50 protein-coding genes (1 of these 50 cut by a window edge) are annotated in these 55750 nt (G+C 71.8%); 16 read left to right on the top strand and 34 right to left on the bottom strand.

Annotation, left to right across the window (positions count from 1 at the left end):
• Window positions 1-698 carry the 3' portion of a xanthine dehydrogenase family protein subunit M gene (locus AB0J42_RS20500; RefSeq protein ID WP_364296596.1) on the top strand. The gene continues 286 nt to the left of window position 1, outside the view, so the window shows 698 of its 984 coding nt (coding positions 287-984); its start codon lies beyond the left edge, outside the window; it ends in the stop codon at window positions 696-698.
• Window positions 695-2863: a xanthine dehydrogenase family protein molybdopterin-binding subunit gene (locus AB0J42_RS20495; protein ID WP_364296594.1), complete on the top strand. Its 2169-nt coding sequence runs from the start codon at window positions 695-697 to the stop codon at window positions 2861-2863. Before AB0J42_RS20500 ends, AB0J42_RS20495 begins: the two co-directional genes overlap by 4 nt.
• Window positions 2864-2913: 50 nt before the next feature.
• On the opposite strand, the gene AB0J42_RS20490 is transcribed toward AB0J42_RS20495, so the two are convergent.
• Window positions 2914-3759 carry an alpha/beta fold hydrolase gene (locus tag AB0J42_RS20490; RefSeq protein ID WP_364296592.1) on the bottom strand — a complete coding sequence of 282 codons (846 nt, stop codon included), beginning with the start codon at window positions 3757-3759 and terminating at the stop codon, window positions 2914-2916.
• Between the two features lie 24 nt (window positions 3760-3783).
• Window positions 3784-4122: a hypothetical protein gene (locus AB0J42_RS20485; protein WP_364296590.1), complete on the bottom strand. Its 339-nt coding sequence runs from the start codon at window positions 4120-4122 to the stop codon at window positions 3784-3786.
• 219 nt (window positions 4123-4341) lie between these two features.
• Here AB0J42_RS20485 and AB0J42_RS20480 point away from each other — a divergent pair, with 219 nt between their 5' ends.
• Window positions 4342-4695 (top strand): hypothetical protein, encoded by a 354-nt coding sequence (locus AB0J42_RS20480; protein ID WP_364296588.1) that lies wholly within the window; start codon window positions 4342-4344, stop codon window positions 4693-4695.
• On the opposite strand, the gene AB0J42_RS20475 is transcribed toward AB0J42_RS20480, so the two are convergent.
• The 7 genes from AB0J42_RS20475 to AB0J42_RS20445 form a co-directional block, all read right to left on the bottom strand.
• The gene (locus tag AB0J42_RS20475) at window positions 4690-5649 is read right to left on the bottom strand and encodes an alpha/beta hydrolase family protein (RefSeq protein WP_364296586.1); all 960 of its coding nucleotides are present in this window, start codon (window positions 5647-5649) and stop codon (window positions 4690-4692) included. The genes AB0J42_RS20480 and AB0J42_RS20475 overlap by 6 nt on opposite strands.
• Window positions 5650-5724: 75 nt before the next feature.
• The gene (locus AB0J42_RS20470; protein ID WP_364296584.1) at window positions 5725-6903 is read right to left on the bottom strand and encodes a C45 family peptidase; all 1179 of its coding nucleotides are present in this window, start codon (window positions 6901-6903) and stop codon (window positions 5725-5727) included.
• A gap of 15 nt (window positions 6904-6918) precedes the next feature.
• Window positions 6919-8535, bottom strand: coding sequence for an amidohydrolase (locus tag AB0J42_RS20465; protein ID WP_364296582.1), 1617 nt, complete (start codon window positions 8533-8535; stop codon window positions 6919-6921).
• Window positions 8535-9365 (bottom strand): polysaccharide deacetylase family protein, encoded by an 831-nt coding sequence (locus AB0J42_RS20460; RefSeq protein WP_364296580.1) that lies wholly within the window; start codon window positions 9363-9365, stop codon window positions 8535-8537. Before AB0J42_RS20460 ends, AB0J42_RS20465 begins: the two co-directional genes overlap by 1 nt.
• Window positions 9362-10576: a M20/M25/M40 family metallo-hydrolase gene (locus AB0J42_RS20455; RefSeq protein ID WP_364296578.1), complete on the bottom strand. Its 1215-nt coding sequence runs from the start codon at window positions 10574-10576 to the stop codon at window positions 9362-9364. The genes AB0J42_RS20460 and AB0J42_RS20455 overlap by 4 nt, the downstream gene beginning before the upstream one ends.
• Window positions 10573-12006 (bottom strand): 4-hydroxyphenylacetate 3-hydroxylase N-terminal domain-containing protein, encoded by a 1434-nt coding sequence (locus AB0J42_RS20450; protein WP_364296576.1) that lies wholly within the window; start codon window positions 12004-12006, stop codon window positions 10573-10575. The genes AB0J42_RS20455 and AB0J42_RS20450 overlap by 4 nt, the downstream gene beginning before the upstream one ends.
• Before the next feature lie 5 nt (window positions 12007-12011).
• Window positions 12012-12599, bottom strand: a complete 588-nt coding sequence (locus tag AB0J42_RS20445; RefSeq protein ID WP_364296574.1) for a flavin reductase family protein — start codon at window positions 12597-12599, stop codon at window positions 12012-12014.
• Between the two features lie 59 nt (window positions 12600-12658).
• On the opposite strand from AB0J42_RS20445, the gene speB reads away from it, so the two are divergent.
• On the top strand, window positions 12659-13633 hold the full coding sequence (gene speB / locus AB0J42_RS20440) for an agmatinase (protein WP_364296572.1): 975 nt from the start codon (window positions 12659-12661) through the stop codon (window positions 13631-13633).
• Here the strand turns inward: speB and AB0J42_RS20435 are convergent.
• From AB0J42_RS20435 to AB0J42_RS20405, 7 genes are all read right to left on the bottom strand, one after another.
• Window positions 13608-15236, bottom strand: coding sequence for an amidohydrolase family protein (locus AB0J42_RS20435; RefSeq protein ID WP_364296570.1), 1629 nt, complete (start codon window positions 15234-15236; stop codon window positions 13608-13610). The two genes, speB and AB0J42_RS20435, sit on opposite strands and share 26 nt — an antisense overlap.
• A complete protein-coding gene (locus tag AB0J42_RS20430) occupies window positions 15212-16315 on the bottom strand; it encodes an ABC transporter ATP-binding protein (protein WP_364296568.1) in 1104 nt (367 codons plus the stop codon). The genes AB0J42_RS20435 and AB0J42_RS20430 overlap by 25 nt, the downstream gene beginning before the upstream one ends.
• Complete coding sequence (locus tag AB0J42_RS20425; protein ID WP_364296566.1) at window positions 16312-17124, bottom strand: ABC transporter permease; 813 nt, start codon at window positions 17122-17124, stop codon at window positions 16312-16314. Before AB0J42_RS20425 ends, AB0J42_RS20430 begins: the two co-directional genes overlap by 4 nt.
• On the bottom strand, window positions 17121-17984 hold the full coding sequence (locus tag AB0J42_RS20420; protein WP_364296564.1) for an ABC transporter permease: 864 nt from the start codon (window positions 17982-17984) through the stop codon (window positions 17121-17123). The genes AB0J42_RS20425 and AB0J42_RS20420 overlap by 4 nt, the downstream gene beginning before the upstream one ends.
• A gap of 106 nt (window positions 17985-18090) precedes the next feature.
• Window positions 18091-19146 (bottom strand): extracellular solute-binding protein, encoded by a 1056-nt coding sequence (locus tag AB0J42_RS20415; protein WP_364296562.1) that lies wholly within the window; start codon window positions 19144-19146, stop codon window positions 18091-18093.
• Window positions 19147-19232: 86 nt separating this feature from the next.
• Window positions 19233-20204, bottom strand: a complete 972-nt coding sequence (locus tag AB0J42_RS20410) for an L-2-amino-thiazoline-4-carboxylic acid hydrolase (protein ID WP_364296560.1) — start codon at window positions 20202-20204, stop codon at window positions 19233-19235.
• 260 nt (window positions 20205-20464) lie between these two features.
• Complete coding sequence (locus AB0J42_RS20405) at window positions 20465-21955, bottom strand: PucR family transcriptional regulator ligand-binding domain-containing protein (protein ID WP_364296558.1); 1491 nt, start codon at window positions 21953-21955, stop codon at window positions 20465-20467.
• Window positions 21956-22046: 91 nt separating this feature from the next.
• On the opposite strand from AB0J42_RS20405, the gene AB0J42_RS20400 reads away from it, so the two are divergent.
• Window positions 22047-23672: an amidohydrolase gene (locus tag AB0J42_RS20400; RefSeq protein ID WP_364296556.1), complete on the top strand. Its 1626-nt coding sequence runs from the start codon at window positions 22047-22049 to the stop codon at window positions 23670-23672.
• A 42-nt stretch (window positions 23673-23714) separates the two neighbouring features.
• Entirely contained in the window at window positions 23715-24746 is a 1032-nt protein-coding gene (locus AB0J42_RS20395) for a RidA family protein (RefSeq protein WP_364296554.1), read from the top strand.
• An 8-nt stretch (window positions 24747-24754) separates the two neighbouring features.
• On the opposite strand, the gene AB0J42_RS20390 is transcribed toward AB0J42_RS20395, so the two are convergent.
• Window positions 24755-25324 carry a helix-turn-helix domain-containing protein gene (locus AB0J42_RS20390; protein ID WP_364296552.1) on the bottom strand — a complete coding sequence of 190 codons (570 nt, stop codon included), beginning with the start codon at window positions 25322-25324 and terminating at the stop codon, window positions 24755-24757.
• A gap of 213 nt (window positions 25325-25537) precedes the next feature.
• On the bottom strand, window positions 25538-26080 hold the full coding sequence (locus AB0J42_RS20385) for an alpha/beta hydrolase (protein ID WP_364296550.1): 543 nt from the start codon (window positions 26078-26080) through the stop codon (window positions 25538-25540).
• A gap of 678 nt (window positions 26081-26758) precedes the next feature.
• Here AB0J42_RS20385 and AB0J42_RS20380 point away from each other — a divergent pair.
• Window positions 26759-28114 (top strand): OmpA family protein, encoded by a 1356-nt coding sequence (locus tag AB0J42_RS20380; RefSeq protein ID WP_364296548.1) that lies wholly within the window; start codon window positions 26759-26761, stop codon window positions 28112-28114.
• 135 nt (window positions 28115-28249) lie between these two features.
• On the opposite strand, the gene AB0J42_RS20375 is transcribed toward AB0J42_RS20380, so the two are convergent.
• Window positions 28250-29023, bottom strand: coding sequence for an NAD(P)H-dependent oxidoreductase (locus AB0J42_RS20375; RefSeq protein WP_364296546.1), 774 nt, complete (start codon window positions 29021-29023; stop codon window positions 28250-28252).
• 121 nt (window positions 29024-29144) lie between these two features.
• On the opposite strand from AB0J42_RS20375, the gene AB0J42_RS20370 reads away from it, so the two are divergent.
• Window positions 29145-29999 (top strand): helix-turn-helix transcriptional regulator, encoded by an 855-nt coding sequence (locus AB0J42_RS20370; protein ID WP_364296544.1) that lies wholly within the window; start codon window positions 29145-29147, stop codon window positions 29997-29999.
• A gap of 78 nt (window positions 30000-30077) precedes the next feature.
• Here the strand turns inward: AB0J42_RS20370 and AB0J42_RS20365 are convergent, their stop codons facing one another.
• Entirely contained in the window at window positions 30078-30719 is a 642-nt protein-coding gene (locus tag AB0J42_RS20365; protein ID WP_364296542.1) for an isochorismatase family cysteine hydrolase, read from the bottom strand.
• 139 nt (window positions 30720-30858) lie between these two features.
• The gene (locus tag AB0J42_RS20360; RefSeq protein ID WP_364296540.1) at window positions 30859-32331 is read right to left on the bottom strand and encodes an aldehyde dehydrogenase family protein; all 1473 of its coding nucleotides are present in this window, start codon (window positions 32329-32331) and stop codon (window positions 30859-30861) included.
• Between the two features lie 65 nt (window positions 32332-32396).
• Between AB0J42_RS20360 and AB0J42_RS20355 the strand changes: the two genes are divergently transcribed.
• The 8 genes from AB0J42_RS20355 (at window position 32397) to AB0J42_RS20320 (ending at window position 40887) form a co-directional block, all read left to right on the top strand.
• A complete protein-coding gene (locus AB0J42_RS20355) occupies window positions 32397-33206 on the top strand; it encodes an IclR family transcriptional regulator C-terminal domain-containing protein (RefSeq protein ID WP_364296538.1) in 810 nt (269 codons plus the stop codon).
• A 199-nt stretch (window positions 33207-33405) separates the two neighbouring features.
• The gene (locus AB0J42_RS20350) at window positions 33406-34710 is read left to right on the top strand and encodes an ABC transporter substrate-binding protein (protein WP_364296536.1); all 1305 of its coding nucleotides are present in this window, start codon (window positions 33406-33408) and stop codon (window positions 34708-34710) included.
• On the top strand, window positions 34710-35453 hold the full coding sequence (locus tag AB0J42_RS20345; protein WP_364296534.1) for an ABC transporter ATP-binding protein: 744 nt from the start codon (window positions 34710-34712) through the stop codon (window positions 35451-35453). Before AB0J42_RS20350 ends, AB0J42_RS20345 begins: the two co-directional genes overlap by 1 nt.
• Window positions 35450-36163 carry an ABC transporter ATP-binding protein gene (locus AB0J42_RS20340; RefSeq protein ID WP_364296532.1) on the top strand — a complete coding sequence of 238 codons (714 nt, stop codon included), beginning with the start codon at window positions 35450-35452 and terminating at the stop codon, window positions 36161-36163. Before AB0J42_RS20345 ends, AB0J42_RS20340 begins: the two co-directional genes overlap by 4 nt.
• Before the next feature lies 1 nt (window position 36164).
• Window positions 36165-37031, top strand: coding sequence for a branched-chain amino acid ABC transporter permease (locus AB0J42_RS20335; protein WP_364296530.1), 867 nt, complete (start codon window positions 36165-36167; stop codon window positions 37029-37031).
• Window positions 37028-38059, top strand: coding sequence for a branched-chain amino acid ABC transporter permease (locus tag AB0J42_RS20330; protein ID WP_364296528.1), 1032 nt, complete (start codon window positions 37028-37030; stop codon window positions 38057-38059). The genes AB0J42_RS20335 and AB0J42_RS20330 overlap by 4 nt, the downstream gene beginning before the upstream one ends.
• On the top strand, window positions 38049-39395 hold the full coding sequence (locus AB0J42_RS20325; RefSeq protein ID WP_364296526.1) for an amidase: 1347 nt from the start codon (window positions 38049-38051) through the stop codon (window positions 39393-39395). The genes AB0J42_RS20330 and AB0J42_RS20325 overlap by 11 nt, the downstream gene beginning before the upstream one ends.
• A gap of 31 nt (window positions 39396-39426) precedes the next feature.
• On the top strand, window positions 39427-40887 hold the full coding sequence (locus AB0J42_RS20320; protein WP_364296524.1) for an aldehyde dehydrogenase family protein: 1461 nt from the start codon (window positions 39427-39429) through the stop codon (window positions 40885-40887).
• A 366-nt stretch (window positions 40888-41253) separates the two neighbouring features.
• On the opposite strand, the gene AB0J42_RS20315 is transcribed toward AB0J42_RS20320, so the two are convergent.
• From AB0J42_RS20315 to AB0J42_RS20255, 13 genes are all read right to left on the bottom strand, one after another.
• Window positions 41254-42063, bottom strand: a complete 810-nt coding sequence (locus AB0J42_RS20315; RefSeq protein WP_364296522.1) for an SDR family oxidoreductase — start codon at window positions 42061-42063, stop codon at window positions 41254-41256.
• Window positions 42060-44135, bottom strand: coding sequence for an acetate--CoA ligase family protein (locus tag AB0J42_RS20310; protein WP_364296520.1), 2076 nt, complete (start codon window positions 44133-44135; stop codon window positions 42060-42062). Before AB0J42_RS20310 ends, AB0J42_RS20315 begins: the two co-directional genes overlap by 4 nt.
• Window positions 44132-45298: an acyl-CoA dehydrogenase family protein gene (locus AB0J42_RS20305; RefSeq protein WP_364296518.1), complete on the bottom strand. Its 1167-nt coding sequence runs from the start codon at window positions 45296-45298 to the stop codon at window positions 44132-44134. Before AB0J42_RS20305 ends, AB0J42_RS20310 begins: the two co-directional genes overlap by 4 nt.
• A 117-nt stretch (window positions 45299-45415) precedes the next feature.
• Entirely contained in the window at window positions 45416-46030 is a 615-nt protein-coding gene (locus AB0J42_RS20300) for a TetR/AcrR family transcriptional regulator (RefSeq protein WP_364296516.1), read from the bottom strand.
• Window positions 46031-46058: 28 nt separating this feature from the next.
• Window positions 46059-47036, bottom strand: a complete 978-nt coding sequence (locus tag AB0J42_RS20295) for a C-terminal binding protein (protein WP_364296514.1) — start codon at window positions 47034-47036, stop codon at window positions 46059-46061.
• The gene (locus tag AB0J42_RS20290; RefSeq protein ID WP_364296512.1) at window positions 47033-48658 is read right to left on the bottom strand and encodes a 5-guanidino-2-oxopentanoate decarboxylase; all 1626 of its coding nucleotides are present in this window, start codon (window positions 48656-48658) and stop codon (window positions 47033-47035) included. Before AB0J42_RS20290 ends, AB0J42_RS20295 begins: the two co-directional genes overlap by 4 nt.
• Window positions 48659-48679: 21 nt before the next feature.
• Complete coding sequence (locus tag AB0J42_RS20285; RefSeq protein ID WP_364296510.1) at window positions 48680-49780, bottom strand: ABC transporter ATP-binding protein; 1101 nt, start codon at window positions 49778-49780, stop codon at window positions 48680-48682.
• Window position 49781: 1 nt separating this feature from the next.
• Window positions 49782-50615 carry an ABC transporter permease gene (locus AB0J42_RS20280; protein WP_364296508.1) on the bottom strand — a complete coding sequence of 278 codons (834 nt, stop codon included), beginning with the start codon at window positions 50613-50615 and terminating at the stop codon, window positions 49782-49784.
• Window positions 50612-51517 (bottom strand): ABC transporter permease, encoded by a 906-nt coding sequence (locus AB0J42_RS20275; RefSeq protein WP_364296506.1) that lies wholly within the window; start codon window positions 51515-51517, stop codon window positions 50612-50614. Before AB0J42_RS20275 ends, AB0J42_RS20280 begins: the two co-directional genes overlap by 4 nt.
• Window positions 51514-52578: an ABC transporter substrate-binding protein gene (locus tag AB0J42_RS20270; protein ID WP_364296504.1), complete on the bottom strand. Its 1065-nt coding sequence runs from the start codon at window positions 52576-52578 to the stop codon at window positions 51514-51516. The genes AB0J42_RS20275 and AB0J42_RS20270 overlap by 4 nt, the downstream gene beginning before the upstream one ends.
• 113 nt (window positions 52579-52691) lie before the next feature.
• Window positions 52692-53675, bottom strand: a complete 984-nt coding sequence (locus AB0J42_RS20265; protein ID WP_364296502.1) for an ABC transporter substrate-binding protein — start codon at window positions 53673-53675, stop codon at window positions 52692-52694.
• Window positions 53675-54055, bottom strand: coding sequence for a ferredoxin family protein (locus AB0J42_RS20260; protein ID WP_364296500.1), 381 nt, complete (start codon window positions 54053-54055; stop codon window positions 53675-53677). Before AB0J42_RS20260 ends, AB0J42_RS20265 begins: the two co-directional genes overlap by 1 nt.
• Window positions 54052-55662: an FAD-binding protein gene (locus AB0J42_RS20255; RefSeq protein ID WP_364296498.1), complete on the bottom strand. Its 1611-nt coding sequence runs from the start codon at window positions 55660-55662 to the stop codon at window positions 54052-54054. The genes AB0J42_RS20260 and AB0J42_RS20255 overlap by 4 nt, the downstream gene beginning before the upstream one ends.
• Between the last annotated feature and the right edge of the window lie 88 nt (window positions 55663-55750).

Here is a 55750-nt window from a genome sequence, read left to right as displayed (position 1 = left end):
CCTCGGCGTCCCCGCAGGTGCGCAACATGGCCTCGATCGGCGGCAACCTGCTGCAGCGCACCCGGTGCGGGTACTTCCGCGACGCGGCCTCGCCCTGCAACAAGCGGGTACGAGGCAGCGGCTGCCCGGCGATCACCGGCCAGAACCGGGGACACGCGATCCTGGGCGGCAGCGAGCACTGCATCGCCACCCACCCTTCGGACCTGGCGGTGGCGCTGACCGCCCTGGACGCGACCGTGCGCCTGCTCGGCCCCGGCGGCGAGCGCGCCGTCCCCATCGCCGACTTCTACCTCCTCCCCGGGTCCACCCCGGACCGGGAGACCGCGATGCGCCCCGGCGAGCTGATCACCAGGGTGGACGTGCCGCGCACCGCCCTGGCCGGGCAGTCGCGCTACCTCAAGCTGCGCGACCGGGCCACGTTCGAGTTCGCGGTGGTGTCGGTCGCGGCGGCGCTGCGGACGAGGGGCGGTGTCGTACGGGACGTACGGCTGGCGTTCGGCGGCGTGGGCACCCGGCCGTGGCGCGACACCCGCGTCGAGGCGGCGCTCCAAGGCCGGCCGCTCACCCGGCAGTCGATCGACGAGGCGGGCCGGGTCCTGGTGAGGGACGCGACCTCGTACGAAGGGAACGGGTTCAAGACCGAGCTCGTCCAGCGGGCGCTGATGAGCGTCCTCAGCGAACTGGGAGGGCTCCGATGAGCGGGCTGGTGGGGCGCGGCGTGGCGCGGGTGGACGGCCGGGCGAAGGTCACCGGCGCGGCCCGCTACGCGGCGGATCAGCAGGTGCCCGGGGTGCTGCACGGCGCCCTGGTGATGAGCACGATCGCCCGGGGCGAGGTCCTGGAGATCGACCGCCGGGCGGCGCTGGCGCATCCCGGCGTGGTCGCGGTCTACACCCACGACGACATGCCCAAGCTGAGAACGCCGGAGTTCCCGTACAACAGGACTTTCGTCCCCATGCAGGACACGCGCGTGCACCACCAGGGGCAGCCCGTCGCGTACGTCGTGGCGGAGACCCTGGAGCAGGCGCAGGAGGCCGCGGCCCTGGTGAAGGTGCGCTATCGGGCGGAGGACCCGGTCGCCCGGATGGCGGACGCGCTCGACGAGGCGTTCCTGCCGGACAATTTCCGCGACAGGCCCAACGAGATCGTCCGCGGCGACGCCGCCGCGGCGTTCGAGCAGGCGGCGGTACGGGTCGACCAGACCTACAGCAGCCCGATGCAGCACCACAACCCGATCGAGCCGCACACCACCACCGCCGTCTGGGAGGACGAGCGCACGCTGACGCTGTACGAGAGCACCCAGGGCGTGGTCCTCGCCCGCGCCCGCGTCGGGGAGGCGTTCGGCGAGGAGGTCAGCGTCCGGGTCGTCTCCCCCTACCTGGGCGGCGGTTTCGGCGCCAAGGGGCCGACCTATCCGCACACGCTGCTCACCGCGGCGGCGGCGCGAGTCTGCGGCCGGCCGGTGAGGCTGGTGCTGTCGCGCGCGCAGATGTACACCTCCAACGGCCACCGCGCCGAGTACCGCCACCACCTGCGGCTCGGCGCGACCCGGGAGGGCAGGCTGACCGCCATCGTCAGCACCTCGACCTCCCAGGTGACCCGCGTCGACGGTCACATCTACAACGGCAGCGACTCCACGGTCCGGCTGTACGCCTGCCCCAACCTGCACGTACGGCAGGAGGGAGTACGGCTCGACCTGCCGACGTCGAGCTACATGCGCTCGCCGGAGACGACCTCCCACTTCGGCCTCGAGACCGCGATGGACGAGCTGAGCTACGAGCTCGGCATCGACCCGGTGGAGCTGCGGATCCGCAACCACGCCGACGCCCGCCAGCCGCCGGACCCTGAGGGGCCGTACGAGGACAAGCGGCTGCTGGAGTGCTACCGCGCCGCGGCCGAGGCGTTCGGCTGGGCCCGGCGCGACCCCCGGCCGGGCAGGACCAGGGACGGCGACGAGTACGTCGGGTGGGGCATGGCCACCGAGACCCACACCCACGCCGTCATCCCTTCCACGGTCCGCCTCACCGTCGGCTCCGACGGGCGCGCGACCCTGCGGACCGCCACCCAGGAGATCGGCACCGGCACCTACACCGTGCTCACCCAGATCGTCGCCGACGGGCTCGGCCTGCCGCTCGACCATGTCACGACGCTGCTGGGCGACACCGCGTACCCTCCCGCGTCCCTGTCGGCGGGGTCGTCCACCATGCCCAGCGTGGCCCGCCCGGCGGCCCAGGCGGCGGCGGAGGCGCGGGCGGCCGTGATCGCGCTCGCCGTCGCCGACCCGCGCTCCCCGCTGCACGGCGCGTCCGCCGACGACGTCGTGGCCCGGGACGGCTCGCTGCTCGGGCCGGGCGGCCGCAGGGACACCTACCGCGAGGTCATGCGCCGCCACGGCCGCTCCGTCCAGACGACCAGTGACGAGCAGGACAGCACGCCAGGGCACGCGTTCGGCGCGGCGTTCGTGGAGGTGCGGATCCAGCCGAGGCTGGGCAGGCTGCGCGTGACCCGGGTGGTGACCGCGCACGACCTCGGACGGGTGCTCAACCGCCGGACCGCGCGCGGCCAGGTCATCGGCGGGGTGATGTGGGGGCTCGGCTTCGCGCTGATGGAGCGGACGATGGTGGACCCGGACACCGCGCGGGTCGTCAACCCGAACCTGTCCACCTACCTGGTCCCGGTCTGCGCGGACACGCCGTCGATCGAGGCGCTGTTCGTGGACCGGCCGGGCGCGGAGGTGACCAAGATCCGCGGGTTCGGCGAGACGCCCGGCACCGGCGTGCCCGCGGCCATCGGCAACGCGATCTACCACGCCATCGGGCGGCGTCTCAGGGACGCCCCCTTCACGCTGGACAAGCTGCTCTGACCCGCACGGTCTTCAGGCCCGCCTCGGCGGGCCTTCCGGTGTCCTCTTCGTCAGCCGTTCCGGCCGAGCGGGATGAGAATTTCCGCCAGTTCGCCCGGCATCGAGAAGAAGGGCGAGTGGGAGGCGTCGAGCCTGACGACGGAGGTCGGGTTGCCGGGGAACGCCGCGTCGGCCTCCGCGATGAACTTCTCCTGCACGGCCGGCCGGAGCGCCTGGTCGTTCGTACAGACGATGTACGTGCGCGGCACCGACCCCCAGCCCTCACGCGTCAGGGTGGTGGTGCCCATCATGATGCCGCCCGGGCTGTCGGGAGTCAGCAGCCCGCTCGCGGCGTCGGCGAGGCCCCGGTCCACGTCCCCGTAGAACGCCTCGTACAGGCCCTGCCGGTAGGCCGCGTCGTCCGTGGCGAAGTCGAGCCGGAGCGCGCCCGTCTGGGCCGGGTCCCCCTTCAGCAGCGGCCCGACCAGGCCGTCGGCGGCCTCCGGAATCCGCGTGTACGCCGCCGCGGAGACGTCCGACGGCGGCATGTAGGCGGTGAGGTAGACGGCGTGCGCCACCAGCTCGGGCGTCTGCTGGGCCACGCGCGTCAGTACGGGACCGGCCGCGCTGTGGGCGACCACCGTGACCGGCCCGCCACCGCCGGCCCGCTTGATCTGCTCGGTCAGCAGCTCGGCCGCGTCGTCGAGAGTCACGTCCGCCACCGGCGACACCTCGGTGCCGGCCTTCTCGGGATCGTACGGCTGCTCGGTGAACCAGCGGGGACGGCGGGCGTACAGCCCGTGCCCCGCCATGTCCACCGCCACGGTCAGACGCCCGGCGGCCACCGTATAGGGGACGACTTCGCTCCAGCACCAGGAGCCGTGCCAGAAACCGTGGACTAAAACCAGCGCGGACATGAATGCTCCCTCGGGAGATCGGAATCAGATGATCTCCAGCGTAGTGAGAACACCGACAGTAACGAGGAAGAGCCCCATGCCCGCGACCAGCCTCCCCATCGCGGAACCGTCCTGACCGGCGGTTTCGATGCGGGCATTCCGATCTCCCGGCCGAGGCGGCCTGCTCTCGCCCTGACGCGAGGTCATCTCGACCTCCTCGCCCTCGCGCGTCGTGAAACGGAAGACGGGAAAAGACGCCTTGCCATCGGGGTCGCTGCTCCGTTCCAGGCCGGTGACCACGCCGGGCACCCGAACCTCCTGCCGTGCCCCGCGCAGAATCCAGGCACCGCCCGCCAGGTTCGCCAGCCCGATAATCAGGAGCATGACGGGTGAAGATACCGAGAACAATAAGGGCCGCCTTTCGCTCGGGCGCCGTCATCAGGCGTTTCCCTGAACGACTACGCGCTTGGCGATTTGGTTCGGCTTTTCTCAGACTCCCGCCGTCAAGAAAGCGGCACGATGATCGAGGAACATCGTGACCCCGCGAGGAAATCGAGGACTCAGACCATCGACGGCATCCCATCCCGGCTATCGTCGGGCACCATGCGGATGAACCGGGTCGCCGTCGTCGGGTCCGGCGGCAGCGGCAAGTCGTACGTGGCGCGCCAACTCGGCCGTCTGCTGAATGCGCCGGTCATCCACCTGGACGCCGTCTACTACGACGACGAGTGGAACCCGCTGCCGCCGGAGAAGTTCGAAGCCGCCCAGCGGGAGTTGGTCGCGCAGCCGCGCTGGGTGATCGACGGCAACTACAACTCCTCGCTGCACATCCGGCTGGAAGCCTGCGACACCGTGGACAAGCAGGTGGTGTTCCTGACCAGCCGAGCCAAGACGCGCCGCTGGCTGGAGCAGGTGGCGTCCGCCCGCCTGATTGACCTCGTATGCGCCCCGTCATAGGTCGCCGACCAGGAAGTCGATCGAGTTCTCCAGCTCCTCCTGCCAGTTGATCCAGTCGTGGCGGTGGAAGGGCTTGAAGTTCACCCGGACCGGGATGTCCAGTTCGCCCAGCGCGGAGGTGAACTGGGCGGCCATGCCGTAAACAGACTGCTCGACCACGTCCACCAGCAGCGGGTTGCCGACCCCGTTCTGGTCCCGGCCCGCCTGGCCGTCGCCGGTGGCGATGTAGAGCCGGGTGCCGCGCAGCGCCTCGATCTGGTGCTTGGGGTTGTAGCGGTTCCAGTGCTCGCCGCCGACGGGGCCGTAGATCTGGTCGACGGTGACGCCGCACGCCAGCGCGCCGCTCTGGACGGCGACCATCGTGGCGATGCCGGGCTTGCCCGGATAGTCGAGGTCGAGCGCGCCGCTGAAGGAGGCGGCGGCCGTGAACCTGCCGGGGAAGCGCGCGGCGTACCCGAGTGCTCCGCCGCCGCCCATCGACACGCCCGCGATGGCCTGCCGGTCGCCGGCGCGGTACTCGTTCTTCAGCAGGTCGTAGAGCTCGCCCATGTGGAACGACTCCCACTTGCGGGGCGGGATGCCGGTGTCCTTCCAGTCCATGTAGCCCGAGCAGGGGCCGCTGTCGGGCATGACGACCAGGACCTCGCGGTCGCCCACGATGTTCTTCACGTCGCCCTTGGCGGTCCAGTCGGTGTAGGTGCCGTCTGCGCCGCCGTGCAGCAGCCATAACACCGGCCAGCGGCGCGTCGGGTCCTCGCTGTAGCCGGGCGGCAGGAGCAGCCGGACCTTGCCGGGGACGTGGAGGAGCGGCGAGTCGATCGTCAGGTCGAGGATGCGCCCTTCTTCGACGACCGTCTCGGTGACCTGTGACGACGACGGGGTGGCCTGGGCCGGGGTGGCGAGGGTCAGCAGCAGGGTGAGCGCCGCGAGCAGGCGCGCGATGGAGATCGACATGACTCATGCTCGCTTTTCACGCGCGACCGTTCAAGGCCGGAAGCGCGAGCGCCGGGATCCGTTACCAAGGGTGACTCAGCACGGATGGCTGTCCGCCGTGTCGGACGCGAGCAGCGGCGACGGCTTGTCGAGCAGGCCGTCGAAGGTGAGTGCGCGGTACGGATGCCGGCATGGGTTTCCGTCGCTGACCCAGATGGTCCGGTCGTCCAGGTCCATGATCACGGACGTGACGGTGGCCCACCGCCCTTCCGGCGTGGTTCGTACGTCCGGGTGGCAGCAGACGGAGTTCGGGTAGTCGGCGTGGTCGCTGAGGGCTTCGCGCAAAGAGTCGACGGTGGCTGGGCGGGCGGCCGACGCGATGGCGTCCTGGACACGCTGGAGGCGCACCAGGCTGTCGGGCATCGCGTAGACGGAGACGTCCGTCACCTCCCGGAGCGGCGCCAGGAAGTGGTTGGTGTGGACAGAACCGCCGTCGACCGGCAGCAGGGGATACACCTGGCTGTAGTCGCCGGGGGCGGTCTCCAGGTTGATCGCGGTGCCGTCACGGTGGGCCAGCAGGTAGTTGGCGGAGGAGGAACGCCAGTGGCGCTGGACCACGTCGACCGCGTCGGTCAGCGTGTGGCAGTCGGCCAGGGCACGCAGCACCACGTGGTACGGCAGGCCCGGCGCGCCGCGGTCGGCCGAGGTGACCAGCGCGTTGGTGGCGATGCCGAGCCCGGAGGAGTTGATGCTCGTCTTGGCCAGCAGCCCGGCCTCCACGACGGTGACGTAGTTGGGGGCGTCGTCCTGCTCCACCTCCAGGACGACCACCGTCTCGAAGCCGTGCACGAGCCAGTCCCAGTTCTGCCCGACCAGCGTGTGGCGATCGGCCGTACGGCTGGGCAGGAGCGCGAAGGAGCTGCACTCGCGAGCGTGCTCGGCCCGCATCGACGCGGCTTGGCGGGCGGTGGCGGCCCACATCACCTCGGTGCGCGCGTTCATGGTGAGGACGTCGGCGAATGCGAGCTGAGCGCCGTCGGCTATGCCGCGCATCTCCTCCACGTAGGCGGGGAAGGCCGCCGCGATGGCGTCCTCGAGCGGCGCTGCGGCCGCGACCGCCTGCTCCCAGTTCCAGCCCGCCGCCCTGGCGAAAGCCCGCTCGTAGCCGGCTCTGCCGTGGTGGATGCGGTCGCGGGCGGCTTCACCGTAGAGACGGCCGCGTTCGTACGGGCTGCCGCTCACCCGGATGCGGGGGTATCTCCGTGATTCAGGCATCTTGCTCTCCATGTCTCAAGGACGGGCCAGACCTGTCACCCACCGACCGGCGATCATCGCGGCGTTCGGTGTGGTGGTCGCCAGCTCGGCCGGGGGCAGGTCGCTCAGGGTCGTGGTGAAGTGGACCAGATCGGCGTACTTGCCGGGGGTGATCGAACCGATGACCCCGTCCATGCCCAGGGCTTCGGCGGCGAGCAACGTATGCATGCGCAGCGCGTCGTCGAAGCCGAGCCGCTCGTCGGCGCCGATCACGGTGCCCGACTCCGTCTGCCGTCCCATGGCCGAGGCGATGGTCCGGAGCGGCCGGTAGTCGGAGACGAAGGCGTCGCTGGACAGCACCGTCAGGATCTGCCGGTCCAGCTCCGAGCGCAGGGGCTGCAGCCGGTGCGTGCGATCGCCGAGGGTGGTCAGCAGTTCGTCCCCGCTCTCGGTGAGGAAGTTCGGCTGGTTGACCGGGATGACGCCCAGGTCGGCGATACGTCCCAGCTGTTCGGAAGTCGGCCCGCCGCAGTGCTCGATCCGGTGCCGGCCGGGACCGCGACCGGCCTCGATGGCCTGCAAGGCGTACTCGATGCCCAGGTCGCCCTGGGCGTGGATGCCCACTTGCCAGCCTCTGGCCATCGCGTCGGCCACCAGGTCGCGCAGTTCCCCGGGCTGCCAGAACAGCTGTCCCCGGGTCAGCGCGTCGTCGGAGTAACCGCCGCTGAACAGGGCGGTGCCGCTGGTGAGAGCGCCGTCGGAGTAGAACTTCATGGCTCCGATCCGGAACCAGTCGTCCCCGACCCCGCTGGACAGCCCCGCCTCGCTCAACGCCGGGAGGTTGCTCGACAGCGGCATGGCCACGACGCGCACTCCGAGCCGGCCTGTGCGCCGGGCACGCAGGTACGTGGTCATCTCGCGCCGGGTCACCTGTGGGTCGCAGACGGTCGTGATGCCGGCCGCCTGGTAGGCGCGGATCCCCACCTCGAGCGCGTGGTCGAGGTCTTCGGAAGTGGCGTCGAAGTGGAAGTTGGGGCCGTGGCAGTCGATGTCGACGGCCCGGGGGAAGACGAGGTCCAGGGCGGCGTCGACGCAGTACCCTCGGGCGCGCCCCGTCTCGTCCCGGTCGAAGTAGCCTCCCGTGGGGTCGGTCTCGGTCGCGCTGCCGGCCATCGCGAGGGCGACCGAGTTGACGACGGCACTGTGGCCGGACTTGTGGAAGACGATCACGGGGTGGTTCGGGCTGACCGCGTCCAGGTCCGCGGCCGTGGGCAGGCGGCCCTCCGGATACTTGGCGACGTCCATGCCGGAGCCGCGCACCCAGGTCCCGGCCGGTTGGGCGAGGGCCGCCTCCCCCACCGCCCGGGCCAGGTCGGCGATGGAACGGACCGCCGGGTAGCCGGCGTCGACCCCCGCCATGGTCTCTCCGGTGGCGAGCAGGTGGTTGTGAGGGTCGACGAAGCCCGGGGTCAGGCAGCCGCCGCCCAGATCGACGACCTCGTACCGGGCGCCGGGCAGGGCCGCGCGCACCGCCTCCAGTGTGCCGACCGCCGCGATGCGCGAGCCGCTGACGGCCACCGTGTCGGCGGTCCCGGCCGGCACCCCGGGCGACACCACCTCGGCGCCGGTCAGCAGCACCGTCGCGTCCTCCATCAGGTCACCTCCTGGTCGAGCAGGTGGGCGGCCAGTTCGCCCATCGTGGGGAGCCACACCTCGCCGAGTTCCTCCGCGGTCTCGATCAGCCGTGCCAGCAGCGCCACCCGGGACGGCCGGCCCACGAGCTGCGGGTGGAGCACCATGGTCGTCACGCCGCCGAGGGCGTGCATGGCCCGCAGCTCGTCGGTCCAGATCCGGGCGATCTGATCGTTGGCGAGGAACTGGCGGTAGTTCGGCGGGTTGTTGGCGAACAGCAGGTGGGGGCCGTCGTCGAGGGCCCAGTGCGTCGGGATCTCGACGACGGGGCCGTGCTCGCCGCGCACCACGTACGGGCGCACGTCGTCCATGAAGTTGGAGGAGAACGTGCAGCCGATCTCGGCGAGGATGTCGCGGGTGTGCTCGGTGACGTCGTACAGCGGCGCCCGGTAGCCACGCACGGGCGTGCCGCTCACCTGCTCAAGCGTGTCCTTCACTGCAAGCAGGTGCGCGGTCTCAGCCGTACGGGAGCGGTCCGGCAGCGGGTTGTGGTCGGTGCCGTGCATGGCGATCTCGTGCCCCTCGGCGGTGATCTTCCCGATCGCCCCGGGCGCGGCCACCGCGACGTCCGAGGGCACGAAGAACGTCGTCCGGATCCCGTGCTCGGCGAGCAGCCCGAGCACGAGGTCCAGCCCCAGGCCCAGGTCGTAGTCGCCCGAGGACATCACCGCCGGCCGGGCGGCGTTCCCCGGGTCCTTGGAGGTCCACATGGTGTGGGCGTCCAGGTCGAAGGTCAGGCACAGCGCGCTGCGCTGGCCGGGCGGGTACGCGGGCGGTCTCCGCTCGGTCATGACTCTCCCGATAGGTACTGGCGTGCGGAATCGCACAGGATGTCCACGAGCGCTTCCAGCTCGGCGAGCCGGACGTGCTCGTCGTCGGCGCCCATCGTGGCCGGGTCGGGCCCGATCACGCAGGCGGGCACCCCCGCGTATCGCCACAGGCGGGCGTCGGTGCAGCCGATCCCGGTGGAGGGAACGGGACGCTGACCGGTGCGCCGGGTGACAGCCTCGGTCACGGCCGTGACGATGCCGGCGTCCTCGTCGGTGGCGTTGGCCGGTCCCCTGCCGAGGACCTCGACCCGGGCGCCGGCCTCGCGGGCCAGTTCCTCGACGCGGCCGAGCAGGTCCTGCTGGTCGACCGTCTCGGGGACGCGCAGGTCGATGCTGATCCGGCAGTCGGCCGGGCGCATGTTGACCGCCAGTCCGCCGCGGACGGTGCCGACGTTGAGCGAGACCTCCCGGACGATGCGGGCGGCGCCTTCGCCCAGCAGCCGGTCCATGGCCTCGTCCCGGAGGGTCGGCGGCGGGTGCACGAGCCCGCGGTTGATCTCGGCTACGAGGTCGGCCAGGCGGCGGGCGAACGCTGCGGCGCGCAGGATCGCGCCTTCCCCGGCGCTGGGGTAGGCGGCGTGCATGCTCCGGCCGGGCACGTGCACCATGAGCCAGAGGTAGCCGCGTTCGGCAACCCGCACGAGGCCGAGGGACGACGGCTCGGTGCTGACCAGCGCGTCGCCGAGCAGGTCGGGCCGGCGCCGGAGCAGGCCGCGCGCGCCCATCGGGCCGAAGGTCTCCTCGTCGCACACCAGGACCAGCGAGAGCCGCCCGGGCAGGTCGCCGGCGCTCTCGCGCAGCCTGCGCGCGGCCACGAGGAACGCCGCGACCCCGCCTTTCATGTCGACCGCTCCCCTGCCGTGCACCCGGTCCCCGGCGCGCCGGGGCCGGGACGGCGGGCCGGAGGCGGGGAACGTGTCGAGGTGCCCGTTCCACACCAGGTGCCTGCCGTCCTTCCCGGCCGTCCCGAGCACGTCGACGACGAGGTTGCGGCGGTGCGCGGCCTGCCGGTCCAGCCGGTACGGCAGGCCGGTGCGGTCGCAGTACGCGGCCACGACCCCGGCGACGTCGCGCACGTCGCCGGGCGGGTTCGGGCTGGGGGCAGCCAGCAGGTCGAGCAGGAGGGTTCCGAGCTCGTCCCGGGTTGCCGCGCCGGTCGGTGTCGCCGTCATCTGGCCGCGCTGATGTCGACGCCCAGGTGGTCGAGGACGAAGTCCCGCCACGGCTTGCGATACGGGGAGGCGTAGATGCGGGCCCGCATCGCGGCCGGGGGCGTGGCGTTGACGTTCTCGAAAAGGGCGACGCGCATGGCGTTCGCGCCGCAGGTCAAGTCCCAGACGAAGTTGAACACCCGGTTCTTGGCCTCCGCGCTGACACCCGTACCGGGGAGGAATTCCTTGAGCATGTCCCCCACCGAGCCGTCGGCGAACTGCCGCTCGGAGAAGCGGCTGATCAGGCCCTGGCCGGAGATCTCCCGCAGCAGCTGCAGCATCCGCGGGTAGTGCTCGACGGAGTGCAGCCGCCCAGCGGTGACGTACCGCTCGGCCGGGACGAGGACGCCGTTGGCGTGCGCGGCGGTGTCCTCGGCGGCGAGCACGTAGGCGCGCAGCGCGGTCGCGTAGGCGGTGATCTCCGCTACGGCGTCGCGCACCTGCGGGATGTTCTCCGTGCCCAGCACCTCGACGATCGTCTGGGCGGTGCCGGCGAGGATCTCCGACTTGTAGGCCAGCCGGGCCAGGATGTGCCAGAGCGCGAGGGCGCCTAGCTCGTGGTACAGGCCCAGCATCTCCTCGTTGCGGAAGGAGAACACGTGCTCGCGGGGCACGAAGACCCTGTCGAAGACGAGCAGGGAGTCGGGCTCCTCGCCTCGCACGTCCAGCGGGTGCTCGCCGGTCGTGCCCGGCATGATCAGCGGTTCGCGGGCCACCATCGTCAGGCCCGGCGCGTTGAGCGGCACGTAGCAGAACAGGTTCGCGTCCGGGTCGGCGCCCGGCGTGAGCAGCGTGACGATGGTGCCAATGTGGGAGTGGACCGCTCCAGAGGCGCAGGGCTTGGCGCCGTACAGGACCAGGCCGTCCTTGCGCTCCTCGACGCATCGAAGCCGGCCGGGCTTCTGCGCGGCCGGCACCGACCGGTCCGACTGGACGTCGGCGACGATGTCGGCGCTCATCGCGTTGTTCGCCCGGCCCCAGGTGATGAACGCGTCGATGTTGCGCGCCCACTCCTCGCTGCTGGGGGCGATCCGGTCGGCGACGGAGAGCAGGCCGAGCGCGTTGAATGAGCCGTAGTCCGGCGGCCGCCCGAACACCCCGAAGGTGTGGTACGTGGACAGCCGGGCGAGCTCGCGCCGGGCGACCAGGTCGTCCTTGTTCCGGGGCACCTGCCAGGCGCGGCTGGCCCGCTCCCCGGTCTCCTCGTCCTGATAGGTGGCGATCTCGGCCGTGTCCGGCCGGTGCTGCATGTCGTAGAGGGCGGCGACAGTGTCCACGGCGTCCCGGAACTGCGGGTGCGTGGTGACGTCGGACGCCCGTGAGCCGTCGGCGGCCAGCACGACGCGGCCGTCACGCAGGCTCTCCCGGTATTCGTCACCAGTCTTGAGCATGGTCCTCAACCTTCGATGGGGTCGTCGGGGAGACGGTAGAAGTCACGGTCGTAGTAGAGGAGTGGCGCCAGGGCGGGGCCGCCTTCCCGCACCTTCTCCACCCGGGCGAAGAGCACGTCGTGGTCGCCGATGGTCACGACCTGCGAGACGGCGCAGTCGAGGTGGGCGAGCGCACCGTGCACCGACGGCGCCGGCGGGACGGCGGCGCCGTCGTGCGGGTCCCAGCGCCGGTTGGGCGCCGGATGGAGCACGCCGGTGTCCCCCAGCCCTTCGCTCTCCGGGGAGAAGGACTCCAGAAACTTGGGGGCGCCGGGCGTGGCGGCCGCGCGGGCGATGTGGACCTGGTCGGCCGACAGCACCGAGACGCCCACCCGGCCGTGCAGCCGGGCCGCCCGGATGACCGCGGTGTGCGAGAACAGGCAGATCGACACGACCGGAGGGTCAAGGGTCACCGACGAGAAGCTCGACGCGGTGACCCCCCAGGGCCTGCCGGACACGAACGAGGTCACGACCACGACGGTGGCGGGAACCCGGCGCAGCACGCTGCGGACGGAGTCGGAGAGACCCGGTTCTGCAGTGTGACTGAAGTTCATGCAGTGATACTACAGATCGCGTATCCTGGGCGCAATGCCCTCGCTGAAGGAAGGACCGCATGGAAAACAGCCGTCCCGTCGGGCCGGTGTCCGGCACCGAGGTCCCGCGCTACGCCGGGCCCGCGACCTTCGCCCGCCTGCCCCGCACCGACCAGGTCGCCAAGGCCGACCTCGCCGTCATCGGCGCGCCGTTCGACAGCGGCGTGAGCTACCGCCCGGGGGCGCGGTTCGGCCCCTCCCACATCCGTCAGTCCTCTCGGCTGCTGCGGCCGTACAACCCGGCCTTGGAACGTTCCCCGTTCGGGATCGTGCAGGTCGCCGACGCCGGCGACATGGTCATCAACCCGTTCGACATCACGGACGCCGTCGGGCAGATCCAGGAGCAGGCCGGGGCGCTGACCGGTGCGGGCACGCGCCTGGTGACCCTCGGCGGGGACCACACGGTCGCGCTGCCCCTGCTGCGTGACCTGCACCGCCACCACGGCGAGCTCGCGGTGCTGCACTTCGACGCGCATCTCGACACCTGGGACACCTACTTCGGCCAGCCACTCACCCACGGCACTCCGTTCCGGCGGGCGTCCGAGGAGGGCCTGCTGGACCCCGAGGGCTGCCTGCACGTCGGCATCCGCGGGCCCGTGTACGCGGAGGAGGACCTCACCGACGACGCCCGGCTCGGTTTCCAGCAGCTGACCAGCCGCCAGTTCGCCTATGAGCGGCTCGACTCGCTGATCGAGGTCATGCTGCGGCGGCTCGGCGACCGCCCGATCTACGTCTCGGTGGACATCGACGTCCTCGACCCGGCGCACGCGCCCGGCACCGGGACTCCGGAGGCGGGCGGCCTGACCAGCCGCGAGCTGCTGGAGATGCTGCGCGCCCTCGACGGGCGCAACGTGGTGGGCGCGGACGTCGTCGAGGTGGCGCCCGCCTACGACCACGCGGAGCTGACCGGCATCGCGGCCAGCCACGTCACCTATGAACTGCTCACCGTGATGGCCGGCGGTGAGCGCGTCAGCGACCCCGCTCCGGCCCATTGACCTCGACATCGTGGCCGGCGTACACGGGTTCGCCGGCCACGAACGTGGCCGCCACCGGCGCGCCGGCCTGGCGTTCGAGCCCCTCCGGCCGCCGAGGGTCGGTGTCGAGCACCGCGAAGTCCGCCGGGGCGCCCGGCCACAGCGTGCCGGCCGCGCCGCTTCCCGGCCGCACCGACGCCGATCCCCGCGTGTACAGGCGCAGCGCCTGCACCGGAGTGAGCCGCTCCTGTCCACCGAGCATCTCCCCCTCCCGGGAGCGCCGCGTAACGCAGCTCCACATGCCTTGCCAGGGGTCGGGGCCCGCGCAGGGGTAGTCCGAGGAACCGCCCACCGGGACACCTGCCTCGATGAGGGTCCGGTGCCGGATGAGCCCTCCCATCCGGTCGCGCCCGTAGGTGTCCGCGAGCCGCTCTCCGTGCTCGCGGACGTACGAGCCGAACGGTACGACGCCCCAGCCGTGGCGCCGGATGGCGGGCACCTGGTCGTCGCGGACGACGCTGCCGTGCTCGATCCGCCCCCGCAGCCCCGTCCGCTCCGACGCGCCGAGCAGCGCGTCGATCGCCGCGTCGCCGTTGGCGTGCACGGCGAGGAGCAGCCCGAGCGAGGCGGCCAGGCGCAACTCCCGCGCGACGTCGTCGGCGGTGCGCAGCTGTTGCGGGTCGCCGTCCGGCACGGGCTCGGTAAGCAGGCACGTCCCGCCGTTGAGCGCGCCGTCGACGAACGACTTCAGCCCGATCAGTCTCAGGCGAGGCCCGCCGCGCGCGGCCAGGCGGCGCGCCAGGTCTGGATCGCCGACCGGCGCCAGTGCGAAGTAACGCGGCGAGCCGCCCTCGGCCTGGATCCGTTCGAGGAGGTCCCATCCGCTCTCTCCGCACAGGGCCTCGGTCAGCGCGGTGACGCCGCGGCTCAGGTAGTCATGCTGGATCCGTCGCAGCGCCGACAGCCGGTCCTCGAAACCGGCCAGGGCGACGCGGCCGGGGTCGCGGGCGAGGGCGGGTTCCATGATGTCGAACATCGCCTGTTCGAAGACCCGGCCGGTGGCCAGTCCGCCGGGACCGGACTCCACCCAGCCGTTCGCCGGCACCGCCGTCTCGATCACCGCGCCGGACTCGTCGGCGAAGCCCATGCGGACCAGGCCCGCCGTGTTGGCGTACCCCCAGTGGCCGTTCGCGTGCACGATCACCAGCGGGCCGGCCGGGCAGAGGCGGTCGAGCAGGTGCCGGTCCACCGGGGCGCCGCCGCACCGCTCCTCCAGCCAGCCCACGAGCTTCACCCATCCGTTGCTGCGCCCGGCCCGGCCCACCGCGGCGGCCACCTGCCGTGGCTCGCGCTGGTCCTGCGGTGACAGGCTGACGTGGCACAGCTCGTCGGCGGCGATCGTGGGATGGCAGTGCGCGTCCTCCAGCCCGGGCACGACCCAGCGGCCGCCCAGGTCCACCACGCCCGCGTCCGGCCAGGCGCCGGACAGATCCTCGTACGTGCCGACCGCAGCCACCTTGCCGCCCGCCACGGCGAGCGCGTCCACGGGGCGGCCCTCCCACCCGGCCTCCGGCAGCACGGCGCGGGCCCGGACCAGGCTTACCCGCTCTTGGGGATCAGCCATGCGTTGCTCGCAGAGAACCGCAGGCCGACCGTGTCCCCCACGGCGGGTGTCGCGGTCAGGTCACCGGCCGTCCGCACGGTCACGTCGCGGCCGCTCTCCGTCGTGACGATCACCCGCTGCTCGGAACCGAGGTAGACGACCTCGCGGACGCGGCCCCGGCAGGCCGCCTCCTCGTCGTCGCCGGGCACGACCTTGACGTCCTCCGGCCGGAACATCACGCACTGCTCCTCGCCGGACGGGTTCCCCCCGCCGCCTAGCAAGCCCGGCAGCGGGATCCGGCAGTCCGGGGTCTCCAGGGCGGGGACGCCCTCCTGCGTGACGAGCTTGCCCTCGATCAGGTTGCTGTCGCCGAGGAACTCCGCGACGAACCGCGTCGCGGGCCGGCGGTAGAGCTCGTCGGGCGTGCCGACCTGCTCGATCCGGCCCTGGTCGAAGACGACCACACGGTCCGAGAGCGCCATCGCCTCCTCCTGGTCGTGGGTGACGAACAGGAACGTGATCCCGACCTCGCGGTGGACGCGCTTGATCTCCAGCTGAAGCCGCTGGCGCAGCTTCTTGTCGAGGGCGCTCAGGGGTTCGTCCATCAGCAGGATGGGCGGGTCGAACACGAGCGCCCTGGTCAGGGCGACGCGCTGCTGCTGGCCACCGGACAGCTCACGGGGGCGGCGCTTCTCGAAACCGGTGAGGTTCACCATCTCCAGGGCCGCGCGCACCCGCTCGCGGACCTGGTCCTTGGGGTACTTCCGTTCGACCAGCGGGAACGCGACGTTGTCCCAGACTGACATGTGCGGGAACAGCGCGTAGTTCTGGAAGACCATCCCGAGGTTGCGCTCATGCGGGGGCAGGTCGGCGATGTCCTGGCCGTGCATGACGATCTCACCAGCGGTCGGCGAGATGAAGCCGGCGATCATGTTCAGGGTCGTGGTCTTGCCGGAACCACTGGGACCGAGGAAGGTCACGAACTCGCCGCGGCCGATCTTGAGATCGACGCCGCTGACGGCCGCCGTGTCGGTGCCCGGGTACTGCTTGGTGACACCGCGCAGTTCCAGGGCGAGGTCGGTGTCCACTGCAACGGTCATCGCTTAGACCTTCCGTTGGCGCTGCTGGAGAAGAGGAACTTGGTCGAGATGAGGATGAGCACGGTGCTGACCAGGAGGATCAGGGTCGAGGCCGCGGCGATGGTCGGGTTGATGTCCCGCGTCACGCTGGAGTACATCTCGACCGGGAGCGTCCGCAGGCCCGGGCTGACGATGAAGAGCGAGACGACCACTTCGTCGAACGAGGTGACGAAGGCGAACAGCCCGCCGGCCATCATGCCCGGGGCGATCAGCGGCAGCGTCACGCGCAGGAACACCCGGTGCGGGCGGGCGCCCAGCAACTGGGCCGCGCGCTCCAGCTGGTGGTCCACCACGCGCAGCGCGCTGCCCACTGTGATCATCACGTACGGGACCGCGAGGACGCAGTGGGCGGCGACGAAACCGGGCACCGTGCCGATCAGTCCCCAGCGCAGGAACATCGCGTAGACCCCGATGCCCAGCACCACGACCGGGACGACCAGCGGGGCGATCCCCACCGTCTCCAGCACCCCGCGGCCCCGGAACCGCCCGCGGACCACGGCGAACGCGCCGAGCGTCCCGATCACCACCGAGATGACCATGACCAGGACGGCGATCATGAGGGACGATCGGAGCGCGTCGATCCAGACCGGGTTCTCGAAGAACTCCTGGTACCAGCGGAGCGAGTAGCCGGTCGGGGGGAAGGTCAGCGTGCGCTCGGAGGCGAAGCTCATCGGGATGACGACGAGCGGCGGCGCCGTCATCCAGATGCCCACGATGGCGGCCATGAGGTAGAGCCAGCGGGGCCGGCTCCGGGACTCCGTGGTGGTCATTGCTTGCCCCCCGTTCCGCCGAAGGCCTGCTGGACGTTGACGACCCGGCTCATGAGGCTCACGAAGATCAGGGTCAGCACGGCGAGCACCACGGCCATGGCGCCGCCGCTGGCCCAGTCGAGCCGCTCGGTGACCTGCCGGACGATCAGCTGGGACATCATCGAGTTCTGCGGCGAGCCGAGGATCACGGGCGTGATGTAGAAGCCGAGCGCGAGGATGAAGACGAGGACGCTGCCCGCGAAGAGGCCCGGCAGGCTCTGCGGGAAGTACACCCGCCAGAAGGCCCGCACCGGCGTCGCCCCCAGCGACTGGGCGGCCAGCAGGTCGGACCGCTCGATCTTCTGCAGGTTGTTGTAGAGCGGCAGCACCATGAAGGGCAGCAGGATCTGCGCCATGCCGATGACCACGCCCGTGGTGTTGCGGATCAGGTGCACCTGTTCCAGCCCGATCGCGGCCAGCACCGCCTTGATCGGTCCCGTGTCCTGCAACAGCACCAGCCAGGCGTACGTACGGACCATCAGGCTGGTCCAGAACGGCAGCAGCACCAGCACGAGAAGTGCCCGGCGCAGCCGCGGACCGGCCAGGGTCATGAGGTACGCGTACGGGTACGCGAACAAGAGGCACGCCGCGGTGCAGATGACCGCGACGAAGAACGTGCGGAACAGGATTGTGCGATAGGCAGGCGTACCGAGGAAGTCCCCGTAGCTCTGCATCGTCAGGGCGCCGTCCGCGTCGAGGAACGAGCGCCGCACCAGTTCCAGGACGGGGATGGCGAAGAATACGACGAGCAGGACGAGCAGGGGGATCGCCAGAGGGATCCCCCGTAGTCGCCGGGTCGTCTGCTGGGCGAGCTTCAGCATGCCGTGGTTCCCGCTCCTGTCGTGCTCGGTCGGCTATGAGAGGTGGGAGGACGCGGGTGCCGCATGCGGACGGCACCCGCGTTCATCGAGAGAGGGGTGGTCCCGATCAGCCGGATGCCCACTTCGTCCAGTCGGCGCTGACCTTGTCGAAGTTGTCCGCCCACCACTGCTGGTCCATGAAGCGGCCCTGTTCGCCCTGGCCGTCCTCGGTGGGGGAGAACTTCCGCGCGGTCTCGTCGAGTTCCGGCTTGGTGTCGGAGTTGACGACTCCGTAGGTGTACTTCTCGACGAACGCCTTCTGGCCGGCCGGCGCCGTCATCTCGTCGATCAGGCTCACGCCCAGGTCGATGTTCTTGGAGCCCTTCACGATCGCGAGGGAGTCGACGAGCATCAGGTTGTCCTTCCACACCGGCTCGTACGGGGCTCCCGCACGGACGGCGTCGAGGGCGCGCCCGCTCCAGGCGATCGACATCACGACCTCCTGGCTCTGCATCTGCTGGACCTGCTGCGCGCCCGTGTCGTAGAAGGCGATGTCGCCGCGGATCGCGTCGAGCTTCTTCAGCGCCCGGGCGGTGTCGAGAGGGTAGAGGTCGTCGAGGGCGACGCCGTCGGCGAGCAGCGCGACTTCCAGCGCGCCGCCCGGGGCATAGTTCCAGACGCCGCGCTTGCCGGGGTACTTCGCCGTGTCGAAGAAGTCCGCCCACGAGGTCGGCGGGTTGTCGCCGAACTTCGAGGAGTCGTACACCAGGACGTAGGACAGGATGTCGAACGGGATGCCGCAGTCGGTGGTCGCCTCGGCGGGCAGCTTCGACGTGTCGACCTTGTCCTTGATCTTCTCCAGCATGGTGCCGCACTGCGAGATCGCCCAGAACGGCTCCAGCGTGATCACGTCCCACTGGGTGTTGCCGGAGTCCACCTGCGCCTTCAGCTTGGCGTAGTCCGTCGGCCCGTCCGAGAGCGTGCGGACGCCGTTCTTCTCACCCCACGGTTTGACGATGAGGCTCTCCTGAGCCTCCTGGTAGCCGCCGCCCCAGGAGACGAAGGTGAGCTGCTTGTCTCCGCCACCGGCACCTGAACCGTTTCCGCCGCCGCACGCCGCCAGGAGCAGCGCGAGCACCGACGTGGCGGCCGCCACCGTGACGGGCCTTCTCGACCAACCCATGTTTCTTCCTACTGTTCGCTTGCCGATGGAACGCTCCAGGGGCGAGCGCCGAAGCGGCCCCTGTGCGTGTGCGGGTGGAGCGCCTCTCAGGCGCGGACGGGGCTCGGGATGGAGAAACGGAACTCGCAGGTCGCGTCGCCGCGCGACATCAGCTCGCCCCACTTCACCTCGATGTCCTCCCGGTACGCCTTGAACTGGGAGACGTGGAACTCGTAGTCGTAGATCTCCCCGTACCGGAGGCCGTCGAGGTCGCGCCAGGGCTGGACGAACGGGCAGAAGGTGCAGTCCTGCGACCACTCCACCGGGGTCAGGGTGCCCGCGTCGCGGTACTGCCAGACGTTCTCGTTGCCGCCGGAGTCGTACAGCTCCATCATGTTCACCAGGTCGAGGGAGAGCCCCTTGCTCAGGTGATCCAGGCGCATGGCGGCGCCGCGCTCCTCGCCGAAGCCCCGCACGGCCTCGCGGAACATCCGGTCGCCGTCGGCGCCGAAGGTCTCCTCGGCTTCACGGCCGAGGAAAACCAGCAGCGCTCCGCGATTCTCGCAGGTCGCCCTGACCAGCGCCAGGCCCTCCTCGCCGGAGAGCGGGACCCCGGGCCGCTCCTCCTCACCCGGCGACGGCGTCTGCCCCGCCTGCAAGATCAGCGAGTCGCCCCGCCAGTCGGCCCGCACGTCATCCGGCAGGCCCGCGGCGCGCATCAGGGCCGACATGAGCGACCGGTAGTGGATCGTCGCGAACGCCGGCACCCCGGAGGCCCGGTAGTGCTGGAGCTCCGGCGTGCTGTGCACTTCCAGCCGGAGCCCGGACTCGCCGACGCCGAGCTCACCCCACTTCTGGGCGTTGACCGACAGCAGTTCGGCCGTCCCCCAGAGCCGCACGATGTCAGGCAGGCCACCGTCGCCGCGGCCGGCGGCGGCAGCCGCTCGCCAGTCGAAGTAGCCGCGCAAGGCCCGCTCCACGGTGGCGAGGCCGGCCTCCTGCCGCGCCCTTGTGTAGGCCAGCCCGGCGTGCCGGATGATCCGCGCCTCGTGCGTCATGGTCGTGACCAGCGACGTCATCAAGTCGCTCGGTTCTTGGGACATCTCGTACCTCCAGTCGGACAAGTGCTCCGGCGGATGTCTACGATCGGTGACGTGAGGGGCCGGTGAATCGCTCTCGCTGGCACGGGGTTCGCCCTAGAGCGTGACTGATATCACTGCAGTGGTGCTGCAGATTGGGAACAAACATAGGTACCGATCCCGGAAAAGGTCAATCAAAACCTTGCTGAAGGTGTGAGGCTTTTACCTCAGCGTGACGAAGCGACCGCGCCTTCCGTGGCTCAGGCCTGCCGGGATCTCAGGGCGAGATAGAAGTCGACCTTGTCCGCCATCCGGCGCAGATCCCGCCCCGTGACCTGCTCGATCGTCTCCAGGCGGTACCGCAAGGTGTTCACGTGGATCCCGAGCGCCTCGGCGCTCGCCTGGTACGCGCAGTTGCGGTCGAGGAACTCCCGTAGCGTCGCCACCAGCTGGGACCCGTGCCGGGAGTCGTACTCCGCCAGCGGTCCCAGCACCAGGTCCTCGAACCCGTCGACGATCTCCTCGTCCAGGGCGAGCAGGACCTCGTGAGTGCCGAGGTGCTCGTACCTGGCGACGCGCTCGCGCCCGGCGCCGGTGGCGGCGAGCCGGGCGGCCCGCCGGGCGGCGGTCACGGCGCGCGGCAGGTCGGACTCCCCGTCGCGGGCGAGCGTCCAGCCGGCCTGCCCCTCCCGGTCGAGCTGGTGTTCCGCACACCGCAGCAGGCCCGCCACGGTCCCATCGCCGACCGCCGCTCCCGGCCGGAGGAGCACGACGCTCTCTCGTACGCCCGGAATGACCTCGACCTCGGCACCCTGCGCGGCCGATAGGACGGCGTCGAGCAGGCTGTCCGCGACCGGCCCGGGGACGGCGGGATAGGCGAGCACCGCCACGGCCGGGGCGGGCCCGCCCAGCAGCGAAGCCGCCGGGCCGCCGCTCTCGGCCTGGGCGAGCTGCTCGCGCAGGCGCGAGGCGGCGTGGCCGCGCCGTTCCCGGAGCCGGGCCAGCTCGCCCTGAAGGTAGGGCAGCGCGTTGTCCAGCACCCGGCGCTCCGCCGTCGTCAAGGCGGCGACCGGCCGCGCGTAGCCGAGGAAGCATCGGACGGGCTCGGTCTCGTCCACCCGCATCACGGTGACGGCGGTCGAGCCGGCGAGGACGGCCTGGACGGGGAAGGCGGCGGCCTGACGGCCTCGCTGCCAGGTCGCCGCGGCGGCGCCGGGAGGCGTGTCAGGCCCGGCCCAGACCACCTCAGGACCGTCCAGCACCCAGACGGCGCCCGCCAGCTGCGCGGCGAGGACGCGGACCAGCTCCGGCATGCCTCCGCCCGAGACCGCCGCGGCCAGCGCCTCGTGCTGCCGCACCTGCAGGCGCAGGTCGTGGCTCTCGGCGTTGGCGGCGGCATGGAAGGCGCGGGCGACCTCGATGAACGGCAGCTCGTGCGGCACCCACACCAGCGGAAGCCCCATGGACCGGCACGCCTCGCGCACATCGGCGGGCACGTCCGCACCGGGGGCCTCGACGCCGTAGCCGAGGGCCGCGGCGCCCGCCCGGTGCAGCGCCCGGACGAAGCGCTCGGCGTCGCCCTCGGCCTGCCGCCACAGGCCGATCGTCAGAATCAGCTCCCCGCCTCTGAGGTAGGCGCTCGGGTCGGCCATGTCCGTGGAGTGCACCCAGCTGATCGGGAGCGGGCGGCTGGGCGGCAGCACGAACCGCAGGCCAAGGCCCTCCATGGCCACGAGGTCGTGCAGATACACGCCCGTACTGTAGCAATCTACAATTTCGGCCCCCCGCTGCCGGAGGATCCGACGGTTGCCGGCCGGCGCACCGGTCCGGGGACACTGCACTATGGCCGTCAACGACATGCCGGTGCGGCTGCTGCGCTGCGAACGGATCCGCACCATGGCTCCGGCCGGCGCACCCCAGGTGGTGGACGCGCTGGCGGTCGCCGGTGAGCGAATCGTCGCCGCCGGGCCGCTGACCGAGCTGCGCGAGCGGTTCGCTGCGGCGCCGGAGGTCGACCTGGGCGGCGGCTGCGCGCTGCCGGGGTTCGTAGACGCGCACCTCCACCTGACGATGGCGGCCCGCGACGCCGTAGGCACCGATCTCTCCGCGGACGTGACCGCGTCCACGGACCGGCTGGCGGAGCGCCTTCGGGCCGCCGACGCGGCGCTGCCCCCGGGCGCGTGGCTGCGGGCCAGCCGGTACGACCACGTCCGGACCACCGGCGGGCGGGTCCTGAACCGGCACGACCTGGACCGCTGGGTGCCCGACCGGCCAGTCCTCGTCGTCCACGTGGGCGCCCACTGGGGCGTGGTCAACTCGGCGGCGCTGGCCGCCGCCGGCCTCACCGACGCGTCCCCCGATCCCCTGGGCGGCTCGCTCGGCCGCGACGGGTCCGGCCGGTTGAACGGCGTGCTGTACGAGCAGGCGCTGTTCGACCTGGCCTACCCGTCCCTCGCGCGCCGCCCGCCCGTGGTGCCGCCGCCGGGCGAGGAGGAACTGCTCGCCGGGTTGGAAGACGCCTCGGCCAAGTTCCTGGCGGCGGGGATCACCTCGGTCGGGGACGCGATGGTCGGCCCGGACGAGCTGCGGCTGCTGCAGACCGCCCGCGCCCGCGACCGGCTCCGGCAGCGGGTCACCGCCCTGATCACGTACCCGCACGCGGATCACCTGATCGCCGCCGGCGTCCAGGACGGGTTCGGGGACGACTGGCTGCGGCTGGGCGGGGTCAAGGCGTTCGTCGACGGCGCGGTGGCCGGGCTCACCTGCTGGCTGTCCGAGCCGTTCAACGGCACGGACGACCACGGCATGCCGGTCGTGACCCGGCAGGAGCTGACGGACCTCGCGGTGCGCGTGCACTCTGCCGGGCTGCGCCTGGCCGTGCACGCCAACGGCGACCGCGCCGTGTCACTGCTGCTGGACGCGATCGAGCACGCCCGCCGGCTCAGGCCGGACATCGCCACCCGCCACCGCATCGAGCACTGCTCCGTCGTCGACGAGGCCCTCGTGGCGCGGATCGCGGCGCTGGACCTCATCCCGGTCCCGTTCGCCGGCTACGTCGCCTTTCACGGGGACGCGCTCGTGGAGGCCTACGGCGAGGAACGTCTCGGACGGATGTTCGCGCACCGCCAGTTGCTGGATGCCGGCATCACCGTCGCCGGGTCGTCCGACTATCCGTGCGGGCCGTACGAGCCGCTGTCCGGGGTGAAGAGCTGCGCCACCCGGCGCACCCGAAAGGGCCGGGTGCTCGGCGAGCACCAGCGCATCAGCACCGGCGAGGCACTCGCCCTGTTCGGCACCGGCGCGGCGGCCGCGGCCGGGGAGGAGCGGCGCAAGGGCCGGCTCGCCCCCGGCTACCTCGCTGACCTGGTCGTGCTGGGCGCGGACCCGTTCCAAGTCCCGCCCGACGAGCTGGATCAGATCCCCGTCACGCAGACCTGGGTCGGCGGCGTCCCCGTGTGGACGACGTGAACGCCTCTATCCCCTTCCCTTCGAGCGATGGCGAGTTGTGACATGCCTTCTGACCTGACCAGTCCCGCTCTGCGTTTCCTCGACGCAGGCCCCGGCGGCACCGCTGCCCGGACCCTCGCCGGGCAGGGTGTCCGCCCGGAGGAACTCCTCGCCGTCGAGGTGTTCTACGACCCCGCCCAGCTCAACGCCGATCAGGCCCGCGAGTCTGTGCGGGAGCTGAACCCCGACGGCACGCTCCCGGTGTCGGCGATCCCGGCCTCCGTAGGGATGATCGGCGAGGGCCCGGTCCGGGTGCAGGCCACGGCCCTGCCCGCCGGCGCGACCGCCACCCACGAGCCGGGCGGGCGGTACGCGTCCGGAGCCTCGGCGGTCGCGACCCGGCTGCTCACGGCGCCGGAGGCCGGGGACATCGTCGCGCAGTCCCATGCCGTCCTCCAGGCCGTCAAGGAACTGCTCGCCGCGGAGGGCCTGGACCTCGACGACGTGGCGAAGTTCAACATCTTCTACTGCGGCGAAGGCACCCAGGAGGACTGGGCGGTCGCCGCGCGCGTCCGCGCCGGGTACTTCACCGAGCCCGGGCCGGCGACGACGGGCATCCCGGTCCCCCGGTTCGACGACCCGGACGTGCTGATCGCCATGCAGGTGCTGGCGCTGCGGGACGCCCGCCCGTCCCGGCGGCACTCCTGGCCGCACGGTCACTGGGACTGGCCGTTCCATCTGCCGTACAAGCACGGGAACCGCTCAGGCGGCATGTCATTCATCGGCGGGCAGGTCCCCCTCGACGAGCAGGCCCGCCCCCTGGACGTCGGCGACTTCCCCGCTCAGGTCCGCCGGTCGCTCGACTACATCGCGCGGGTACTGGACGAGCTCGACGTGCCGCGGTCGGCGGTGCGGCGGCTCACCGCCTTCGTGGCCGCCGATGCGGGCAGCGGGCCCGCCAAGCTGGCCGCACTCCGGTCGGAGGTCGGCGCGTTCTTCGGCGGCTCCTCCCCCGCGCTCGTGCCGGTGCCCCTCCCGGTGCTGGCATACCCCGACATGGACGTGGAGATCGAGGTTCAGGCCCTCATCGACTGAGACGCCGGTCAGAACGCCGGGGGCGTCATGGAGATGATCAGCACCGTGTCGTCCTCCAGCCCTTCGAACTTGTGAGGCAGCCGGGCGACGTAGGAGAGCGAGTCGCCCGCGCGCAGCGTCATCTCCTCGGAGCCCACCTTGATCCGGGCGGCCCCCTGCTTGACGACCAGGCATTCCTCTCCCGCGTGGGACAGGGCGTGGTTGAAACTGCCCGACTCGGCGCTCAGGTGCATCTCGATCATCTGCAGGTTGCGCAGCCGCCCCGACGAAAGCAGTTCGTAGGACACGCCGCTGTCCGGCGGGCGGATGACGTTGCGCGCGCCCTCCCGGATCAGCGCCGGCCGGTCGGCCGGGGAGCCGAACAGGTCGAACATCGCGATGTTGAGCACCTGGGTGATGCTGTGGAGCGTGGCCAGCGAGGGGGTGACCTTTCCGCGCTCGACCTGGCTGAGCAGGCTCGGGCTGATCCCGCATTCGGCGGACACGACGTCCAGGGACAGGTTGCGGGACGCTCTCGCCTCGCGGAGCCGCCGTCCTATCTCCACGACGTCCAGTGGCTCTGCGGTCTCGTTCGACATGCATTTCTCCTCTGGGCAGGCCGCTGGTGAAGGGGGAAGCGGCCCGAGCGCGACCACCGCCAGAATATCGCTCCAGGCACCGAGTTGCAGCAGGACTGCAAAGTCTGCAGTGAGAACATCCGAGAGCGTGCAGACCGACGCCTATCGCCGGCCGCCTCTCACGATCCCACGGCGGAGCGCATGGAGGATCACCCCTATTGTGCGCTCAACGGGTCAGTCCAGCACGCGGCCGAGGAAGCCGCGCATGTAGCCTGCGACGACGTCCAGGTGGCTCTCCAGCAGGAAGTGGCCGCCGTTGATCAAGTGCACCTCCGTGTCCTTGGCGTCGCGGGCGAAGGCGAGGGCGCCCGCCGGGCCGAAGATTTCGTCGTTGCGGCCCCACACGGCGAGCACCGGGACCTCACTGTTGCGCAGGTATTCGTGCAGCAGCGGGTAGAGCGGGCGGTTGTTCTGGTAGTCGCGGAACAGCGCCAGCTGGATCTGGTCGTTGCCCTGGCGGGAGATGAGGGCGTGGTCGTGTTCCCAGGTGTCCGGGCTGATCAGGCCGGGGTCGGGCACGCCGTGCACGTACTGCCAGCGGATGGCGTCGGCGCTCAGCGCGGCGCGGACGGCAGGTTGGGTGTCGGGGCCGGGGTTCGCGCCGTAGGCCCAGAGACCCGCCCAGAACGATTCGACGAAGCCGTCCTCGTAGCCGTTGCCGTTCTGGGTGACGAGGACGGAGATCCGTTCGGGGTGCTTGCCATCCGATGGGGGCACCGTAGTCGTGGACGTAGAGGGCGTAGCGGTCCAGGCCCAGGTGGTCGAGGAGGCCGGAGGTGAGGTCGGTGAGGGCGTCGAAGATGTACGTGAACTCGTCCGCGGAGGGGGTGGCGCAGCGGCAGAAGCCGAGGTGGTCCGGTGGTGTGCGGCGTGCATGGCTCACCCCTCTGGTGCAGGGAACGGTTCACGTTCCCCGGGCAGGGCTGTCTAACCTGCCAGCGGACTGGTGTTGGCCTGGACGGGGAGCAGGTCGACGCCGATTTCGGGCATTCGGCACTTGCACTACAAAGGCTGATTTTTGGACGACATTTCTTGGTCTCACGTAGCTGCGAAATCCAGCATTTTCCGCGCCGGCTGTAGCCCAAGTCGAGGGCGCTATGGGGATATTTCGGATATGGAACAATCTCCGGCATGCGCAACCGGAACTTGCTTCTCGCCGCGATTCTCACGCTCGCCGTGGGAGGGTGCGGCGTGTTACCCGCGCACGAAGCCTCGGCGCCGTCCCCTTCCGCGCCCCCGGCGCCGAGTGCGCCGGCCACCAGCGCCCCGGCCGTCGCCACACCTTCCAGCGCAGCGCCTTCCAGCACGGAGCCTTCCAGCACGGAGTCTTCAAGCACGGAGTCTTCAAGCACGGCGCCCTCTGCCGGGTCGGCCCTCGCCGAGTCCCGCAGCACCATGACGGAGAGCCTCAAGCTGGAGGTCGTCGGGCTCAATCGCGTCAAGGGCAAGCACCTGGTCGTGCAGATCCGCCTGTCCAACACCGGCGCGAAACCCCTGTCCTGGGCCGGCGAGATGGGCGACCTCACCCGCCCGCTCGGCCAGATCAGGTGGGCCTCCGGCATCGGCGTCCTCGACGAGGCGGCCCATACGCTGCTGCTGCCGTACCAGCCGGAGGGCTCCCCGTGCCTGTGCAGCGATCATCGGCGCGACGGGCTCGACTATTTCATCGCCCCCGGCAGGTCGATCACCGTGTACGGGGTGTTGCCCGCCCCTTCCGGCAACCCCGCCACGGCCACCGTCGTGACCCCGGTCGGCCCGCCCATGCCGGACGTGCCCATCAGCGACGAGCCGCCGGCCGGCGACTTCCCCGACCCCGACGCCGAGCCCGTCACCCTGGTCACCCGGCGGGTCATCCTGCCCTCGGAGTCCCTGAACAAGTCGGACGAGACCACCGACGACGGCACCGACCTGCGGGTCAACCTCTCCTCGGACGTGCTGTTCGCCGTGGACAAGGCCACGCTCACGGGTAAGGCGAAGGCCGTCCTCACCCGTACGGCCAAGCTCATCGACGCCTCGCCCGCCACCACGGTGCGGATCGACGGTCACGCCGACTCCTCGGGCACCCATGCCATCAACGATCCGCTCTCGAAGCGCCGCGCCCTGGCGGTGGAGCGCGCGCTGGCGAGACTGGTGACACGCGAGGGCGTGCGCTTCCAGTCACGGGGCTACGGCTCGCGCCGCCCCCTGTACGACAACCGCACCGATGAGGGCAAGCGCCGCAACCGCCGGGTGACGGTCACCTTCGCCAAGCCGAAGCCCCAGCCCCAGCCTGCCGCTCCGGCCAGTGAGCCCGCACGGACGGCGGTTCCCGAGCCCGGCCGGCTCAGGGCGACCGGCGCGGCCCAGGGCCAGCCGATCGCGCTGGAGGTCACCGGGCTGCGCCGGCTGCGGGGCGGCCTGGGCCTGCTGACGTACACGGTCACCAACGAGGGCTCGGCCGAGACCTGGTACCACGACCTGGCCCACGGGCAGAACTGGGAGGGCCTCAACGCCCGGGCCGCCAAGAACGTCCGGCTGACGGACGCCGGCGCGGGCCGCGTGTATCTGCCCGGCCGCTTGCAGGTGCCCGCCGGGGACCGCGTGCGCCACTACTGCGCCTGCACCGACCTCTCCGGCGTCCGCCTCAGTACGGCGAAGTACGCTCCGGGCCAGACCCGTACGTTCTGGAGCCTGTTCGCGCTTCCCGACGACGCCCAGACCTTTCAGGTCCGCATCGCCTCGTTCCCTTCCTTCGACGTCCCCGTCGGGTGACCAACATGGACGACAAACGGACAACACGATTTATCGGGAAAGTGACGTTCCGTTATCAGCCTAGAGATTACGTCCGGGCGCATACCGCAATTCGCCGCAAATATCCCGCCATGACGGTGCCGGCGTTTCCGCGAGTCAGGGCCGTACGTGCAGCCGGAATCCCGAGCGGCCCACGGGCTCCAGCCCTTCCTTCAACTCCAGCGACGGGATCTCATAGTCGCCGTAATTCTGCCGCCGGAACGCGATCGGCTCAGTCGACTCCAAGCTCAGCAGCCGCCGCTCCCAGGCCTTCGCGATGTCCGGGAAGTCGATGACCCTGTCCGCGCCGTACAGCACGAAAGGCGGCAGCACCTCCAGCCCCGGGTAGTACAGGATCCCGTGCTGGATGGGGAAGAGCAGGTCGTCGGCCGGGCCGTTGATGCCGCGCTCGGCGTAGTGCGACTCCCGGCCGCCGACGGTGATCGACAGCATCGCCCGCCTGCCCGCCAGGGTGCCCTCGCCGAACCGCTCCCCGTACTTGACGTCGCTGTGCTCGCCGACGCCGTAGGCGAAGTGGTACGTGAAGACCCGGTCGAACCAGCCCTTGAGGATCGCCGGCATCGTGTACCACCACAGCGGGAACTGGAAGATGACCGTGTCCGCCCAGAGCAGCTTCTCCTGCTCGGCGCGGACGTCCGGGGTGAGGGTCCCGGTGTCGAAGGCCCGCCCCGAGTCGGCGGGGACGCGCAGCGGGTTCGACGCGGACGGGCCGAAGTCCCCGGCGTCCACGGCGGCCTTCCACCCCATCGCGTAGAGGTCGCTGACGCGCACCGCGTGTCCCGCCTTCTCCAGCGTGGCCACCGCCAGGTCTTTCAGCGAGCCGTTGAGCGAACGCGGCTCCGGGTGGGCATAGACGATCAGCGTGTTCATGCGGGCTCCTTCGGATCGGATGCCTCGATCCTCCGCATCTCCGGGACCGGCGTTCAGGGCCGCCGCTTCCTGGGAACGGCAGGGCCACCCTCGCCGCCTGTGCCCGGGTGATACTGGGACGATGGACGATCTCGCCGGCTTCCTGCGCACCCGCCGCTCCCGGGTCGACCCGGCCCGGGCGGGCATCCCGGTCGACAGCCGCCGCCGGGTCCAAGGGCTGCGCCGCGAAGAGGTCGCGCACCTGTCCGGAGTGAGCGTCGACTACTACGTACGCCTCGAACAGGGCCGCGCCACGCAGCCCTCGGAGCAGGTGCTCGACGCGCTCGCCCGGGTCCTCGAACTGGACGGCACCGAGCGCGGCCACCTGCACCGGCTCGCCCGGCAGCGCCGCCGGAAGGCGAAGGCGCCCACCGGCCGGGTGCGCCCGGAGCTGCTGCGGGTCCTGGACCTGATCACCGGCGCGCCCGCGTTCATCGTCGACCACCGCCTCGACGCCGCCGCCGGCAACCGCCTCGCCGAACTGCTGTACGGCCGCCCCATGAAGGGCCTGAACACGGCCCGGCACATCTTCCTGGAGGAAGCCGAGCGCGGCCTGTACGCCGCCTGGGACCAGTGCACCCACGACGTCGTCGGCCACCTGCGCCTGGCGGCCGGCAAATACCCCGACGACCCGCGCCTGGCCTCGCTGATCGGGGAACTGGCGATGGGCAGCGAACGCTTCCGGCGCCTGTGGGCACGCGCGGACGTCCGGACCCGGACCCATGGGCGCAAGGCCTACCGTCATCCCCTGGTCGGGGAGCTGGAACTGCATCAGGAGAACTTCGCGCTGCCGGACGAGTCGGGCCTGGAACTGCTGGTGCTCTCCGCGACTCCCGGCAGCCCCTCCGAGGACGCCCTGCGGCTCTTGGCCGGCCTGGCCGCGGACGGCGACGTGCGTCCCCCGGCGAAAACGCGACCAGGCAGGGGCTCCCTCTGAGACTCGCCCGCCCTCGGAACCGCCGAACCCCTCTATTAGGAGAAAAACCGCAGGAGTCGCGGAGCCACCGGACCTGGGTCAGGATTTCAGGGCGCCGGTGATGGCCTGGACGGGGAGCAGGTTGACGCCGATTCCGGTCATCTCCGTACGTCCGACGTCGTGCAGGCGGGAGACCGCGTCGTCGGCGAGGACGAGACGGTAGTCGCGCTCGCTGGCCTCGACCAGCGTGGCCCGGGGGCAGTTGGGGAAGTTGCAGCCCGCCACGACGAGGGTGTCCACGCCCCAGCCGCGCAGCAGCTCGTCCAGCCGGGTGCGGTAGAAGGCTCCCCAGCGCGGCTTGAACAGCACGACCTCGCGCTCTCCCAAGGTCTGCGGCTCACCGGACAGCAGCAGCTCGGGGTCCAGGGCTGGGGCGCCGGGCGGCAGCAGTCCGGCGGGGACGGCGCTGCCCTCGCTGCCCGGCGCGACGATGGCGGCCCCGCCGGCGAGTAAGGTCCGGCGGACGAGGTCGGCGTCCCGGCCGCCGGGCTCGTACAGCCGGACGATGTGCACGATCGGCCGCCCGGCCGCGCGGAAGGCCCCCGCCAGCTCGCTGAGGGCGGGCAGAACCTCGGTGGTGCCCGGCACGCCGTAGGGCGCCTCGGACAGGAAGTCGTGCTGCACGTCGATGGTGATCAGCGCCGACGTGGCCCAGTTCGGGGTGAGGTGGGGGTCCTGCATGTCCGCTCCTTCCGCGATGGATGCGTACGAGATCATCGCATCGGCACTTCGATCGCCAGGCAGCCGCTCTCTACCGGATCTTCCGCACGTAGGTGTCGAGGAGCGATCCGTGGGGCTCGCGGCCGCACCGCCGGGCGGGTCAGAAGGAGAAGTCCCGGTTCTGGTCGCGGACGGTGACCCATTGCAGTTCACTGAACTCCTCGGCGGCGAACCCGAGCCCGAACCGGCCCCACCCGCTGTCCTTGACGCCGCCGAACGGCATCTGCGGCTCGTCGTTGACGGGCTGGTCGTTGACGTGCACGATGCCGGTCTCCAGCCGGGAGGCCAGCTTCAGCCCGTACTGGGGCGTGCCGGTGATGATCGAGGCGACCAGGCCCAGGTCGGAGGCGTTGGCGCGAGTGACCGCGTCCTCCGCCGAGTCGACGGCCTCCACCACCACGACCGGCCCGAACGTCTCGCCCTGGGCGATCTCGGCCTCGTCCGGCACGTCGGTCAGGACGGTGGCCGGGTAGCAGGGGGGCTGGGGCACGCCGCCGGCCAGGACGCGGGAGCCGAGCTCGACGGCCTCCTTGACCCGGCGGTCCAGCAGCGCCAGCGCCCATTCGTTGATCACCGGGCCGACCACGGTGGCGGGGTCGTGCGGGTCGCCGGTGGGCAGCGCCGCCACCTTGGCGGCGAAACGCTCGGTGAACTCGGCGGCGACGGGGCGTTCCACGTAGATGCGCCGGGCGCACATGCACACCTGGCCCTGGTGGATGAAGGCGCCGTAGGCGGCGGCGTCGACGGCGTAGGCGAGGTCGGCGTCCCGGGTGACGATGAGCGGGTTCTGGCCGCTGAGCTGGAGCACGACCCGCTTGAGGTGGCGGCCCGCCTTCTCGGCCAGGCGCCGGCCGGTGGGGGTGGAGCCGGTGAAGTTGATGCGTTTGACGATCGGGCTGGCCAGCATCGCGTCGGCCACTCCCCCGGCCTCGCCCGGGGCGTGGGTGACGACGTTGAGCGCGCCCGGCGGCAGCCCGGCCTCGTGCAGGATCTCCGCCCAGAGGGCGCCGCCGGTGTAGGGGGCGTCTTCGGAGGGTTTGAGCACCACGGTGTTGCCGAGGGCGAGCGGCCCGACGATGCCCCGGCCGGACAGGGTGAGGGAGGCGTTCCACGGGGCTATCGCGCCGACCACGCCCACCGGGCGGCGGACCGCCATCGCCTGGGTGCCCGCTATGTCGGACGGCAGCAGGCTGCCGGTGGGCTGGTAGGGGAGCTGGGCGGCCTGGCGGAGCAGCTTGACGGCGAAGCCGACCTGGACCTCGCCGAAGTGACGGCCGCACCCGGTCTCGGCGGCGAGGGCGTCGAGGACCTCGCCGTGCCGGGCCTCCAAGAGGTCGGCCGCGCGCAGGAAGACCTGCTGACGCCGCCAGGGCGGCAGCGCGGACCAGCCGGGGAACGCCTCGCCCGCGGCGGCGATCGCCCGCTCCGCGTCGTCGGCGCCGCCCGCGGCCACCTCGGCCAGCACCTCGCCGGACCAGGGCGAGTGGTCGGGATAGCAGCGGCCGGAGACGGCCGCCACCCACTCGCCGCCGATGAAGTGCCCGATGCGCGACTTACGCCAGTCGCGGGCCATGCGCCTTGGTCCTCTCGGTCGGAGTATTCAGATAGCTAGAACTTTAGGGCCATATGCTGACCATCGTGACCAAGAAGGCCGACACCCCGGCGTCTCACTCGGTGTCCCTGGAGCGGGGCCTGCGCATCCTGGACGCGTTCACCGGCGACCGCTCGGTGCTGGGGATCGCCGACGTGGCGCGGGCGGTGGGCCTGAACAAGAGCACCACGCACCGCTACGTGGCCACCCTGACCGCCCTGGGCTACCTGCAGCAGGACCAGGAGACGAAGAAGTACTTCCTCGGCCCGCGGGCGGTGGATCTCGGGTTCGCGGCGATCGACTCGATGGAGCTCACCCGCGTCACCGGGCCGCTGCTGCAGGCGCTGGCCGACGAGACCGGGTTCACGACCAGCGCGGGGGTGAGCGACGGCGCCGACGTCGTCTACGTGGACCGGCGGCGCAGCAGCCGGCGCAGCTCCCTGTCCATGGACCTCAACCTGCACGTCGGCTCCCGCCTGCCCGCCTACTGCACCTCGATGGGCAAGGTGCTGCTCGCCCACCGCGACCCGGCCGCGCTGCGGCAGATCCTCGACCGCACCGACCTGGCCCGCCGCGGCCCCAAGACGATCACCAACCGGGAGCAGCTGCTCGCCGTGCTGGCCAAGGTGCGCCAGAGCGGGCTGGCGGTCAACGACGAGGAGCTGGCCCCGGGCCTGCGGTCGTTCTCGGCACCGGTGCGCGACCGGTCCGGCGAGGTGGTGGCGGCGATCAACATCGCGGTGTACCTGACGCCCGCCCCGACCACCGTCGAGGCGCTGGCGGGGCGGGTGGAGGCGCCGCTGCGGAGCACCGCGGCGGAGATCTCCCGGCGGCTCGGGTTCCGGCCGCCGTCCTAGCCTGCGTTCCACTCTGTGAATTCACGTTCGAGCATCTGGAACAGCCTGTTGCACGGGTGACAGGCGAGCCGTACGGTCGGGGTCACCTTCACGCCGGAGCCCAGTCCTCCGGCCTTCTCTTCCGTAGAGCACCCCTCTCTGTCCTCGTACGGCGCTGCGCCGTGCCCTCGGGACACTGTTCGGCATAAGGAGTCCTCGCGTGAGCGACGCTTCCCTCGGCGGCATGAACCGCCGTTCCTTCCTCGGCGCGATCGGCCTCGGCGCCGCCGCCCTCGGCGGGGCGCCGCTGCTGAGCGCCTGCGGCGGCCTCAAGGGCGCCGGATCCTCGTCCTCGGACGTACTCAAGATCGGTTACGTCAGCCCGCAGACCGGCGCGCTGGCCGGCTTCGCCAGCGCCGACAACTTCGTGGTCAAGGAGGTCACCGAAGCGCTGCGGAACGGCTTCACCGCGGGCGGCAGGAAGCGCCGGATCGAGATCATCGTCAAGGACACCCAGTCCAACCCCAACCGGGCCACCGAGGTCACCCGTCAGCTCATCAACAGCGACAAGGTGGACATGATCGTCGGCTCCTCCACCCCGGACACCACCAACCCGGTGGCCGACCAGTGCGAGGCAAACGGCATCCCGAACGTCACCACGATCGCCCCCTGGGAGGCGTGGTGGAACGGCCGGGACAACAACGACGGCGAGGGCTTCAAGTACACGACGCTGTTCTTCTTCGGCATGAAGGAGTTCGCCGAGTGCTTCTTCCCGATGTGGGAGCGGATGGAGGTGGGCAACAAGAACGTCGCGGCGCTCTGGCCCAACGACACCGACGCCAACGCCTTCCGGCAGGGGCTCGGCCCGATGATCACCGAGGCCGGGTACGGGCTGGTGGACGGCGGCGCCTACCAGAACGGCATCTCGGACTTCAGCTCCCAGATCGCCGAGTTCAAGGCGTCGGAGGCCGAGCTGTTCACCTGCACGCCGATCCCGCCCGACTTCCAGACCTTCTGGAAGCAGGCCCAGCAGCAGGGGTTCAAGCCGAAGCTGGCCACGGTCGCCAAGGTCATGCTCTTCCCCTCCGAGGCCGAGGCGCTCGGGCAGCTCGCCAACAACATCGCCACCGACTTCTGGTGGAGCCCGGCTCATCCGTACCGATCCACGCTGGACGGCAAGACCGCGCAGCAGCTCGCCGACGACTTCGCCGCCACCGGCAAGCAGTGGACTCAGGCGCTCGGCTCGGTCTACTCGCTGTTCGAGATCGCCGTGCAGGCGTTCAAGGACGCGGACGACCCCAAGGACCGCGACGACGTGGCCGACAAGCTGCGCACCATGAAGATCAGCTGCATGAGCGGCGACCTGGACTTCACCACCGGCCCCAAGCCGGGCATCGCGCTGCAGCACCCGGTGGGCGGCCAGTGGCGTGAGGGCACCAAGTTCCCCTGGGACGTCGTCATCGTGGACAACACGCCGAACAAGGCCGTCCCCGTCGGGGGCGACCTGCTGCCGACCAACGCATGATGACCGCACCACTGCTGCGCCTGGAGAGCATCTCCAAGAGCTTCGGCCAGGTCACCGTCGCCAGGGATCTGACGCTCGCGCTGGATCCGGGCGAGGCGCTGGGGATCGTCGGGCCGAACGGGGCGGGCAAGTCCACCCTGTTCGCGATGATCTCCGGCGACCTGCGGCCGGACTCCGGCACGGTCTGGCTGGACGGGCGCGACGTCACCGGCGTCCCCCCGTACGCCCGCACCCGGGCCGGGATCGGCCGCACCTACCAGGTGCCGCGGCCGTTCACGCACCTCACCGTCTTCGAGAACGTGCTGGTCTGCGCCCACCAGGGCGCCGGGCTGCACGGCAGGCAGGCCTGGTCGCAGGCCATGGACGTGCTGGAACGCACCGGCCTGGCCGACCTGGCCAACACCCCGGCGGGGCGGCTCACGCTGCTGCAGCGCAAGCGGCTGGAGGTGGCCCGCGCGCTCGGCACCGGGCCGCGCCTGCTCCTGCTGGACGAGGTCGCCGGCGGGCTCACCGAGCCCGAGGTGGCCGAGCTGGTCGAGATGATCAAGCGGCTGCACTCCGGCGGGCTCGGCGTCGTCTGGATCGAGCACGTGGTGCACGCGCTCGTGAAGACCGTCGCCCGGATGGTCTGCCTGGCGGGCGGCGACGTGGTCGCCGACGGCGAGCCGGTCGCGGTCCTGTCCGACGCGAAGGTACGGGAGCTGTACCTCGGCGGCGGGCCCGGGCAGGAGGAGGGGTCGTGACGCTGCTGTCGATCCGCGGCCTCACCGTCCACCACGGTTTGCTGCGCGCCGTGGACGGGCTCAGCCTCGAGATGGAGCGCGGCGAGGTGCTGGCGATCATCGGGGCCAACGGCGCGGGCAAGTCCACGCTGCTGCGGGCCCTGGCCGGGCTCGACGCCCCCACCTCGGGGACCGTTCACCTCGCCGGCCGCGACATCACCCGCTTCCCCGCGCACCGGCGGGTCTCGGCGGGCATCGCGCTGGTGCCGGAGGGGCGGCGGCTGTTCCGCTCGCTCACCGTCGAGGAGAACCTGCTCACCGGCGCCTACCGCGGGCGGCCCGGCCCCTGGTCGCTGGAGGCCGTGTACGAGCTGTTCCCGTGGATGCCGGACCGGCGGCGGCAGAACGCGGCCCAGTTGTCCGGCGGCGAGCAGCAGTCGGTGGCCATCGGCCGGGCGCTGCTGTCCAACCCGGACCTGCTGCTCATCGACGAGCTGTCGCTGGGCCTGGCACCGGTGATCGTGCGCCGCATCTACGGGGCGCTGCGGGACATCGTGGCCGCCGGGACCACCGCGCTCATCGTCGAGCAGGACGTGTCGCAGGCGATGCGGGTGGCCGACCGGGTGAACTGCCTGCTGGAGGGCCGTTCGGTGCTGGCGGGGCGGCCCGCGGAGCTGAGCGCGGAGCAGGTCGAGCGCGCCTATTTCGGTATCCGGGACGGGGAAGACTGACATGCAATGGATCAACGCGGTGGTCCAGGGACTGCTGCTCGGCGGCCTGTACGCGCTGTTCGCGACCGGCCTGTCGCTGATGTTCGGCGTGATGCGGATCGTCAACCTCGCGCACGGGGACCTGGCCGTGGTCGCCTCGTTCCTGGCTCTCGCCCTGATCAGCGGCACCGGGCTGCCGCTCTGGGTGGTGATCGTGGTGACCGTGCCGCTCTTCGCGGTGCTCGGCTACCTGACCCAGCGGGTGCTGCTGCAGGGCAGCCTCTCGTCGGGGCCGCTGGCCACGCTGCTCGTCACGTTCGGGCTCTCGATCGTGCTGCAGAACGTACTCCTGGAGATCTTCTCCGCCGACACCCGCACCTTGGACGGCGGCGCGTTCGCCACCTCCTCGTTCCAGCTCGCCGGCTCCATCACGGTCGGCTGGCTGCCGCTGGTGACGTTCCTGCTGGCCTGCGCGGTGCTGGCCGGCATCCAGGTGTTCCTGTCGCGCACGGGGCTGGGCCGGATGCTGCGCGCCTCCTCCGACGACCGGGAGACGGCGAACCTGGTGGGCGCCGACAGCCGGCACGTGTACGGGGTGGCCACCGCCATCGCCTTCGCCACGGTGGCGCTGGCCGGGCTGATGTTCGCGATGCGCTCGTCCTTCGACCCGGCCACCGGCCCGTCCCGGCTGATCTTCGCGTTCGAGGCGGTCGTGATCGGCGGCCTCGGCTCGCTCTGGGGCACGCTGCTGGGCGGCATCGTGCTGGGCGTCACCCAGTCGCTCGGCGCGCAGATCGACCCGGCGATGACGCTGCTCGCCGGCCATCTCGTCTTCCTCGCCGTGCTGGCCTTCCGGCCGCAGGGCCTGCTCGCGGGACGGACCGCATGACCCTCTCCAACCTTCTGACCGAGCGGGCGGCCGCCAACGTGGACGTGCGCCGCGCCGCGCGCACCTCCAAGCTGTCCGGCGGTGCGCTCCTCGCCGCCGTGGTGCTGCTCGCGGCCCTGCCGTACGTGGTCTTCAGCGACGTCACCGACACGCTCGTGAACCTCTACGTCCTGGTGGCCCTGGCGAGCATGTGGAACCTGCTGGCCGGGTTCGGCGGCCTGGTCTCGGTGGGCCAGCAGGCCTTCGTCGGGATCGGCGCCTACAGCGTGATCGCGCTGGCCGACCTGGGCGTGCAGCCGTACCTGGCGGTGCCCCTGGCCGCGGTGACCTGCGTGGTGTTCGCGGTGCCGACGTCGTGGCTGGCGTTCCGGCTGCGCGGCGACTACTTCGCCGTCGGCACGTGGGTGATCGCCGAGGTCTACCGGCTGCTGGTGGTCCGCGTCGACGCGCTCGGCGGGGCCAGCGGCAAGGGCCTGGCCGGGCTGTCCGGCCTGGACCCGGTGCTGCGCGGCGCGCTGACCTACTGGGTGGCGCTGGCGCTCACGCTGGCCACCGTCGGCGGCTGCTACCTGCTGCTGCGCGGCCGGGTGGGGCTGTCGCTGATGGCGGTGCGCGACGAGGAGACCGCCGCGAGCGCCGCCGGGATCGACGTGACCCGGGCCAAGCGGATCGTGTACCTCGTGTCGGCGGCCGGGTGCGGCGCGGCGGGCGGGGTGATCACGGTCAGCTCGCTCAGCGTCAACCCGGACGCGATCTTCAACGTCCAGTGGTCCGCCTACATGATCTTCATCGTGGTGATCGGCGGCATCGGCTTCGTCGAGGGGCCGCTGCTGGGCGCGGTGGTCTTCTTCACGCTGCAGCAACTGCTGGCCGACTACGGCGCGTGGTACCTGGTGATCCTGGGCGCCGTCGGCATCGCCGTCGCACGGTGGCTGCCGGGCGGGCTGTGGGGGCTGGTGCGTGACCGGACCGGGCTGAGCCTCTTCCCGGTCGGCTATTACGTGAGGAGTTCAGGCCATGCACGTTGAGACGGCCACCGCGGCGTCGGCGGCCATCGCCCGGGGCGACCTGTCGCCGGTCGAGCTGACCGAGCGGCTGCTGGCCCGGGCCACCGCGACCGAGCCCGCGCTGCACGCCTACGCCACCATCACCGCCGAGGCCGCCCTCGCCCGGGCCCGGGCCCTCAGCGGCGAACCGGTCCGGGGCCCGCTGCACGGCATCCCGATCGGCATCAAGGACCTGATCGACACGGCCGGGGTGCTCACCTGCTACGGCTCTCCCCGCTTCGCCGGGCACGTGCCGGACCAGGACGCGGCGGCGGTGACCAGGCTGCTGGACGCCGGGGCGGTGATCCTCGGCAAGCACACCACCCATGAGCTGGCCTGGGGCGGCCGCACCGACAGCCCGTTCTTCGGCCCCACGCACAACCCGTACCGGCGCGGCCACATCCCCGGCGGCTCGTCCGGCGGGTCCGCCGCCTCGGTGGCCGCGGGCAGCTCGCTCGGCGGGCTCGGCTCCGACACCGCAGGCAGCGTCCGCATCCCCGCCGCGCTGAGCGGCTGCGTCGGCTTCAAGCCGACCCGCGGCCGGATCCCGCTGGACGGCGTGCTGCCGCTGGCCCCGTCGCTGGACCACCTCGGCGTCCTGGCCCGCACCGTGGACGACGCGGCCCTGCTCATGGACGCGCTCGCCGCCCCCGCCGCGGCCGAACCGCCGCGCCGGCTGCGGGTGGGCTGGCTGGGCGGCTGGTTCGGGGCGGTGCTCGCTCCGGAGGTACGGGCGACGCTCGACATCGTGCGGGCCCGGATGGAGGAGGCGGGCGTGGAGGTCGTGGACATCGCGATCCCCGACGAGCCGCTGATGCCGGAGGCGCCGCTGGCCCGGATCGTCCGCGAGGCCGGCGCCTTCCACCGGGCCGCCTTCCAGGAGCATCCGGAGCTGTTCGGCCCGGACATCGCCGAGCTGATGCGGCTCCCCGAGCCGAGCGCCGAGCAGGTGGAGCGGCAGGAGGCCGCGCTGGCCCGGACCGTCGCGGCGCTCCGGTCCGCGCTGGACGACTGCGACGTGCTGGCCTGCGCGACCGTGCCGGTGACCGCGCCGCCCATCGGCGCGGGCACCGTGACGATCGACGGCCGCGAATGGCCGATCGAGCTGGTGCTGACCCGGCTGACCGCACCGTTCAACGCGGCCGGGCTGCCGGTGGTCTCGGTGCCGGTGGGACTGGCCGGCGGCCTGCCGATCGGGCTGCAGCTCGCCGGGGGCGCGCTGCGCGACGCGACCGTGCTGGCGGCGGGCCGGCTCGTCGAGCGGCTCATCCCTCCCCTGCCGCGTCCCTCTGTCCCGCTCGACGGAAATCACCGATGATCTTCACACCCCTCCCTCTGAAGGAGCCTTCATGACCATCACCCGCGAACTGCTCATCGGCGGCAAGACCGTGCCCGCGCGGTCCGGCCGCACCACCGCCGACCTCAACCCCTACACCGGGCAGCCCTACGCCACCGTGGCCGCCGCCGGGCCCGAGGACGTGACCCTCGCGGCCGACGCCGCGCAGGCCGCCTTCGACGACTGGGCGGCGCTGAGTCCCTTCGCCCGCCGCGCCATCTTCCTCAAGGCCGCCGACCTGCTGGAGGAGCGCGGCGAGCAGGCGGTCGCCCTGATGGCGGGCGAGGTCGGCGGCACCCGGCCGTGGGCCCTGTTCAACGTCGGCCTGGCGGCGAACATCCTGCGCGAGACCGCCGCCGCGATCACCGCGCCCCAGGGCGACGTGCTGGCCGCGCAGGAGGCGGGCGCGCTCGGCCTGGCCGTGCGCGAGCCCGTCGGCGTGGTCGCCGCCTTCTCCCCGTGGAACGCCCCCGTCATCCTGGGCGTGCGCGCGGTGGCCGCCGCGCTGGCCGCCGGCAACACGGTCGTCATGAAGCCCAGCGAGGACGCGCCGATCGCGTGCGGCCTGTTCGTCGCCGACGTGCTGGCCGAGGCCGGGCTGCCCCCGGGCGTGCTCAACGTCGTCACCAACGATCCGGCCGACGCCGCGCAGGTGGCCGAGGCGCTGATCGCCGACCCGCGGGTGCGTGCGGTCAACTTCACCGGCTCCACCGGGGTGGGCCGCATCATCGGCGCCCACGCCGCCAAGCATCTCAAGCCCGCGGTGCTGGAGCTCGGCGGCAAGAACGCGATCATCGTGCTGGACGACGCCGACCTGGACTACGCGGTGGACGCGGCCACGTTCGGGGTCTTCATGAACGCCGGGCAGATCTGCATGTCCGGCGACCGGATCCTGGTGCACGAGTCGCTGGCCGAGGAGTTCACGGCTCGGTTCGCCGCCAAGGTCGCCGCCCTGCCCTCCGGGGACCCGTCCGATCCCGGCACAGTCATCGGGCCGCTGGTCTCGGCCGCCTCGGCTCAGCGGGTCGCCGCCCTGGTCAGCGACGCCGTGGCCAAGGGCGCCACCGTGGTGACCGGAGGCGGCGAGCCGGACGGGGCGGTCCACCCGGCGACCGTCCTGGCCGACGTGCCCGCCGACGCCGACCTGTACTACGGCGAGTGCTTCGGCCCCCTCTGCGTCATCGACACCTTCGCCACCGACGAGGAGGCCATCACCAAGGCCAACGACACCGAGCACGGCCTGACCGCGGGCATCATCACCGAGAACGGCACCCGCGGCCTGCGCGTCGCCCGCCGCCTGCGGACCGGCATCGTCCACGTCAACGACCAGTCGGTCGCCGACGAGCCGCAGGCCCCGTTCGGCGGGTTCAAGGCCTCCGGCTACGGCCGCTTCGGCGGCCGGTGGGGCATCGAGGCCTTCTCCAACACCCGCTGGATCACCCTGGCGACCCAGCACGCCCACTATCCGTTCTGAGTCGCACGTACGACACGAGCAGGGCGGCGGCGTAACCCGTCAGACGCGGCACGTCGCCGCCCACCCTGCCGAGCCTGCCGGTCCGGCGTTCCCTCCCGGACCGTCAGGTGATCGCGACCGCGCCGTACCGACCTGCCCATCGCCTGGCTGTTCAACGTCGTCCATCACGTCCTGCGCGGAGCGGCGACGGAGATACGGGCCGGGCGCCTGGATCGGGACGACGCCGCGGAAGTGGTGATCAAAACGGTGCAATCGGGGTCGATGCCGTGACCGTGCGGACGATTCGCCCCCACGGGCGAGCCGGGCATCCGGCCGATGCCCGGCTCCCGTGTTTTACCGCCCGGGCGGCGCGGCGGTCTCAGGCTCTCAGGCGCGGGCCGAGGAGTCGGAGTAGATGACCTTGCCGAGCCACTGGCCGCCGTCGACCGAGAGCACGTCGCCGGTGATGTAGGCGGCGCGCCGGGGGTCGAGGAGGAACGCCGCCGACTCGGCGACCTCCTCCGGGGTGGTGAACCGGTCGGCGGGGACGCTGTCGAGCACCCGGCGCCGGTCCTCCTCGGTCGGCCAGAGCGCGGCCCCGGCGCCCTCCGTCTCGGTGGGGCCCGGGGAGATGCAGTTGACCCGCACCCCGCGCCCGCCCCACTCGGAGGCGAGGGTGCGGGTCATGGCGAGGACGCCGCCCTTGGCCGCGGCGCTGTGGACCGTGCCGGGGTGGCCGTGCCAGGCGTAGCTGGCGATGACGTTGAGGATCGCGCCCCGGCCGGCTTCGAGCATGTGGCGGCCCGCGGCGCGGGTGCCGTAGAAGGTGCCGTTGAGCACGATGTCCACCACGGCCCGCCAGCCGCCGGGCGAGAGGTTCTCGGCCGGGCAGACGAAGTTGCCGGCGGCGTTGTTGACCATCGCGTCGATCCGCCCGTACTCGGCGGCGACGCCGTCGACGGCCGCCGTGAGCGCGTCGGCGTCGCGCACGTCGCAGGGGACGGCGCCCGCGGTGACGCCGAACTCCTCGGCCAGGCGGGCCGTCTCCTCCAGCGGCTCCTTCCTGCGGCCGATGACGACGACGTTCCCTCCCCCGGCGGCGTAGCGCAGGGCGATGGCGCGGCCGATGCCCGATCCGCCTCCGGTGACGATGGCGACCTGGCCGGCGAACTCGGCGAGCGGGGACTTCTCGATCATGGGGTGGCTTCCTTGTCTGGGGTCGGGGCGGCCAGGACGAGGGCGTCGACGGCGACCGCGCCGTCAGGTCCGGCCCGGAGCGGGTTGATCTCGCACTCGGCGATGTCGGCGTTCTCGGCGATGAGGCGGGACACGGCCGCGACGGTCTCGGCCACCGCGTCCAGGTCGGCGGGCGGCCGGCCGCGGAACCCGGTGAGCAGGGGCAGCCCGGCCAGCGACTCCACCAGGCGGCGCGCCTCGGCGGCGTCGATCGGCGCGAGCGCGAGCGCGACGTCCTTGTAGAGTTCGGCCTGCACGCCGCCCATCCCGACGAGGACGACGGGCCCGAAGGCGCTGTCGCGCCGGGCTCCGACGATGAGCTCGACGGCGCCGGCGCGGGTGTCCAGCTGTTCGAGGACGTAGCCGCCCTCCCCCAGCCGGTCGATCATGCCGGCGAGCGCCGCGCGGACCTCTTCCGGCCCGGACAGGCCGACCGCCACGCCGCCGACCTCCGTCTTGTGCTCCAGCCAGCCGGCCTTGAGCACGTACGGACCGGGCACCTCCCGGGTCGCGGCGTCCACGTCCTGGAGGGTCCGGACCTCGACGGCGCGGGGGTAGCGGAGGCCCGCGCCCGCCAGCAGGTCGCGGCCCGCGAGGTACGGGAGCGCCTCGCCCGGCGTGGTGGCGGCGGCGACGGGCTGCCGGATGTCCCGCGGTACGGAACGTACGAGATCGACCGCCAGCCCGAGCGACCGGGCCACCGCGTCGATGGTGAAGAGGGCTGGGACGGCGCGGGCGCGCAGCTCCCGCACCACCTCGGAGTCGTGGCTCATGCTGTGCACGATCACCGGGCAGCCGTGTTCGGCGACGGTGAGGGCGACGGACGCGGCGACTTCGAGCTCCCGCTCCACGAGCGTGGGGGTGTCGGCGCCGTAGCAGCCGAAGTAGCCGGACATCACGACCGCGTCCACCTCGCCGCTGCGGACGAGCACGTCGACGATGCGGGCGTACGTGTCGAGGTCCTGCTCTCCCGCCCCGGCCAGGTCGATGGGGTTGGCGGCCCCGGCGCCCTCGGGCAGCAGGGCGGAGACGGCGGCGCGGGTCCGGTCCGAGAGCCGTGGCACGGTGAGCCCGTGGCGGGCCATCGCGTCGGCGGCGACGGCGCCCTGGCCGCCGCTGTCGCTGACGATGGCGACCCGGTCGCCGGCCGGGAGCGGGCAGCCGACCAGCAGGTGCGCGAGGTCGATCGCCTGGGAGGGGGTCTCGACGAGCACCGCGCCGGCGGCCCGGCAGGCGGCGGCGACGACGTCGGTCGGGGCGGTGAGCGCCCCGGTGTGGGAGCGGGCCGCGGCCCGGCTGGCGTCGCTGGCGCCGACCGTGAGGACGATGACCCGTTTGCCCGCCTCGCGCAGCCGGGTCATGACCCGCACGAGTTCGCGGCCCTCGCCGAAGCTCTCCAGGTAGAGGACGACGGCTCGGGTCGCGTCGTGCGTGACGAGGTCGGCGAGCAGGTCGGTCGCGGTGACGTCGACCTGGTTGCCGATGGAGACGAACCGGGAGACGCCGAGCCCCGCGTGGGCGGCGAGCCCGGCAAGTTCGAGCCCGAGCTGGCCGGACTGCGACACGATCGCGATGCTGCCCGGGACGAAGGAGCCCCAGGCGAGTTCCAGTTCGGCCTCCGCGTCGTACAGGCCGAGGCAGTTCGGCCCGACGATGCGGGCGCCGGCCCGGTTGATGCGGCCGGCGAGCCGCTGTTCCAGGCCGGGCTCGCCGTTGGCGAGGTCGATGTGGGCGGTGATCCCGAGGAAGCCCTTGACGCCCAGGGCGAGCGCCTCGTCGACGACGGCGGGGATCGTCGGCGCCGGGGCGGTCAGGACGACGAGCTCGGGCACCGACGGCAGGTCGGCGAGCGAGCGCGCCGACGGGACGCCGTCGATGACGGCGCCCCTGGCGTTGACGAGATACACGTCCCGGCGGTGGGCGCCGCGCAGCGCGCCGCGGGCGATCCAGTAGCCCCACTTGGCGGGATCGGCCGAGGCGCCGACGACGGCGACGGACTTCGGGTTGGAGAAGACCGACAGGGAGCCGCTCATCGCCCGGCCACTGCCCGCGAGATGATGAGGCGCTGGATGTCGGAGGTGCCTTCCTCGATCTCTTCGAGCTTGGCGTCCCGCAGCCACTTCTCGATGAGGAACTCCCGGGAGTAGCCCCAGCCGCCGTGCGTCATGAGCCCGGCGTTGGCCACCCAGGTGGTGTTCTCCGACGCGGTGAGCTTGGCGATGGCGGAGGCGGCGGTGGCGGGCTTGCCGGCGTCGTGCAGGCGGGCGGCCCGCATGGTGACGAGGTGGGAGATGTCGGTCTTGGCGGCCATGTCGGCGAGCCGGAAGGCGACGGCCTGGTGCTCGATGATCGGCTTGCCGAACTGGGTGCGCTCCTTCGCGTAGCGGACCGTCTCCTCCACGATCGCCCGGGACAGGCCCGTCGCCGCCGCGCCGATGAGGATCCGCGACGCGTCGAACGTACGCATGAGCCCGTAGAAGCCCTTGCCCTCCTCCCCCAGCCGGTTCTCGGCCGGGACGCGGACGTCCTCCAGGAAGACCTCGGCGTTGAGCGTGCCGCGCTGACCGTACTTCCTCATGGGGGCGCCGACCGTGACGCCCTCGCGGTCACGCTCGACGAGGAAGGCGGTGATCCCGCGGGCGCGCAGGCCGGGGTCGACGGTGGCGAAGACGACGAAGTACTGCGACAGGGGGGCGTTCGAGATCCACGTCTTGACCCCGTTGAGCACGTAGTGGTCACCGTCGCGGACGGCGCGGGTCTGCAGGCCGGCGGCGTCCGATCCCACGTCGGGCTCCGTGACGGCGACGCTGGTCACCGGCGGCGTGGACCCGGTGAGCGGGGTGATCCACTTCTTCTTCTGCTCCTCGGAGCCCAGGGACAGGATCGGGTCGGCGAAGAACGAGCTGGAGGTGAGGAAGTTGGCGATGCCGATGTCGCCGTGGCACAGCTCCTCCTGGACGAGGCACTGGGTCACGAGGTCGGTCACGCCGCCGCCTCCGTACTCGGAGGGCAGCATGTAGGCCGTCAGGCCGATCTCGGCGGCCTTGGCCCACAGGTCCATGGGCGCCTCGACGTCCGCCTCGTCGACGGCGCGCGCACGCGGGCGGATCTCGTTCCGGGCGAAGTCGCGGGCGAGGGCGACGAACTCGCGCTGTTCGTCGGTGAGCTCGATCCCGTCGGTGAGGTCGTAGGACATGGGTGGACTCCCGATCCGGGTTATTGACTGACTCGTCAGTTATATTTGGGCAATCGTGGGGCAGCACTCCGGACGCTGTCAAGGACTTTCGGTGGCTCCCCCGTCGTACGGTCTTTCTCAGCCGGTGGCGGCCTGTTCCCGCCCGGCGGACATGGTCTCCAGCAGGTGGTCGCAGACGCTCCGCATGCGGTCGATCGTCATGTGCTCCGAGCCCGCGAGCGCCTGTATCGCGAGCCCGTCGATCATGCCGACCAGGGCGTTGGCGAGCACCACCGGGTCCCCCTCGCGGATGAGCCCCTCGGCCTGGCCGAGGCGGACGATCTCCACGATGACGCTGCGCCACTCGCCGTAGATCCGCTCGTTGAGCTCGCGCAGGTCGGCGTCGTGCAGCGCCTCGACCCAGGTCTCGGCCCACACCCGCCAGGCGGCCGCGGTCTCGTCGTCGTGCGGGAGGTAGGAGTCGACGAAGGCGCGCAGCCGGTCGCGGGCGTTGGAGTGCCGGTCCAGGATCGACTTGCGCCGTTCCAGCGACCGGGCGAAGTTCCACTCGAACGCGGCGTGCACCAGATCGCGCTTGGTCTCGAAGTAGTAGTGGACCGAGCCGGTGCTGATCTTGGCGCGCTTGGCCACGTCAGTCACGCGCAGCGCCTTGTAGCCCTTGTCGCTGACGACCTCGCAGGCCGCCCGCAGGATCTGTTCGCGGCGCTCGGCTTCGACACTCGGTCGTGCCATCCGTTCTCACCTCGTGTGACTGTAGTGGTCAAGTCTTCGTCCCGTGGGGCGCCGCCGGGTCTCCTTCGACGACGACGGAGACAGGCCGGCCCCGGGCATGCCATGCGGCGACGTTGCGAGCCTGTTCGAGCACGTAGTCGAGGCGGCTGGCCGCCGACAGGTAGGCGGCGTGCGGCGTGAGGAGCACCCGGGGATGCGCGACGAGGGGGTCGCCGGGCTCCGGGGGCTCCTGCGGGAGCACGTCGAGGGCCGCACCCGACAAGTGTCCCCCGTCCAGGCGCCGCAGGAGCGCGCCGTGATCGACGAGACCGGCTCGTGACACGTTCACCAGCGCGGCGCCCCGGCGCATCAGGCCGAGCCGCCGCGCATCGAGCAGTCCCCGGGTGGCGGCGGTGAGGGGCAGGTGGAGGCTGACGACGTCGCTGTACGCCAGCACCTCGTCCAGGTCCAGCGGTTCGACGCCGGGGACGTCGGCGGCGACGGGGTCGTGGCCCACGACCCGGCCTGCCAGCGGGCGCACGTACTCCGCGTAGCGCCGCCCGATCCGGCCGAGCCCGACGACGCCGACGGTCACCTCCGAGAGCCTGCGCAGCTCGTACCGGGTCCCGTCCCACACCCCGGCCCGCACGTCGCGGTCGAGCTGCGGCAGCCCCCGCAGGAGGGCGAGCGTCATGGCGAGCGCGTGGGAGGCGACCTCCTCGGTGGCCGCGCCCGGGACGTTGGCGACCCAGACGCCGCGCTCCCGGCAGGCGTCGAGGTCCACCATGTCGCAGCCCGCCGACTGGGTGGCGACGACGCGCAGCGCGGGCAGGGCGTCCAGGAGTGGCCGGTCGACCTGGGCGTAGCCGAGCAGGAGCGCGGCGGCGTCGCGGGCGGCGGCCACGATGTCCCCGGGCGCGGGGCTGCGGGCGAACCGGACCGTGAACCCGGCCTGCTCCAGCAGCTCCACACCCGGCCCCGGGTCCGTGTCCACCACGTCGGTGTAGACGGCGACGGGCTTCGTCATGTCATGCCCCTCGCGGCTCTGCTGTCCTCGCGGACGTGGATCAGTGTGGGGCGGTCCGCCTCCAGGGCTGCCTTGATCTCGCGGGTCAGGGCGGCGGGGTCGGCGGCGCCGACGCCGTGACAGCCCATCGAACGGGCGAGCGCGGGGAAGTCGGGCCGGCCGAGCGCCACCGCGTGGACCGGCTCGTCCCGGTCGGCCATCTCGTTGCGGATCTCGCCGTAGCCGCCGTTGTCGACCACGACGACGGGCAGCGCGATCCCGAGCTCGGCCGCGGCGGCGAGCTCGGGCACGGTGAACATGGTGCCTCCATCGCCCTGGAGAACGATCACGGCGGTGTCCGGGTGTGCGATCTTAGCGCCGATGCCCGCCGGGAGGCCGAAGCCGAGCGTGCCCGCCCCGGTCGGGTAGAGGAACGCGCCGGGCCGGTGGAGGGGGAGGTTCGACAGCGCGCCGTAGTAGCACGCCATCGCGCTGTCGCCCGCCACGATCGCGTCGCGGGGCAGCGCCTCCGCGATCGCGTCCACGATCTCCAGCCAGGGGCCGCCCTCGGCGCGTGCCGCCTCACGGTGCCGTTCCCGCCACCGCGCGGCCCGTCCCGTTCCGTCGCGTTCTGCCTGTTGCGGTCCGTCCGCCGCTGCTCCGCCGAGCCGTTCGCGCAGCGCGCGGACGGTACGGGCGGCGTCTCCCACGAGGGACACCGCCGGGACCACGTTGGTGACGATCGCGGCCGGGTCGATGTCCACGCGCACCACCTTGCCGGTGAGGTCCGGCAGCCCGAGCCACCAGTCGGCGGGGGCGAACTCGGTGCCGACCGCGATGACCAGGTCGCTCTCGTCCAGCAGGTCGAGCACGCACCGGTGCTGGACGCCCGCGCCCACGAAGAGCGGGTGGTCCTCGGGGACGATCCCCTTGCCGTTGGTGGTGGCGAGGACCGGGGCGCCGGTGGCCTCCGCCAGCGCGACCACCTCGCCGGCGGCCCGCGCCGCTCCCCCGCCGACGAGGAGCACCGGCAGCCGCGCGGCGTCGCAGGCCGCCGCCCCGGCCGCCACCGGCTCCGGCGCGGGGACGCGGGGGGCGGCCGGGACGGGGGCGACCACCTGTACGTCCGCCTGCTCTTCGAGCAGGTCGAGCGGGATCTCCAGGTGGACCGGGCGCGGCCGCCCGGAGGTCAGGTCGGTCCAGGCCTGGGCCACGGCGAGCGGGATCTCCTCGACGCTCGTCACCCGGTGGCTGCGGCCGAGGATGGCCGCCATCGCGCCGCTCTGGTCCTTGATCTCGTGGAGCAGGCCGTTGCCCCGGCCCGGGTGGCGCAGCGGCATGCCCGGTGACACGAACAGGACCGGCACCGAGTCCGAGTACGCCTGCGCCGCGGCCGCCGCCGCGTTGAGAATCGCCGGGCCGGTCGTGGTCAGGCAGACGCCCGGCCGACCGGACGAGCGGGCGTAGCCGTCCGCGGCGTACCCGGCGCCCTGTTCGTGCCGCGGGGAGACGTGCCGGACGCCGTACCGGTCCAGGGCCGCGTAGATCGACAGGTTGTGCGTGCCGGGGATGCCGAAGATCGTGTCGACGCCGTGCCCGGCCAGTGCGGCGACCAGGGCCTCGCCGCCCGTCATCCTTGCCATGCTTGCTCAGTCCTTTCGGGGTCAGTCGAGGACGCAGGCGTCGCGTACATCCCAGAACGCCTTCACCCGGGCTCCGGGGACGACCTCGTCCGGGTCGCGGGGCACGTCGGTCCGCGCGACCAGGAGCTGACCCGCGGGGGTGCGCAGCTGCACGGTGCGGCTGCTGCCGAGGTAGATGCAGTCCTCCACGACCGCCTCGACGTGTTCCGCCGTGTCGGGTACGGGGGCGTCCGCGGAGGCGATGCCCAGGCGCTCCGGGCGGATCATCAGCGACTTGCCGCTCTGGTCGGCGTCGCCGGTGATCCGGTAGCTGCGGCCGTTGACCTCGTCGGCGAAGCTGGTGCCCCGCACCGCGCCGGTGAAGATGTTCGAGGCGCCCACGAACTCCGCGGTGTAGCGGCAGTTCGGCTCGGCGTAGAGCTGCTCGGGGGTGCCGAGCTGGACGATGCGCCCGTCGCGCAGCAGGGCGATCCGGTCGGACATCGTCAGCGCCTCGTCCTGGTCGTGCGTGACGAAGACGAAGGTGATGCCCATCTCCTGGTGGAGCCTGCGGATCTCCAGCTGGAGCTGCTCGCGCAGCAGCTTGTCGAGGGCGCCGAGCGGTTCGTCCATGAGCAGGACGCGGGGGCGGAAGACGATGGCCCGGGCGAGGGCGACGCGCTGCTGCTGGCCGCCCGACAGCTCGGACGGGCGCCGGCCGCCCAGGTCGCCGAGCTCGACCAGCTCCAGGGCCTCGGCCACCCGCCGCCGGATCTCCGGCTTGGCGACCTTCTGCCGCTTGAGGGGGAAGGCGACGTTGTCGGCGACCGACATGTGCGGGAAGAGCGCGTAGTGCTGGAACACCATCCCGAAGCCGCGCTTGTGCGGCGGCAGCGAGGTGATGTCCCGGCCGTCCACCTGGACGGTGCCGGAGGTGGGCCGGGTGAAGCCGGCCACGATGTTCAGCAGGGTGGACTTGCCCGAGCCGGAGGCGCCGAGCAGGGTGAGGAACTCGCCCGCCCGGACGTCGAGGTCGACGGACTCCAGGACGGTGTTGTCCCCGTACTTCTTGCTCACTGCGCCGATGGAGATCGGCGCGCCCGTCGAGGTCTTCGCGGCGGGCGTCTCGAGGTCTGCGGTCATGTCATGCACCTGTGTTCGTTGCGCTGCTGTTCGTTGCGCTGCGGCGGTGGGCGAGTTGCCGGATCAGCCGGGTCAGGCCGAGGACGATGAACGAGCCGAAGATGACGAGCATCACGATCGTCGAGATGGCCGCCACGGTGGGGTCGATCTGGACCCGGATGCCGGACCACATCTGGACCGGGAGGGTCGTCAGCTCCGGGCCGGAGAGGAAGATCGCGGTGACGACCTCGTCCCAGCTGATGAAGAAGGCGAACAGCCCGCCGGACAGCACGCTCGGGAGGATGAGCGGGAGGGTCACCTGGAAGAACGTCGTGACCGGTCCGGCTCCGAGGCTCATCGCGGCCATCTCGACCCGCCGGTCCACCGAGACCAGCCCCGCCACGACGTTGATGACGACGTACGGGACGGCCAGGCAGGTGTGGACCAGGACGAAGCCGAGCGTCGTCTGGGTGAGGCCGAGCTGCAGGAAGACGATGTAGGACGCCAGTCCGATGATCACGTACGGGACGATGAGCGGGGCCAGCAGGATCGCGATGATCGTGTTGCGGAACGGCATCCGCCCGCGTACCAGGGCGAGGGAGGCCAGGACGCCCAGGACGACCGAGCTGACCGCCGACAGCAGCGCCACCTTGAGGCTCGCCAGCGCCGAGCCGATCCAGACCGGGTCCTCCACGAGGTTGCGGAACCACCGCAGCGACAGCTCGCCGGGCGGGAAGGTGAGGAAGGAGCTGTCCGAGAAGGACATCGGCACGACGATGAGGACCGGCAGAATGAGGTAGACGCCGATGAGGGCGGCGAGGATCGCGAGCCCCGCGCGGGTGAGAATCTTGGTCATGACTGCCGCATCAGGTGTTTCTGAAGGTCCACGAACCTGCCCGCCACCACGAGCAGGAGGAGGGTGGTCACGAGGAGCAGGGTGGCGAGCGCCGCGGCGAAGCCGAACCGGAGCACGGTGCTGACCTGCTGCACGATCAGCTCGCCGATCATCGTGTTCTTCGGCCCGCCGAGCAGCGCCGGGGTGATGTAGTACCCGAGCGCCTGGACGAACGTGAGCAGCACCGCCGCCGCGACCCCGGGGACGCTGAGCGGGACGAAGACCCGCCAGAAGGCGCCCGCGGGACGGTCGCCCAGCGACTCGGCCGCCTGGAGCAGGCGGCGGTCGATGCCCTGCATGGTCGCGAAGATGGGCAGGACGGCGAAGGGCAGCGCGACCTGGACCATGCCGAAGACGACGCCGGGCAGCGTGCGGATCAGCGGGATCGGCTCGTCGATGACGCCGAGCGACTGCAGCGCGGAGTTGAAGGCGCCGGTGTCCCGCAGGAACAGCACGAGCGCGAAGCTCCGCACCAGGATGCTCGTCCAGAACGGGACGAGCACCAGCCCCATCATGATCATTCGCCAGACGGGTCCGACGAGGGTCATGAGGTAGGCGTAGGGGTAGGCCAGCGCGAGGGTCACCGCCGTGACGATCGTCGCGATGAGGAACGTGTTGCCGAGGACGCGCAGGTAGACGGAGTTCGCGAAGACGTCACTGTAGTTCTGCAGGCCGAAACTCGGGTCCGTCAGGCTGCGCGACAGCATGACGGCGAGCGGCAGCCCGAAGACGAGGACCAGGACGACCAGGAGCGGCAGGACGAGGGCGCCCCATCCGTCAAAGCGTGCCCACAGGGACAGCCGCAAGGAGAGGGGCCGCCCCCGCAGCCTGCCCGTCGAGGAGTCTGCGGGGGCCGAGGTCACTGCGCGATCCAGGTGTTCAGGCGTTCGGTGACGCTGTCGTAGTTCTCGGCCCAGTAGCCGTAGTCGACCAGGCCCGCGGAGCTCTCCGCGTTGGACGGGTAGCCGGGCAGCTCCTTGCGGATCTCCTCGGGCACGAACTCGAGCGCCTTGTCACTGGCCGGGCCGTAGATCGAGGCCTCGGCGTCGGCGGCCTGCGCCTCGAGGTTGTCGAGGAACCAGCGCATCCACTCGAAGGCCAGCTCCGTGTTCGGGTAGCCCTTCGGCACCACGATCTGGTCGTACGAGACGAGGTTGTCGTTCCACTCGTTGGCGATCTTCTCCCCGGCCTGCTGGGCCTGGAAGATCCGGCCGCTCCAGGCCTGGACGAGGGGGGCCTCGCCGCTGGCCAGCATCTGGGTCATCTGGTCGCCGGTGTCGAAGAAGACGATGTCCTTCTTGATGGTGTCGAGCTTGTTGAAGGCCCGGTCGATGTCCAGCGGGTAGAGCTGGTCGGGGGCGACGCCGTCGGCGAGGAGCGCGGCCTCGAACATGCCGCCGGTCGCGTACTTCCAGAAGCCGCGCTTGCCGGGGAACTTCTCGGTGTCGAAGAACTCGGCCCAGGTCGTGGGGTGCGCGTCGGGGAAGGTGTCGGAGTTGTACGCGATCGTGAAGGAGTACTGGAGGATCGGGATGGCGCAGGGGCCGATCTGGTCCTCGGCGACGCCCGTCTCCTTGGCCTTGTCGAGGATGTCCTGCGGCAGCTTCTCCAGCAGGCCGGCCTCGCAGGCGGTGTTCGCGAAGTTCGGCTCCACCTCCGTGGGTCCCCAGGTGACCTGGCCCGCCTCGACCTGCGCCTTGATCTTGGCGTAGTCGGTCGGCGAGTCCTGCTTGATGGTCACGCCCTTGGACTCGGCCCACGGGAGGAAATAGGAGTCGACATGCGCCTTCTGAGCGGCGCCGCCCCACATGGTCACCGTGAGCGACTCTTCGGAGGCACTCGAACTACTGCCGCCGCCACAGGCGGTCAGCGTGACGGCCAACCCGACGGCCGAGGCGACGGCGAGCAACTTGGTGGTCTTCATCGACCCCCCATTCGATCTTTGACTGATGCGTCAGTTAATGGGAAGACACTATGAAGTAGATCACCTTGGGTGTCAATAGCCCCCGAATGGGCGTTTGATCCAGTAATGGCTGTTCAGCCGCGGGCGCCGGGCGCGATCCACTCCCCGATCGCGAAGTCCTTCCTGACGAAGCCCTGCTCCACCAGGAACGCCTTGGTGCCCTCCAGCAGGGCGAGGCCCTCGCCGGTGAACGGCGTGTCGGGCAGCTGCTCCTGCAGCGTCGTCTTCCGTACGATGCCGCCCGGGAAGCCGCCGACCTCGACCGCGAACGCCAGGTAGCCGTCCCAGTCGGCCTTGGCCCGCCGGGTGGCCTCGACCTGGGCCGCCTGCCAGACCGCGACGAAGCCCGGACGCGCGGCGAGGAAGTCCTCCGTCACCACGGTGGCCGAGGTGCCGCGATAAAGGGGATGGTCGGCCGCCAGCGAGTCGATCACCGGGTAGCCCTTCTCCCGCAGCGCCTCGACGTTGGCGGCCGGGACGGCGGCGGCGTCCACGTCGCCGCGTTCCAGCGCTGCCTCGACGTCGGCGGCGTAGATGTGCACGACCTCCTCCGGTTCGACGGCGGCGTCGGCGAGCGCGCCGAGCAGGTACCGGTGCATGTAGGAGCCGGTCTGCGTGGCGATCCGCCGTCCGGCCAGCTCCCGCAGGGAGCCGGGGCCGTCCTTCTTCGCGACGATCGCCGCGTCCAGCCCGACGGCCGCCTGGGCGATGAGCCGGGTGGGCTGCCCCGCTCCCCTGGCGACCAGCGCGGGTGTGTCGCCGTAGGTGGCGAGGTCGAGCTCGCCCGCGACGAGCGCCTGATTGAGGTCCGGTCCGTTGGGGAACGAGAACACCTCGACCGCGCCGACCGCGCCGACCCCGCCGAGCAGCGGCACCAGCGCGTCCTCGTCGTGCAGGTAGCCGACCGGCCCGGTGAGCCGGTTGCCGCTGCCGATCACCCCGATCCGCAGCGTGAACGTCTCCCCCGGGCGGGCCTGCGCGCCCGCGCCGCACCCGGCCAGCACGGCCGCCAGGGCGGCGACGGCCACGAGCGCGGCGGCGGATCGGCGGAACCTCATCAGGACGTCCTCTCGGTGGTGGCGGTACGGCTGACGATCGGCCGCGGCGCGCCCGGCACCTCGGGGCCGACCGCCACGGCGGCGCCGGGGGTGCGGCCGCTCCCCCAGCCGATCTGCCGCCGGTAACTGCCCAGCAGCCCGGCCTCGGCGAGGTGGTCCTCGTCCCGCAGCGGGGAGTCCGGCGGCACCGGCCGCGCGAGCGGGGCGACGAACAGCGCGTCGGCCGGGCAGTAGGCCTCGCACATGAAGCAGGTCTGGCAGTCGGACTGCCGGGCGATCACCGGCACCCCGTCCTCGCCCGCGTCGAACACGTTCCTGGGGCAGACCTCGACGCAGCGGTCGCAGGTGATGCACCGCTCGCGGGACACGACCTCGATCATGACGCCGCCCTCAGCCCGAACTCCTCCGGGCCGACGGGCGCGACCTCGTCCGGCCGGGTCCGGATCTCGTCCAGCCCGCCGACGAGCAGCCGGTGCCGCCACCCCGGGTCCTGCGCGGGGAAGTCCTCGCGCTTGTGCATGCCGCGGGTCTCCGGCCGGGCCAGCGCCGCGGTGTACATCCACCGGGCGTGCGCGGTCATCGCCGCGGCCTGTCTCGTCCGTACGGCCTCCGCTCCCGTGCCGTGCAGCCCGGCGCGCACCGCGCGCCAAACGTCGTGCAGGGCGGCGAGCGCGGGGCTGAGCCGGTCCGCGTGGCGCAGGTAGTTCTTCTCGTACGGCAGAACCTCGCCCTGTACGGCGGCCACCACGTCACGGTGCTCCCCCGGGCCGCCCGCCGGACCGGTGGGCCGCAGGCCCGCGCCGCCCGCCCCGGTGACGGAGCGCCGGGCGGCGGCCGGCCCGAGCGCGGCGGCATGACGGGCCGCCCCCTGCCCGGCCCAGGTGCCCGACGAGATCGCCCAGGCCGCGTTGTGGCTGCCGCCCCCGGTGAACCCGCCGCAGATCAGCTCCCGGGTGGCCGCGTCCCCGGCGACGTACAGGCCGGGGACGGAGGTGGCGCAGTCGCCGGAGACGATCCGGATGCCGCCGGTGCCGCGCACCGTGCCCTCCAGCAGCAGCGTGACGGGGAAGCGCTGGGTGAACGGGTCGATGCCGAGCCGGTCGAAGGTGAGGAAGAAGTTGGGCTGGCCGAGCCGCATCCGCTGGCGCGTCCCGGCGTCGGCCCGGTCCAGCACGCAGTAGACCTTCTCGCGCAGCAGGGCGCGGGCGATGACCGAGCGGCCCCGGGTGCTGCCCGCGCCTTCGAGCACCGAGCCGTCCTCACGGTAGAAGCTGGCGTAGGAGTAGTACGCGGTCTTGGTGAGCGAGGTGGCCTCGGGGGCGATGGCGTAGGCGTTGGAGAACTCCATGCCGGACAGCTCGGCCCCCAGCTCGGCGGCCATCAGGTGCCCGTCGCCCGTGTTGACGTGGCAGCCGAGCGTCCCGCTGAGGAACGCGCAGCCGCCGGTGGCGAGCACCACGGCGGCGGCCCGCACCCGGTACGTCTCGTCGGTCTGCAGCCGGTGCCCGGCCGCCCCGGCGACCGCCCCGCCTGCGTCGGTCAGCAACTCGGTCACCGGGCTGTGGTCGAGGATACGCACCCCGGCCCGGCGCACCATGATCCGCATCCGGCGCATGTACTCCGGCCCCTGGACACCCCGGCGCAGCGGCCGGCCGTCCACGACCGGGAAGGGGTAGCGCCCGGCGGTGGCCAGCTCGTTGACGCCGTCGTAGGTCTGGTCGAGCACCCGCGCCATCCAGCGGCGGTCGGCCAGATAGCCGCCCAGGGCCTCGCGGGAGGCCATCGCCTTCTCCCGCGCCTCCGGGTCCGGCGGCACGTACCAGATGCCGGTCCCGGCGGAGGCGGCGGCGCCGCTGGTGCCGCAGTAGCCCTTGTCCGCGAGGACGACGTCCGCCCCCGCCTGCGCGGCCTTCAGCGCGGCCCAGGCGGCGGCCGGGCCGCCGCCGATGACGAGGACGCCGGCGGTGAGCTCGAGTGATGCGGTCACTAGGGCACCCTCTTTCTCGCAGGCACCACTACGGTGCTTGGTGAAGGGACTCGGCGGGAGCCGGGGTGACGGTCTAGTCCGGTCGCCG

The sequence above is a fragment of the Nonomuraea sp. NPDC049649 genome, assembly GCF_040675175.1.
Lineage (GTDB): Bacteria > Actinomycetota > Actinomycetes > Streptosporangiales > Streptosporangiaceae > Nonomuraea.
The sequence above is the reverse complement of the archived record's forward strand: the minus strand, read 5'-3'. Positions and strand labels throughout refer to the sequence as shown.

Bases quoted from the DNA above. Each gene is read 5' to 3' on its own strand.
- AB0J42_RS20470 (WP_364296584.1), bottom strand. From the start codon at position 6,903: ATGCCTGAATCACGGAGATACCCCCGCATCCGGGTGAGCGGCAGCCCG.
- AB0J42_RS20300 (WP_364296516.1), bottom strand. From the start codon at position 46,030: ATGGCACGACCGAGTGTCGAAGCCGAGCGCCGCGAACAGATCCTGCGG.
- AB0J42_RS20400 (WP_364296556.1), top strand. From the start codon at position 22,047: ATGGCCGTCAACGACATGCCGGTGCGGCTGCTGCGCTGCGAACGGATC.
- AB0J42_RS20265 (WP_364296502.1), bottom strand. From the start codon at position 53,675: ATGAGGTTCCGCCGATCCGCCGCCGCGCTCGTGGCCGTCGCCGCCCTG.
- AB0J42_RS20335 (WP_364296530.1), top strand. From the start codon at position 36,165: ATGCAATGGATCAACGCGGTGGTCCAGGGACTGCTGCTCGGCGGCCTG.
- AB0J42_RS20445 (WP_364296574.1), bottom strand. From the start codon at position 12,599: ATGAACTTCAGTCACACTGCAGAACCGGGTCTCTCCGACTCCGTCCGC.
- AB0J42_RS20415 (WP_364296562.1), bottom strand. From the start codon at position 19,146: ATGGGTTGGTCGAGAAGGCCCGTCACGGTGGCGGCCGCCACGTCGGTG.
- AB0J42_RS20325 (WP_364296526.1), top strand. From the start codon at position 38,049: ATGCACGTTGAGACGGCCACCGCGGCGTCGGCGGCCATCGCCCGGGGC.
- AB0J42_RS20450 (WP_364296576.1), bottom strand. From the start codon at position 12,006: ATGCTCAAGACTGGTGACGAATACCGGGAGAGCCTGCGTGACGGCCGC.
- AB0J42_RS20270 (WP_364296504.1), bottom strand. From the start codon at position 52,578: ATGAAGACCACCAAGTTGCTCGCCGTCGCCTCGGCCGTCGGGTTGGCC.
- AB0J42_RS20305 (WP_364296518.1), bottom strand. From the start codon at position 45,298: ATGTCCTACGACCTCACCGACGGGATCGAGCTCACCGACGAACAGCGC.
- AB0J42_RS20315 (WP_364296522.1), bottom strand. From the start codon at position 42,063: ATGATCGAGAAGTCCCCGCTCGCCGAGTTCGCCGGCCAGGTCGCCATC.
- AB0J42_RS20375 (WP_364296546.1), bottom strand. From the start codon at position 29,023: ATGAACACGCTGATCGTCTATGCCCACCCGGAGCCGCGTTCGCTCAAC.
- AB0J42_RS20410 (WP_364296560.1), bottom strand. From the start codon at position 20,204: ATGACGTCGCTGGTCACGACCATGACGCACGAGGCGCGGATCATCCGG.
- AB0J42_RS20460 (WP_364296580.1), bottom strand. From the start codon at position 9,365: ATGACCGAGCGGAGACCGCCCGCGTACCCGCCCGGCCAGCGCAGCGCG.
- AB0J42_RS20290 (WP_364296512.1), bottom strand. From the start codon at position 48,658: ATGGCAAGGATGACGGGCGGCGAGGCCCTGGTCGCCGCACTGGCCGGG.
- AB0J42_RS20420 (WP_364296564.1), bottom strand. From the start codon at position 17,984: ATGCTGAAGCTCGCCCAGCAGACGACCCGGCGACTACGGGGGATCCCT.
- speB (WP_364296572.1), top strand. From the start codon at position 12,659: ATGGAAAACAGCCGTCCCGTCGGGCCGGTGTCCGGCACCGAGGTCCCG.
- AB0J42_RS20360 (WP_364296540.1), bottom strand. From the start codon at position 32,331: ATGGCCCGCGACTGGCGTAAGTCGCGCATCGGGCACTTCATCGGCGGC.
- AB0J42_RS20370 (WP_364296544.1), top strand. From the start codon at position 29,145: ATGGACGATCTCGCCGGCTTCCTGCGCACCCGCCGCTCCCGGGTCGAC.
- AB0J42_RS20430 (WP_364296568.1), bottom strand. From the start codon at position 16,315: ATGACCGTTGCAGTGGACACCGACCTCGCCCTGGAACTGCGCGGTGTC.
- AB0J42_RS20480 (WP_364296588.1), top strand. From the start codon at position 4,342: ATGCGGATGAACCGGGTCGCCGTCGTCGGGTCCGGCGGCAGCGGCAAG.
- AB0J42_RS20455 (WP_364296578.1), bottom strand. From the start codon at position 10,576: ATGACGGCGACACCGACCGGCGCGGCAACCCGGGACGAGCTCGGAACC.
- AB0J42_RS20285 (WP_364296510.1), bottom strand. From the start codon at position 49,780: ATGACCGCAGACCTCGAGACGCCCGCCGCGAAGACCTCGACGGGCGCG.
- AB0J42_RS20390 (WP_364296552.1), bottom strand. From the start codon at position 25,324: ATGTCGAACGAGACCGCAGAGCCACTGGACGTCGTGGAGATAGGACGG.
- AB0J42_RS20320 (WP_364296524.1), top strand. From the start codon at position 39,427: ATGACCATCACCCGCGAACTGCTCATCGGCGGCAAGACCGTGCCCGCG.
- AB0J42_RS20380 (WP_364296548.1), top strand. From the start codon at position 26,759: ATGACGGAGAGCCTCAAGCTGGAGGTCGTCGGGCTCAATCGCGTCAAG.
- AB0J42_RS20330 (WP_364296528.1), top strand. From the start codon at position 37,028: ATGACCCTCTCCAACCTTCTGACCGAGCGGGCGGCCGCCAACGTGGAC.
- AB0J42_RS20485 (WP_364296590.1), bottom strand. From the start codon at position 4,122: ATGCTCCTGATTATCGGGCTGGCGAACCTGGCGGGCGGTGCCTGGATT.
- AB0J42_RS20495 (WP_364296594.1), top strand. From the start codon at position 695: ATGAGCGGGCTGGTGGGGCGCGGCGTGGCGCGGGTGGACGGCCGGGCG.
- AB0J42_RS20260 (WP_364296500.1), bottom strand. From the start codon at position 54,055: ATGATCGAGGTCGTGTCCCGCGAGCGGTGCATCACCTGCGACCGCTGC.
- AB0J42_RS20395 (WP_364296554.1), top strand. From the start codon at position 23,715: ATGCCTTCTGACCTGACCAGTCCCGCTCTGCGTTTCCTCGACGCAGGC.
- AB0J42_RS20435 (WP_364296570.1), bottom strand. From the start codon at position 15,236: ATGGCTGATCCCCAAGAGCGGGTAAGCCTGGTCCGGGCCCGCGCCGTG.
- AB0J42_RS20475 (WP_364296586.1), bottom strand. From the start codon at position 5,649: ATGTCGATCTCCATCGCGCGCCTGCTCGCGGCGCTCACCCTGCTGCTG.
- AB0J42_RS20425 (WP_364296566.1), bottom strand. From the start codon at position 17,124: ATGACCACCACGGAGTCCCGGAGCCGGCCCCGCTGGCTCTACCTCATG.
- AB0J42_RS20345 (WP_364296534.1), top strand. From the start codon at position 34,710: ATGACCGCACCACTGCTGCGCCTGGAGAGCATCTCCAAGAGCTTCGGC.
- AB0J42_RS20280 (WP_364296508.1), bottom strand. From the start codon at position 50,615: ATGACCAAGATTCTCACCCGCGCGGGGCTCGCGATCCTCGCCGCCCTC.
- AB0J42_RS20490 (WP_364296592.1), bottom strand. From the start codon at position 3,759: ATGTCCGCGCTGGTTTTAGTCCACGGTTTCTGGCACGGCTCCTGGTGC.
- AB0J42_RS20465 (WP_364296582.1), bottom strand. From the start codon at position 8,535: ATGGAGGACGCGACGGTGCTGCTGACCGGCGCCGAGGTGGTGTCGCCC.
- AB0J42_RS20295 (WP_364296514.1), bottom strand. From the start codon at position 47,036: ATGACGAAGCCCGTCGCCGTCTACACCGACGTGGTGGACACGGACCCG.
- AB0J42_RS20365 (WP_364296542.1), bottom strand. From the start codon at position 30,719: ATGCAGGACCCCCACCTCACCCCGAACTGGGCCACGTCGGCGCTGATC.
- AB0J42_RS20310 (WP_364296520.1), bottom strand. From the start codon at position 44,135: ATGAGCGGCTCCCTGTCGGTCTTCTCCAACCCGAAGTCCGTCGCCGTC.